This window comes from Nostoc piscinale CENA21 (genome assembly GCF_001298445.1).
Lineage (GTDB): Bacteria > Cyanobacteriota > Cyanobacteriia > Cyanobacteriales > Nostocaceae > Nostoc_B > Nostoc_B piscinale_A.
Genome location: NZ_CP012036.1, coordinates 288,357 through 346,027, shown reverse-complemented (window position 1 = coordinate 346,027; position 57,671 = coordinate 288,357). Strand labels below are relative to the sequence as shown.

The window sequence follows — 57,671 nt, the reverse complement described above, 5'->3', positions numbered from 1 at the left end:
GTATCGCTAATAACGGAAATGCCATTAAAGCACTGATGTAATTGTCTTTGTATGCTCCACTGGCTAGAGGTCTGAGACCATATCGCCAGCATAAAGTTTTGAGTTGCTGAACTGTCAGAACTTCTAATTCTGTGCGGGTAAACAACATAAAATAGATATTGCCATTTTTACGAGTGGTATCAGTGGTTAACAAGTTTCTCAGGCTCATGTAACCACTGATTTTAACAGTCTAATTATCTGTGTACAAACAATTCAAGCGTTTTTTACACTTCTCAACAATGCCCAACCCTAAAGGTAGTCCCGAAAATTTAGAACCAATACAACCCAAGGGTGAGGAACCGATGACAACATCTATCAGTTTCAGATGTACTGAGTCGATGAAGGAAGCGGTGAAGGCACAGGACGACCCCGCACAATTTTGCAGAGACGCAATCCAGGAAAAATTAGATAAACAGAAACAATTAGAATGAAGAATGAGCATTAATCAAGCATCTCCACTGATTCATAAAATAATGCTCAAAGTATGCGTTCAAACACCGAAACTTATTCTTTTGAGCATTAGGTGAGCATTTTTAAGTAAAAATAGGCTGAAATTGTTGATTTTACGTCATTTATGCGAATCTCTTTAAACTGGCTGCGGGAACTAGTAGAAATTAAATTAAGCCCAGAAGAATTAGCTCATACCCTAACAATGGCTGGGTTTGAGGTAGAAGATATTGAAGACCGCCGCACTTGGGCAGATGGTGTGGTTTTGGGGAAAGTGCTGGAACGTCAACCCCACCCCAACGCCGACAAATTAAGTGTCTGTCAAGTAGATGTGGGTGCAGCTGAGACTTTAAATATTGTTTGCGGTGCAGCCAATGTCCGGGCAGATATTTATGTCCCAGTCGCCACCGTTGGCACTTATTTACCAAACATCGATTTAAAAATTAAACCTGCAAAACTGCGTGGTGTTCCATCTCACGGCATGATTTGTTCCTTAAAAGAACTGGGTTTGCCGAGTGAGGTTGATGGGATTCATATTTTTACTGGGGAAAATCTCTCGGTGGGTAGTGATGTCCGTCCGTTGCTGGGTTTAGATGATGTGATTTTAGATGTGACGGCTACTGCTAACCGCGCTGATGCTTTAAGTATGGTAGGCATAGCGCGAGAAGTTGCCGCTTTGACTGGTGGTAAACTGAGTATTCCTGAACCTGGGGAAGTCAAAATAACTCAAAATGCAGGCAAGTTAGGTTTAAAAATTGCTGATACCCAAGCTTGCCCGGCTTACATTGGTACAGTCATTGAACAAGTAAAAATTGCCCCGTCGCCGGACTGGTTGCAACAACGCCTGCGAGCTGCGGGTGTACGCCCAATTAGTAATGTCGTTGATATTACTAACTATGTATTGTTGGAATGGGGACAACCACTCCACGCCTTTGACCAAGAGCGTTTACAAGCTGTTGCGGGTAATGGCAATTTAACTATTGGTGTACGTTTTGCGAATCAAGGAGAATCTCTAAAAACCTTGGATGGGCAACCTCGCAACCTCGCAACCCAGAATTTGTTAATCACCGCTAACGATAAACCTGTGGCTTTAGCGGGAGTTATGGGTGGAGAAGAAACCGAAGTTTATGAAGGTTCGCAAAATTTAGTTTTAGAAGCAGCCTTGTTTGATTCCGTGGCTATTCGTCGTTCCTCCCGTGGGGTGGGGTTACGCAGTGAAGCATCTGGGAGATACGAACGGGGTGTGAACCGCGCAGAATTGGAAGTCGCCTGTCGTCGTGCTTTAGCTTTAATTAGTGAATTGGCTGGCGGTGTCATTGTACATCAAGAAATTGTGGATACCCGTCCCGATCCTGCGACTTGGAGTCGTTCGATTGCTCTGCGTTTAGATAGAGTTAATGAAATACTAGGGCCTACTGATTTAGGTGAAGACACAGGGGAATTACAAGCAAGCGATGTTGTCAGGATTTTAACCGCTTTGGGATGTCAGCTGACAGCAACAGATGAACGTAGTTGGAATGTGGCTGTTCCTCCTTATCGTTACCGCGACTTAGAACGGGAAATTGATTTAATTGAGGAAATTGCTCGACTGTACGGCTATGATAATTTCTGCGACACTTTACCGGAAAAAGCCCAAGCAGGCTATTTACCCATAGACCAAGAATTGTTGCGGAAATTGCGGGCGACTTTACGGGCGGAAGGGTTGACTGAATTAGTGCAGTATTCCTTAGTTAAACCAGGGGAAGACCGCCAGATAGTTTTAAGTAACCCTCTATTTACCGAATATTCGGCGTTACGTACTGATTTAATGGCTGGGTTGATTGATGCTTTTCAATACAATTTAGAACAAGGTAACGGTTCTCTCAACGGTTTTGAAATTGGGCGAATTTTCCAACAAGAAGAAGACGGTTTGCATGAAGCTGATGCGATCGCTGGTATCTTAGGAGGAGACAGCAGCCTCGGTAAATGGTCAAAAGGTGGACGAGAACAGCCAATGACTTGGTTTGAAGCCAAAGGAATTCTCGAAAGCGTCTTTCAACAATTGGGGATACAAGTAGAATATCAACCAGATTGTCGTGATGAGCGTTTACATCCCGGACGCACTGCTTCGTTGTGGATAGGTGGAAACCGACTGGGTGTATTTGGTCAACTGCATCCCCAATTGCGGCGGGAAAAAGATTTACCCGATTCTGTATATCTATTTCAGTTAGATTTAGATGTGCTGTTGGATGCCTTAGATCAAGATGAGATTTTGATCCCCACATTCAAGTCTTATTCTACATACCCAGCCAGCGATCGCGACATCGCCTTTTTCGCCCCGGTGAAAGTTTCTGTAGGAGAACTGGAAAAAGCTATTAACAAAGCTGGTAAAGGTTTGCTGGAATCAGTGGAAATCTTCGATGAATATCGTGGCGAAAACGTCCCCCAAGGACAACGCAGTTTGGCATTTCGTCTAGTATATCGGGCAAGCGATCGCACTCTCACCGATGCCGAAGTCGAACCTGTACACAACAAAGTTCGAGAAGCCTTGGTAGAAAAATTCGGTGTTAACCTCAGAAGCTAAAAATTTAGTAGTGATGAGCCTTGAAGGAGGCAGAAGGCAGAAGGCAGGAGGCTTTGTACTCTGCGGGAAGCTAACGCAATATAAAAATATTCTGCCTCCTCCAGAACAATAGCCACTCTCACGAAAGTTCAGTGAAGTCTTAAACCCTTGAACATCATCTCACAGGCGGAGTTAGGAATCAGTTTTCCTCCTGCCTCTTAACTCCTGCCTTCATAGACGACTATATAATTTTGACCCGTTTTCGCTTACTATTCATTGTGAAATTTGCATTTTTAATTGATTGACTATGCCCAAATACGTACTCTGGGGAACTTACTGCGACGACGTTTTAGAAAAACGTGCTCCTTACCGTCAAGCCCATTTAGATGGTTTAGCCAAACAAAAAGAATCTGGTGTGTTAATTACCATCGGCCCCACCAAAGATATCACCAAGGTTTTTGGAATTTACGAAGCTGAAGACGAAGCCACTGTCCGCCAATTAATTGAAAATGACCCTTATTGGCAAAACGGTATTTGGACAGAATACTCTATCAAAGAGTGGATTCAAGCTTTTTAACTTAGAAAATTGCTCGGTCAGAATTCAAGAATCAGAATATTTTCTCTTGATTTTTGAACTCTGATTTTTGCTCTACATATTCAATTTTTGCTGTCAGTGTGTCAGTTTATTTATTGTCCCTAAGTTAATCAACCAAGTTTTAACTCAGCAAAACAGGTGGGAATAACCGAACCGTTTAAATAAAAATCAAACCCTCTTAACTGTTGCTTTTTGCCTGATTTGAAAGTTACAATTCCTAACTTTTAGTAGATGTCATCATATTTGTGTGTATGTCATTATCAATGATGTCTTGAACAGAGATAATATTGCTGTTGTCTAGAATAAAAAAGGGTTAGCGATCGCACTTAATATTTAGTTGTTCACCAATCGTTTGATTTTTCAGAGGGTACTACCCATGCAACACATCCTAAAACGTGCATTCTTACCTGGTTTAATGGCTGTTAGTTTAACCAGCGTCAGCCTGATTCCATCTCAGCCTGCTGCTGCTGATGATAGAGTCTTAAATAATGCGGCAATTGGTGCTGGTGCTAGCGCCGTAACTGGAGCATTAACAGGTTGCGGTTCTTTCTTAAATAATGCAGCTACCGGTGCGTTGGCTGGTGCGGCTGTTAATGGTGCTAACGGTTTAAGAACCAGAAGCGACAGAAGAGTTAACGGACGTAGTATCGTTCGAGATGCTGGTGTAGGCGCAGGCGCTGGTGTAGTAGGTGGTGCTGTTACTGGCGGTTGTCGAAATACGTTGAAAAATGGTCTTAATGGTGCAGCAGCTGGTGCAGCTGTGCATTTGCTAGACCGCAGACCTCCCAAGGTCAGAAGAAGATAATATATGATGGATAATTCGTAGTTTAATCACAAGGTACGAATTATCTATTGTGGATTATGCCAATGTAAACAGTCTGAAAACTAAATAGATGATTTGTAGGGGTGCTAATAACTGCACCCCTAATTTATTGCTCAAGTGCTTTCTATTTTTTGTAATAAATTGCTATACTTGCTGAACAAAAGTAGTCATCTTAAATGATTGATAAATTTATAGCAGTAGTCAGATAGGTTAGGAAATTATGAAATCTTAAATACCCAGGGATAATAAAACTTTTACCTCCGTTCGGCTGACGCTCACAGCGAAAGCCTGCCTCCTGCTTCCTACCATATATTCTGAATGCTGAGTGCTGAGTTCTTAGCTTAATTTTGTTTTTAGCAACATTATTTCAGGACAGATAAGACATTTAAGAACATCAATAAAAAGCATATTAGACAGATAAGACATTTAAGATATTTAAGAGAATTAAAGAATATTGAAATTTTAAAGATAGCTCAATTTTGCAAAAAATTATGCCAAATTCTAGTAAGATATTTTCAATCAAGGAATTTTTATTAAGAATATTAATTAATCATTAAATTCAATTTCGGTCTTCTTATGAAGATGCTTACCGCAATATGAAATACCAAGTTGGTGGTAGTCTCCCTAGTGATGATCCAAGCTATGTTATTCGTAAAGCAGATGAACAGCTTTATACCAGCTTAAAAGCTGGCAATTTTTGTTATGTATTAAATTCCCGTCAAATGGGAAAATCATCTTTATTACATCGCACAAGTTATCATCTTACACAAGAAGGCTACAGTTGTATTTACTTGGATGTAACTCGTTTAGGGAGTGAAGATACAACAACAGCGCAATGGTATAAAGGAATTATTCTGAGTCTTTTTTACAACTTAAATTGCCAAGATACATTGAATTTTAAAACTTGGTGGGAAACACAAAGTGGTCTTTCACCAATCAAAAAACTGTATCAATTTGTCGAGGAAGTATTGCTATCTATTCCAGAAAATAAATCTATTTTGATTTTTATTGATGAAATTGATAGTTTATTAAGTTTAAGTTTTTCAGTAAATGATTTTTTTGCTTGGATTCGTCATTGTTATAATCAACGAGCGCACGATCGCAAATATCAACGTTTAGGCTTTGCTTTGTTTGGGGTGGCTAGTCCGGCGGATTTAATTAGTGATAAGCGTCGGACACCTTTTAATATTGGGCAAGCAATCGAATTAGATGGTTTTACGTTAGAAGAAGCTACACCGTTACTGCGTGGATTAGAAGGTGTAGTTAATCAACCGTTAATAGTGTTACAAAAAATTCTGGAATGGACGAGTGGACAACCGTTTTTAACTCAAAAACTCTGTCAGTTAGTGGTGCAAATTGCCTCAGAAACTGCAAATGGCAAAATTGACTTACCCCAAGGTACAGAAGGGTATTGGGTAGAACAACTCGTTCAAAAGCAGATTATTCAACATTGGGAATCAAAAGACGAACCAGACATCTTCGCACAATCCGCGATCGCCTGTTGTTTGATGAACAAAAAGCCGCACGATTGTTAGGTCTTTATCAACAAGTATTGCAAGCTGAAGAACAACAACTTAACTCTCCAGTCGCGTTGAATGATAGCCGCGAACAAACAGAATTATTATTATCTGGTTTAGTTAAAAGACAAGACGGCTATCTCAAAATTAAAAACCCGATTTATCACTCTGTGTTTAATCAGCAATGGGTAATACGACAGTTAGATAATTTGCGGCCTTACTCGCAAATTTTTAATGCTTGGGTGCTATCGGGTTATCAAGATGAGTCACGGTTATTGCGGGGACAAGCACTCAAAGACGCGCAAAATTGGGCGCAAGGCAAAAGTTTGAGCGATTTGGACTATCAATTTTTCGTAGCCAGTCAAGAATGCGAACGGCATGAGGTACAAACCGCCCTAGAAGCTGCAAGGGTGAAGGAAATAGAAACAAGGTTGGCGCAGGAGAAGAAAACTGCTTTATTACAGAGATATTTATTAATTGCAGTCTGTATTGGTTTATTTGTTTCTACTAGCTTGGGTATAGGCACTTTTATGTTGTACCGCCAAGCTAAACAAAGTGAAATGCAAGCCAAAAATAGCGAAATGCGGGCTTTAATCTCGGCTTCGGAGGGAATGTTTGACTCAAATCGCCGCTTGGATGCACTGATAGCAGCCATCCAAGCCAAACAAAAACTCAGCAAATTCAGTCCCAATAATCCTAAAATTGGACAGCAAGTTGATGCTGTATTAGAACAAGCTGTGTATGGTGCAGATGAATACAATCGTTTTTGGGGTCATACAGCAGCAGTTTTAGCAGTCGATGTCAGTCCTGATAGTTCTCTCATTGCCTCAGCCAGTGTTGATAAAACCATCAAACTTTGGCGACGTGACGGTAAAGCAGTTGCAACACTCAAAGGACACACAGCCACAGTTAGATGCGTCAAATTTAGTCCTGATGGTCAGATGCTGGCCTCGGCAAGTGAAGATGGCACTGTCAAACTGTGGACAAATGCAGGCTCTTTATTAAAAACACTCAAAGGCCACAATGCTTCCATTTGGGGAGTCGCCTTTAGTCCTGATGGTCAGACTATTGCCTCTGCCAGTTTCGACAGAACCATAAAACTCTGGAAGCAAGACGGTACATTACTCAAAACTTTTTCTGGTGAACGAGTGGGGTTTTGGGGAGTCGCCTTTAGTCCCGATGGTCAACTTGTGGCTGCCACAAGCATAGATGGGACAGTCAAAATCTGGAAAAAAGCAGGTGCAGACTGGCAAAACGCTAAACTGCTGCAAACCCTCAAAGGTCATAGTACTTGGGTAATTGCATTAGATTTCAGTCCTGACGGTCAAATGATTGCTTCTGCTAGTGAAGATAAAACAGTCAAACTGTGGCGACGTAACCCTAAAAATCATACCTATCGCCTGGATAAAACGCTGCAAGGTCATAGTGCAGGTGTTTGGGGGGTAGCATTTAGTCCTGATGGTCAGACTGTTGCATCTGCTAGTCTCGATAAAACAATTAAACTTTGGAGTATTGATGGTACAGAACTCAGAACCCTCAAAGGCCACATAGCCTCTGTTTGGGGAGTAAGTTTTAGTCCTGATGGTAGCTTTATTGCTTCGGCGGGTGCAGAAAATGTTGTCAGACTTTGGCAGAGTGAAAACCCTTTTCAAAAGTCAGTCGTTGCCCATAAATCGGGAATTTGGTCATTAAATATCACTTCAGATAGTGCCATCGTTGGGACGGCTGGTCATGAAAACACCGCTAAATTGTGGAGTAGTCAAGGTAAATTGTTGCAAACTTTTACTGAATCTAGAGGGGCAATTTTTGAGGTTTCCTTTAGTCGTAATGGTAAGTTAATTGCCCTTCGTACTTATGGTGATAAAATCAAACTCCAGCAACGAGACGGCAAGTTAGTTGCCACTTATCAAGATCCCCTGGGAAAACTTTTAGCAGGTGTGTTGAGTCCTGACAGTCAAGCGATCGCTATGGCCAATGTTGATAAAATAGCGCAAATATGGCATCGCAATCAGCCTCAACCGCAGATTCTCAAAGGACATCAAGCAGAAGTTTGGCAAATGGTTTTTAGTCCCGACGGTAAAATGGTGATGTCTGTCAGTGGTGATGGTACTGCTAAATTGTGGACATTGGATGGCAGATTACGCACAACCTTAGTCGGACATACAGCCGCAGTTTGGCGAGCCGCTTTTAGTCCCGACGGTAAAATGGTGGCGACTGGTAGTGGCGATAATACTGTGAAATTGTGGACAATTGACGGCAAATTACTGCAAACATTCACAGGTCACACAGCAGCAATTTGGGGAGTTGCATTTACTCCCGATAGCAAAATCCTAGCTTCCGGGAGTATCGATGCCACAATTAAACTTTGGAAATTGGATGGTACAGAAATCACAACTCTCAGAGGACATACCGCAGGTATTCGTAAAATTGACATCAGCCGCGACGGAACTTTTTTTAGCTTCTGGTGGTGATGATAACACGCTAATTTTATGGAATTTACCGCGCATTCTCAAATTAAATGCCTTGAGTTATGCTTGCTCTCTGGTGCAGAATTATTTGCAAACTAACACAAAATTAGAACAGAGCGATCGCTCTTTGTGTCAGAGTTAGGAGGCAGAAGGCAGAAGGCAGGAGGGAAGAGGGTTATAGCTTTGTTTACCTTTCTTAACTTAGTTTTGTTTTTTCCCACCGACTTACTTAAGTTGCTTTCAAAAGTATTCCTACTCCCTACTTGCACCCCAGGTTACTATCTTTGACTGCAACTTGGTATCAGCACTTTGCTATAGATAGAAAATAACTCCTTCACAAGATAAATGAAGGAGTTAAAGTGCTGTTTCGGTGATACTTTCAGGAGACTTGATTAACAAAACTTAGCTATTTTCTGCATGGAGAGCATTCAAAGCCAATTCGGATGGATGAAGTGCGCCGTTACCTGTTTTGGCTGGTTCCAATCTGCGGAGTACAATCATCCCGCGAGAGCGGTTTGAGGAGGAATCTTTATCTACGCAAGCAGTATACATCCGTTGAATTGGACATTTCCAAAACCTTGTATATCGCTTGGGATTGGTATCTGCAATGGTGACTTCTTGAGTTTGGGGGTCATAATCTGCTAGTAAAGAGAAGTGACCACCTTCTAAACTAGGATTTTCATGAGCAATCCGAGTATTGAAGTTGAGAATGTGGACATCATTTTCATTACAAACAGCAGTTTCAACTTCGCGGATGAATGCTTCGAGTGTCAGACTCGGCTTATCAAAATGCTCCATCCGAATTGATAAAGGTAATCCTTTTCTTTCTATATATATTTTGCAGGTGTCGTAGGTTTCTGCTAAGGTCATACCATCATCTAAAACTGAGGCAATAGGCAGCTGGGTGGCATAGAAAATTTCATCGACAGTTGTTAAATATCCTAATGCCGTCAAAGCGTAGGCGATCGCAGTTACATTACAACAATAAATAGGTTGTTGAAATTGATGTAGTTGAATTATTTCTAAGTCTCTTTTAGAAATCTGACCTATATTATCAATATCCATTTTTTTGACTCCTTATAAATATATTGATAGAAAAACTTTATTTTTAATTTATCTTTACTTTTGCTTTTTTATGCTTGATAATTTTAGTTTTGATGCTGATATATTTTCTGCGTATTTGTCAAAACATTCAAGGAAATTTAAGACATTTAAGTAATTAAATTGAGACAGTTAAGACATTTAAGCAAAATTAAGTGTGATTAATGTATAAGCTATGGCATGAGTAGGGAACAGGAAACAGGGAACAGGGAACAGAAGTAAACCTGTCGTCAGAGAGAAGTCAAGATCATCTAGGAATGATAGGAATATTTTGGTATGTTAGCGATCGCTGCTTAAAATTTAACTTTTATGAATCGTTCCGCCTGCCTCATTTTTAATCCAGTAGCGGGTCAAGGCAACCCAGAACAAGAACTATTAGAGATTCGCGCATTATTAGAACCAACTATTGACTTAGATATTCATTTCACAACCGAAGAAGTCGGCGCTGATCAATTGGCTTATGACGCAGTTCAGCGCGGAGTGGATGAGATTATCGCCTCTGGTGGTGATGGTACACTTTCAGCAGCAGCAGCCGCAGTCATTAATACAAATATTCCCTTTGGCATTATTTCGCGGGGAACAGCCAATGCCTTTGCCAATGCTTTAGGTATTCCCGACACTATTGAGGCGGCCTGTCAAACAATTTTACAAGGTGCAACTCGCAATGTAGATGTAGCTTACTGCAACGATCGCCCATTAATCTTACTAGCAGGTGTGGGCTTTGAGGCGGAAACTGTAGAAAAAGCTAACCGAGAAGCAAAAAACCGCTTTGGAATTATTGCTTATATCTTGGCAGGACTCCAGCAACTAGGGGAATTACAGAATTTTGATGTTGAAATTGAGACTGAGGAGAAAATAATTAAAACTAGCGCCGCCGCCGTGACAGTGGCTAATGCTGCACCGCCGACATCAGTTTTGGCGCAAGGGCCTGGTGGAATTATTTATGATGATGGATTACTGGATGTCACAATTGTAGCTCCCGTTAATAAAGCCGGAGCGATCGCTGCTACATATCATTTATTTCAAAGTGCTTCTTCCGGGAATGCAGTCGAACGAGATGATATTGGCTATCTCCGCGCTAAACAATTTAAAATCACCACTGACCCAGTTCAAAAAGTTGTCTTGGATGGTGAGATAGTTGGTACAACACCGATAGAAGTCAAGTGTGTTCCAGCAGGTTTGCGGGTTTTTGTACCAACAGTAGAAGAAGTTGAACCAGCAGAAAAACTTGAGGGACTGCCAAATTTAGTTATTGAATTGAAAAATCCCCCAGAAAGTGAGGAAGAAACGGGAGGTTAAAGAAGGCAGGAGGCAGGAGGCAGGAGGCTTATGAGAGAGACTCTGCCTTCTGACTTCAACACCCTTATACCCTTACACCCTTTCACCCAATCTCAACGAATATCCTTTGTGCATCAGTCTTGTAGGAGTAAAATGTTTTGAAGCTTGTTTCTGATCCAGCGATCGCCAAAAAAATTCAGAAGATGAACCAGCGTGTTCGCTGGCAAGATCCGTTAATCAAACGGCGCGGTATTGACCAAACTCAGTTAATGCTAGAAGATGGTCAAGCTGATCATCCTGAATTTTCGTTTTTGGTAGTCGGAGATAGCGGTTCAGGGAGACATGGTGGACAAAACCCCCAAAGACAAGTAGCACAACTCACATTACCTCATCTTGATGATTGTCGCTTTATGCTGCATACAGGCGATGTCATTTACTTAGTGGGTTCCAGTGAGTATTATCAGCAAAACTTTATTCGACCTTATAAAGAATATCTGGTTGGTGGTGATTTTCCGCAAAAAATTGCCTACGACAAGATGACTTTTCGGGTACCGATTTTGCCTGTACCGGGAAATCACGATTATTACGGTTTACCTCTAGTCTTGAACTTATTATCAATTACAACATTACCAATTCGCCGCTTATTGCGATCGCGCTTAGATTTAGATGTGGGTTTACATGGTTCAGGAACAGGTGAAGCTTACGCCAAAGCATTTCTTGATTATCTCTGTAAGTTGAAGTTTCCTGGCGATTTAGACCAACATTTAGACACATACTACACCGCCAACACAGATACAGGTCGCTGTCTGTCTTATCAGCCAGGAAAATTTACCCGTCTGCCAAATCGCTATTATAGTTTTCGTTATGGTGGAATTGACTTCTTTGCTTTAGATTCCAATACTTTCAACGATCCGCCATCACTCCCTCAAACCGCCGAAGGCGACGCACAACGGAAAAACTTAGAACAACGTCGCCAAGAATTTGAACAAGAAAAACAGCAAATTCTAGAAACATCCAGCAAACTAAATCCAGATAATCCCCACGAAGCCGAATATCTGGATGATTTATACGTCAAGTTGTCGCAAATTGAAGAATTGGTAGTTGATATTGACAAACAATTAGCACCACAACAAGCCACCCACACCGATGTAGAACAGTTGGAATGGCTAAAACAAAGGTTAATTGCATCTTGGCAGAATTCCCAAGTGCGGGGACGGGTGATTTATTTCCATCATCCTCCCTATGTTACGGAAGCAACTAAATGGCAACAAGCACAAACCCTAGCAATTCGCAGTCGCTTGCGGGAAGTTTTCAACGCCGTAGCAGAAACATTGGGTGATGTAACTCAAGGTCGTGCTGTAGTGGATTTGGTATTAAACGGCCATGCTCATTGTTTAGAATATCTGCAAACATATAACACTGGACACGCAGACTCGGCAATTAACTGGATTGTGTGTGGCGGAAGTGGGTTTAGTTTGCGCCGACAACGAACTGAAGGTGCTGATTTAGTCGAGGGAGATAAATTAATTGCGCGATCGCATTTATATGTTGGTCGTAACGGTCATGGTTCAGAAAAACGCCGTCCCTATTCATGCTTGCGAATTGATGTCACAGGCGAAGGTCGTCCGAAATTTATCGTCCGACCTTTAGTCGCTGAATGGTATCAACGCCAGTGGCACAATTATCAACTAGAACCTTTAGTAATTTGATAATTAACCGCAGATGGACGCAGATAAACGCAGATAAAACATAGTAATATTTTACCTCCTGCCTCCTGCCTCCTCCTATAAAACTACGACTTTCGGAAACAGACTTTACCCCCTAAGAAAGTGTCAGCTAAAGAATTTGGTACTTAGCGTAGGAAGTAGCTAGTTACTGACAAAGTAACTGGCATTTATTGAGCATGAATGAGAAAATACTATGCTTCAAATTGTTGAATATTCTTTAGGATGGCATTGGCTGAATAATGGATTAGCAGCCATAACAGAAGTGCAAGAAATACTAACTCCAGAACAAGCATCAGTGGTTTTTTCTGGGCCTAAATTTTTAGTTGCATTAGTGGCTGGTGTCTTAATGGCATTTGCCTTTCAACTGTTATTAACTAACTTCGCAGTTGCTTTAAGAATGTCTGCCACAGATAATGATTCATCTTCTAGTGATGATGAAAGCTTAGGCGATACAATTCGCAAAGTTGAAAATAAAGTCGGTTTTTGGGCATTAATTAGCGCCACTATTGCATTATTTATTGCTTCCTTTTTTGCAGTCAAACTCAGCTTAATTGATAGTGCATTTTTAGGTGCAATTATTGGTGTAGTTATTTGGTCTGCTTATTTTTCTATAGTTGTTTGGTTTGGTTCTTCGACAGTCGGTTCTTTAATTGGTGCAGTGGCGAATACTGCCAATAGTGGCATCAAAGCATTAATGGGAACTGCGACTAGTGCTATTGGTGCAAATTTTGCTAAACAACAGATGGTTTCGACTGCGGAAGATATTACAGCTGCCGTTCGCAGAGAGTTAACTTCTGGTTTTGATGTTGATAGTATTCAAAATACACTGCAAAGTTCTTTGAGTAATCTGCCAAGACGACAGCTTGATTTACCAAATATCCGTAAACAATTTGATCAGATTTTTGGTGATATCGATTGGCAATCTCTACCTGATAATTTGACACAAAATTTCAATCGTCAAACTTTTGTTGATTTAATTAGCGATCGCACAGATTTCTCGAAGGCTGATGTCAATAAAATTGCTGACCAATTAGAAGCAGCTTGGAATCAAACTTTAGCGCGGCGTAACCCAGCACAGCAAGTAATTAACTTGATTACATCGGCAACTCCCGAAGAATTGCAATCAGATGAATTAGGCGATCGCTTGCAAGAATTAGTAACTGTTGGTGGTAATGGTCATGGCAATAATGGTGGTATCAGCAAAGCCATTCAAACTGGTTTAACGGCTGCTTTACCAGTAGTTTTAGAACGGGTAAATGTCTCTGATATAGATGTGAACAAAATCACCAATCAGTTGCAAAAGCTCAAAGATAAAGTTCAAGATTTAGATATTGAGAACATATCTCATCAACTGCAAGAAACTATTGAAAAAACTACGCAAGGACGAGGTAGTTCATCTAATTCTCATTACCGTCAAGATGTAGAAGATTACATTAAAAATTCTTTGCCCTGGCACTTTAACCGCATCACAATTAAAGATGAATTTCGGGATGTGATTTATGACCCGCAAGCCGATGCGGAAACCATGCGGCGGGAATTAGAAGGTTTCAACCAAGAAGAGTTTGCTAATTTGCTCATTCGTCGGAGTGATATTAGCGAAGCCAGAGTTAAAGAAATTGCTCAACAAATGGAAGAAATTCGCCAAGAAGTTTTAGAAACTGTGCAACAGGCGGAAGTTAAAGATAAGAGTCAAGATTTGCGGAATCGCATTGAAAATTATCTACGTTCCACAAGCAAAGAAGAATTGAATCCTGAAGCTGTTGAGCGAGATTTTGCTAATTTACTGACAGAATTAAACGCTAATTTTGATGATTTAAATGAACGCTTCCAAGGATTGACTCGTGATGTCTTGCTGCAAGTGTTACAGCAGCGTCAAGACTTTAGTGATGAAGAAGCTAATAATTTGCTAAATAACTTAGAAAGTGTCCGGGACTCTGTTTTAAATAAATTACAGGAACAAGCGACAACCCAAGCTGAAAATTTACGCCAAAGAGTCGAAGATTATTTACGAAATACTAACAAGGAAGAATTAAATCCTGAAGGTATTCGCCGTGATTTCAGCACTTTAGTGCAAGACCCCCAAGCCGGATTTAACTTGTTGCGTCAGCGTTTATCACAGTTTGATCGTGATACATTAGTCAGTCTGCTATCTCAGCGTCAAGATTTGAATGAGGATGAAGTTAACCAAGTTATTGATCAGCTAGAATCAGTCAGAAATAATATATTGCAAACCCCGCAAGTGGTAGCAGATAAAGCTAAACAACAGTACGAACAAACCACAACTCAAATTGCTGAATATCTCCGCAACACCAACTTAGAAGAACTCAACCCAGAAGGTATCCGCCAAGATTTAGAAAAATTGCTGGTTGATCCCAAAGAAGGAGTTTCTGCGATGCGCGATCGCTTGTCCCAAGTTGACCGCGAAACCTTAGTTAAACTCGTTAGCCAACGGGGAGACTTAAGCGAAGAACAAGTAGAAAAACTAATTAACCAAGCACAAGAGGCGATTACTAACATTATTAAAGCCCCGCGCCGCTTGGCAAACCGTACCATTCAGCAAGTTGTCGATTTTGAAAGAAATCTCGAAGATTACCTACGTCACACCAATAAAGAAGAACTCAACCCAGACAGCATTAAGCGTGATTTACAACTGCTGTTGCGTGATCCCCGCGCCGGAGTTAGTAACTTCAGCGATCGCTTATCTCAAGTTGACCGTTCCACAATTGTGGCGTTACTATCCCAACGGGAAGATATTTCTGAGGAAGACGTTAACCGCATTGCTGATCAAATATTATCGGCGCGGGATGCAGTTGTGAAGCAATTCAGGCAAATTCAACAAGGTGTGCAATCAGCAACCGAACGCGTGAGAAATAGAATTCGTAACTATCTCAATTCGTTGAATCGTCCTGAACTGGATTATGAAGGGATCAGACATGATTTTGCCAAATTGTTTGATGACCCCCAAGCTGGATTTGAAGCCTTGCGCGATCGCCTGAGTCAATTTGACCGGGATACCTTAGTTGCACTTCTCAGTTCGCGGGAAGATATTTCCCAGGAAGACGCTAACCGGATTATCAATCAAATCGAAGCCGCCCGCGATAGTGTCTTGCAACGCGCCGAACGCATTCAGCAAATCACCAAGGAACGTCTACACAGCATCCAACACCAAGCGAAAAAACAAGCCGAAGAAACCAAAAAAACCGTTGCTAACGCTGCTTGGTGGTTATTTGGAACAGCACTCACTTCTCTGGTTGCAAGTGCGATCGCTGGTGCTATAGCTGTTACAGGTTTAACTATGTCTGCTATTGGTTAGAAAGTAGGAGGAAAAGTCTTACTATTCTTAGCATTCAAGCTTTCAAATTGTCCTAACAACCGCTATAACTCTCAATTAATGCTTGTGACTACAAGCTTATGGCCATCACCCAACAGATCACGAAAATGATGATGTTTGTGGGTGATGGCTTTTTCCATTGCTGCGATCGCACCAAACAGGAATTAAAGCCGTTTTGCGATCGCTCTACCTATATACTCTGTATAGTTATACCAATTCTCCAAAATCCTGCCACAGATTCAAATTCCAAAACCCTTGTAAAATCAAGCTTTTTCACTTGCGAATTGCGAATTGCGAATTGCGAATTGGTATTACTTAGTTATTGAATTTTAATTTGATATTGAGGAATTTAAAAAATGTCTACCGAAGCTGATACAGTTGCTGATATTCAAGAAAGCGAATTTTATACCTTTTTAACTCAAGAGAAAATTCTAGTTGTTGATTTTACTGCTACTTGGTGCGGCCCCTGTCGTCTTGTGAGTCCCTTAATGGAACAACTTGCAACAGAATACAACGGACGCGCCAAGGTCGTTAAAGTAGACGTAGATAATAACAAACCACTATTTAGACAATTTGGTCTTCGCAGTATTCCCGCCGTTTTAATCTTCAAAGATGGTGATTTAGTCGAAAAAATCATTGGAGTTTCAGCTTACGAACAGTACAGCGATGCTGTTAAAAAGCTTATTTAACAAAATTGGAATGCGGGGAACGTCAATTCTATTGTATTTTCCGCATTGCCCATTAATTGGTAGATGCACCCTGATAACTTCTTCCCTAGCTGGCTAACACTGGCTGGGGGATTTTTTTTTGGTAGATGATGCTTGTTGTGGAAAATTATTCCGGGAGATGCAGCTTGAGAACAGAACAATTAATTGGTAGATGCACCCTGATAACTTTCTCCCTAGCTGGCTGACACTGGCTGGGGGATTTTTTTTGGTAGATGATGCTTGTTGTGAAAAATTATTCCGGGAGATGCAGTTTGAAAACAGAACAATTAATTGGTAGATGCACCCTGATAACTTCTTCCCTAGCTGGCTGACACTGGCTGGGAAGATTTTTTTACTAACAACATCTCAGCAGAAGTAAAGTAATTATATATATTTTTCCTGCGGAAGATGTTAATTGAATCTCGAACCAATAATTGTATAAATGCACCCTGATAAATAAATCTCCTAGTTATCTGACATTACTGGGAGATTTTTTGATATTTGGTAAATAGCAACCATGATTATTGCATATTTATTCGGAAGATGTTGATAAATTCTCGAATAAATAAATTATCAATCGACGCGCCCTAATAACTAACTCCCCTATGCACTGGCCATAACTGGTAGATTTTTTTTATGCTGTTTTCGCAGCATACGGATTTTTGGAATTTTTATCCGGAACATACTTCTAAATCCTAGAAACAGATTATTGGTAGTTGTACTAAGATAACTAACTCTTTGACTTGGTAGATACAACTATACTTTTACTTTTGAAGCACCCAAAAACCTTTATGGTAATTGTTCCGGAAGACTTTGCTAGACCTTGGAACAATTAATTGGTAGATGTACCCTGATATCTAACTCCCTGGATTAACTAACACTTACTTAGAGATTGTTGAGACAATTATTGTCTTTTGTTGGTAGTTGCTTAGGCGTATATTCTAGCGTAAGTTTCAGACAATATACTAGTGCAAATAGTGTTTTTTGACTATCAGTGTCAGCATTTATTGACTTAACTTCCATCTGAATCTTCGCAGTTATCATGCCACCGATAGAGTTTATCAAACACTTTTAGTGTTTATTAAAATAAAACTCACTTATTTATCTTCTACTATTCACAAGTAGCAGATGGATTGTGGAAATATTTTTGCGATCGCTCAGTTGCTTTGCAGAAGCTACCCTGGATGAGAATCGTAAGTTTGTACATAATATCATAGTTTATAGTCAGATTTCTACTGATTTGTCAAAAACAGATTACAGATTGCTAAAAAATTAATTTTTTTTGAGTTCATTGCCCCTCTGGAACAAAGTCATAGCTTAGGTTTTGGCTAAATTTGGTGGTCTAGTCAACAGAATTTCATCACTATGACTATTGGCGAAAAATTATTTTTTATTGGGATAAAATTCTAAATTTTTTACTTAAATTTTCATAAATTGCGCTATCCTACTTGTTCATTCTTTAGTAAGATGCTTACTTTGAGAAAGTATGGTAACATTTATTGCTTATTTTCAGGGAGGCGCAAAATTATATGAGTTTAGCTGTAATTAAATTTTCTTCTGAAGACTGCGGCATCTGCCATAAAATGGCTTTTTATGACCAAAAAGTAGCTGAAGAATTGGGTTTGCAGTTTATTGATGTGAAAATGCAAGATACAGCTACTTATCGCAAATATCGGAAAATTTTGCTCACCCAGTATCCCGATAAATCAGAAATGGGATGGCCTACTTATATTATTTGTGATTCCCCAGAAGGAGAATTTCAGATTATTGGTGAGGTTAAAGGTGGACACCCCAAGGGCGAATTTAGAAGCCGTCTGCAAGCAGTTTTAAATCCAACTGCTAATGAGAATTAAGGATTTCAAAAGATTTAACTTCTAAAGCTGGGCCAATCATTGCTGCTGTCATAATATCTTCACGCACCTTTCCTGTGACTTTAGCTTGCTGCCCAGCTTTGAGCAAGCTTTTATCAGCGCCTTTGAGAATTTCGTAAGTCACACCGTCATCTGTAACGAAAGCCCAAGCGCCCATACCAATATCACGACGTTCGATAGTGCCTGTAATTGTGATGCTCATAATTAAGTACTGAGTGCTGAGTAGAAAGTGGGGGTTAGTAAAAAGTCCCCACTTTCTAGTTTTTTACATTTTATGCAACTTGTCTTTCGTTGTTAACTGCCAAACGAGCTAGTCCATAGCAGAGTAGGGCATTAACAATGAGGAATATTCTGGCTAAGTCACCATCACCCAAGCCCCAAACGGCTGGGTCGTAAATTGCACTGACTGTCAAGCAAGCTGCTACACCCAAAGTACAGCCAACGGCAAACCATTTCCAAGTCTGATGTCCCAAGAGTAATACAATCAGCAACAGGGGGATTAACACACTGGCAAATAAAGGATTAAAAGCATTTGTACCTTGTAGCGTGTTACCCAATTCTGGTAAAGAACTACCTAACAGGCGGAAAGGCCACTGGGGCAAATCAAATATATAGATGCCTTTGAGGAAGAATAACCCAGAACTACCAAAAGTTAAGCCACTAAATAAAGCCCAACTCCAGGTGAAGGGGAAATAAACCCGTAAAAACCAAGCCAGTAAATAAGAACCGACAACCATTAAAATCTTTGGCAACAGTGCTACTGCACCGCCATCTATCCAAAAGCCGGGGTTAAGATAACCGTTATCGCGCAACCAACGGAAGAAATCTGGGAAACTAATTTGTCCTTGGACTGCCAGTTTAACTGCGGCTTCGGCGTTGAGTTGTCCAGCGCCATAATAGTTCAACCCATCATCTTGAATGACTCTGGCTGACTGTTTGAGAACTTTTAAAATGTCATCGGGATTTTCGATGCCTTTAGCTTTGACTAAAGCCGCTACACCCGCAACATGAGGCGCAGCCATACTTGTACCTTGGAGTCCCAAGAACTCACTTTCGCCATTTTCGTTGATGGTTTCTTGCAAAATCTTGCCAGTGTCACTACCACCAGGGGCGGAAATATCTACGCCAGCACCATAGTTAGAGTAGTCTGCTTTTTCACCCTCTGGGCCGAAAGCGGACACACCGATAACATGGGGGTAACGGGCCGGATAGCTTGCACCATTGGCACTTTCGTTGCCAGCCGCCGCGATGATGACTACACCTTTTTTGTAGGCATAATCAATAGCATCTTTCATTAACTGGCTTTCACCACCACCACCCAAGCTCATATTAATGACATCTGCACCTTTATCGGCCGCAAATCTAATCGCTTCGGCAATATCAGCAACTGTGCCACCACCGTACTCATTTAAGACTTTTAGTGGCATTAGACTAGCTTGGTAAGCAACACCCGCGACACCATATTGATTATTAGTAGCTTGGGCAACTGTACCTGCAACGTGTGTACCATGTCCGTTATCGTCGGTGGCTTGTTCTCGGTCATTGACAAAATCATAGCCTTTGACAAATTTGGTCTCTTTTAAGTCCCGTACTTGAGTAACACCAGTATCAATGACTGCAACGGTAATGCCGCTACCTTTGGTTTCATTCCACGCGCCTTCAATGCCGATTTTGTGCAGGTTCCACTGCTTGCTGTAATATGGGTCGTTGGGGCCGATTAAGGAAGGTTTGGCCTCGTTATTTTGGGGCGGGGTAAGTTCTCCAAGAACAGTGGTTTGAGGTTCTGGGGGAATTCTATAGATGTAATTCGGTTCAATAAATTCTGTGGCTTTGGCAAACTGAGATTTTTTCAGTTCTTTGAGCCTTTGGCGATCGCCTTTGATAATATACACATTGTCTTGTGCAGAAAACTTATTATCTAATTGGGGTGTGACGTTGTATTGTTGAGCGATCGCTTGCAAATCTCGGTTTATTTCATCTTTGCCAATATCTTCCCGAAAATCAAGCACAATCGTTTCAAAATCACCTTTTGCTGCTAGTCCCTGAAAATTTAAAAATCCCAAAACAGCAGCACCCAGCCCAATAATAAACAGGCACAATAATAATAGCCTTCTCATATTAACTCGTTACCGCTTTTGCCAGTTTGCTCACTAACATAACTTATTTACATCCCTGATTGGTGTAATTGTCACTTTAGTTAGTTAAACCTTCACTTACGACTCAGGATTTGTTAAACGATGGAACGTGGTCTTTTATGGTTGCCTTTGTTGATAGCGTTTTTTTTGGTTAGCTTGGCAAGGCTCTAAAGAATATCAAAAAGTCGAGGCTTATCGAACTTGGGCAGAACAATTTGAACGAGCTAAATATGATATTTATGCGGTATTAGGTCAAAAAGACAACAATCTTACTTGGGGTAAACCCACAACCAAAGGCCCAATCAATTTAGAAACTTTTTCTTTACTTGATGTCAAAGAAATCAATCTTTTGGTCAACGATACAGTCGTCAATATAGAAACGCCACCCGCAAAAGGTAGAGACATCAAAATAGAATTTGTTATTGCTGAACCCGCTAAATCTGTACTTGTACCATTTACAGAAATCCCCTTAGCCGTGCAATGGGCTAAGTATTTACAGGGAGCATTACAAAATTTACGCAGGGAACAAAGTTAATCTCCAAGCTGTCTTCAGTTATAGGAAATTGCAAGGTATATTGAGAAGCAAAGCAAAATCAGATCCCCGATTTATTCTATAAGTCGGGGATCTAATTTCCTAAGCATTTTTCAAGCAAATATTTTAACCAAATCATAGCAGAAGGCAGAAGGCAGGAGGCAGAGGGCAGGAGGTAAAAGTATTACTCTTACTAATTTTTATATCTACACAATGCCCTAATTTTTCTGAATACAGATATAATTGATTTTTTTGCAAAAATTTGGGAAATCTGGTTTAGAGAAATTGTAGTTAGAAACAGAAATAAAAAATATTCAATCTTGCTCACTAGATGAGAATTCGTCATGCAAAAAAAATGTTGCTGTTTTGGGTGTATTATTACTTCTTGGTGCTTGTAGTTCTCAGATTGACGGCATCTCTCAAGCTACAAATACCGTGAAAGCCAAAGTAGAAAACTGTCCTCAAGCTGAGGTTGTTGCTTTATCAGAACAAAAGCAAAACGAAGGCTTTTATGACAGGTTTGATTGGCATATTCGCAATATTGTAGCGGATGATGACACGATTAAATTTCAAACTTTAAAGCAGGATTTTGTTTTCTGTCGGGCTAATAATACTTGGACAGTCCAAAAAGGAACTTTACCCAAAGATTTACAGCCACCTACCAACTATGCCGCTTTTGCCCAAGATATAGTAAATCCCAAGTTCAAAAATATTAACTTTCAAGATAAAACTTATCAGTATCGGGTTGTGCAAGAGCCAAATTATTCTTTAGGTTCAAATAATAATCTCTCCCGACCAGAAGTAAAAGATCCAACCAAAGATAAAATAGTTTTTGAACTCATTACACCTAATAATAAAACTCCTCAACGCCAAACTTTGTACACACTTAAAGATTTGCAGAATGCAGCAGTAAAAGCCGGATTTTCTGCTGAAGGAAATTTGTTAGGTGTGCCAAGAATTACATCTAGTTTAATTTATGGCGACAAGATTTGGTGGTCAATTGCATTTGAGCAAGGTGAAGGTAACAACGGCATTGCCACTATTGTTAGTTATGACCCAAAAACTGATAAATTTAGCCTAATTCAACCACAAGCTCTTGCATTTACACAAATCACAGATTTAGCCATTACTGGCGATGTTAATAGCCCTACCTTCTGGATGGGTACTAATGTTAGTGGGGAAGGGAATCTCTACATTCCTGCCAAGGGATTAGTTGCTTACCGCCCTGATAATTCTTTAAGTACCTACACTACAAATAACAGTCCTTTAGTTGGGGCAATTTCTGACAAACTCAGAGTAGAAAATAACATTCTGTGGGTTAGTAGTGCTAACGGAGTTTGCCAAGTGAAATGGCAAGCTGCTGATAGCCCTCAAAATTGGTCTTGTTGGCGCTTTACGGCAATGGCTAAAGTACCAGCAACACTGCCGATTTACAGTGCCTCAACTAATCAAAAGTCTGCTGCATCCTTGGCTGCTAATGACACTGTAGAAGTTTTGTGGTGGAGTCCTGTGAAGTTCCAAACAAATAAAGGACGTTACGAAGTGACATATCCTCAAGGTTTCACAACAAAACTCAACGAAGGTGCAAGTAAGTATGAGTTTGGGCGTTCTTTACCCACAGGCAAACCTCCTATTGAATGGCCTGGTTTTGAATGGCACTGGAATGGACAACGCTTTATTCGTGCCTTAGATGAAGTTTCCCTCAATTTAGTTGGTGGCGGCCCTCAAGGTATCGGTTCTGGAGAATTTAAACCAGAATTACCAATGAATTGGAATGCAATGCGTGGTGATTTAGAATTACTCGATATTTCTCCTAAATCTACTAGCGTAAAATATTACTCTGGCTGGGTTGACTCCGAAAAACTGCAACCTTATCTTACAGTTGTGCCACAAACCAGACCCCAAAACCCACAACCAAATCCTTTGTTGAAGGTCAAATGAAGTATGAAGTCTGAAATTAATTGACCAAGAGTTAGCAGTCAAAGGTCATTAATCATTGCTTCTAACCTGTCTCCCTTGTCCCCCCTGTCCTCCTACACCCTCACGCCCAAACTCCCCTTATGAATGCCGAAAAGATATCGAAAATACCTGTGGCTTTAACTATTGCTGGTTCTGATAGTGGCGGTGGTGCGGGGATACAAGCTGATTTACGCACCTTTGCCTTTCACTGTGTCCACGGTACTAGTGCTGTAACCTGCGTGACGGCGCAAAATACCTTGGGAGTGGCGCGAGTAGATGCGATGCCACCGGAGGCTGTTACTGCCCAAATGCAGGCGGTAGCAGAGGATATTGGCGTTATAGCAGCGAAAACCGGAATGTTGCTAAATCAAGAAATTATCGCGGCTGTTGCCCAACAAGTAGAGGCTTTAGAAATTAATAATTTAGTGGTTGACCCGGTGATGGTATCTCGCACAGGGGCGCAGTTAATTGATGATGATGCTATTAAGACGTTATGTCAGCAGTTAATTCCCCAGGCGGTAATTATTACTCCTAACCGCTATGAGGCTCAGATTTTAAGCGGTTTCCCGATAAATACTTTAGATGATATGAGGGCTGCTGCCCAAACTATTCACAGCCACTTCAAAGCGCAGACTGTTTTAGTGAAAGGTGGTGGGATGCAGGGCAATGCCCGTGGGGTAGATATCTGGTTTGATGGCAATTGTTTGGAACTCTTGACAACACAACAAATTGAAACGCAAAATACCCACGGTACTGGTTGTACTCTATCAGCTGCGATCGCTGCTAATTTGGCAATGGGCAAGGATTTGTTAACATCTGTCAAACAAGCAAAAGAGTATGTTACAACTGCTCTTGCTTACTCACTCAGTATAGGCAAAGGTCAAGGCCCTGTAGGACACTTTTTTCCTTTGTTACGAAATTGACCTGTGTTTAGTGGAATATTGTAAGTTGTTAGTTGCTTGTTATGGCAATTTTTAGGTATTGACTCGACCGAAAAAAATCTTTGCTATCTCGGCATTTATCTATTATTCTTGGGCATAGTTTCATATCTAGCCATTTCCTTTAGCATTTCTGTAAAATTCCATTACCTTAACTTTTGATACCAATTCACCGATGCGAACAACCACAGCAGCTGTTCATAGCCACTCTGCAAAACGGCCCGCTTCTCCAAATCATCCCTCCTCTGTGCCATTGTACGTATATCGGGAATTGGCAGCAGAGTTAGAAGCAACCCAAGCACAGTTAGATGCACTCACCGCTAAAAATCAACAACTTGTGCAAGAAAATAAATTTCTCCGCCAAGAAATTGCCAAAGTCTTGCAGTCTGTTTCTCAATTGCAAAAACTAGTTGATTTCCGTGTCCCCGAAAGTAAGGATAGTAACCCGCCTACCCGTGCTAGTGGTGAAGGGAAAAATCCCACCAGACAGCCAAAAAAAGAAGCACGCCCACGTTCGCAGTCATCGCGTCCTCGTCCACCAGCTGCGCCTAAAACCAAACGCCGTCCTTTTCCTTTACCTGTGGTCGAAATCAGTTCTCACCAGCCAGAAACCATCTTTATCGAGGAACAGCCTGTCAGCTATTATCCTGCAAGGGAAACCGACAAGAAGGGAATTAATGGTTGGGGATTAGTCATTACGATTGTGTTAGTTATGCTGACCGCTTTTGGTGCTGGGTATTTAATTGTACGACCCTTGTTTGCCCATCAAAGTAACTAATTTGGCCATGAATTGTTAACAAATCTACTTAAATATAGAATTTTTCTATTTTTAAGGTAAATCAAGCAAGTTTCCCCTCGTTCCTTGCATCTCTCATTATTTTGGGCTTCAATCGGAATTCCCAAAACTACATAGACAAAAACCAGACACTTTAAAAAAAAGTTGCAATTATTACATTATGTTTTGGTAATCGGGTTATTGGTAATAATGTCAGACGGTTGATCTGCTTAGATAGATAAACGAACCTATTAAAGATTTAGGAGTCAAATACATGAAAAAAGTAGAAGCAATTATTCGCCCATTTAAGCTTGACGAAGTGAAAATTGCTTTGGTTAATGCGGGTATCGTGGGGATGACAGTTTCCGAAGTGCGAGGTTTTGGACGACAAAAAGGACAAACCGAACGCTATCGTGGCTCGGAATACACTGTTGAGTTTCTGCAAAAACTGAAAGTAGAAATTGTTGTTGAAGATAATCAAGTTGATATGGTGGTAGACAAAATTATTTCTGCTGCCCGCACAGGCGAAATTGGTGATGGTAAAATCTTCATCTCTCCTGTTGAACAAGTAGTGCGGATTCGGACTGGAGAAAAGAATACAGAAGCAGTATAAGGCTAAATAGTGGCGCGAGCGATCGCGTCTGTTGTTAGCAAAATAGTCAGCGTTGCTGAAAGTGAGATGAAAAACATCCACGAGTTGAACTTTCAGATGTTTTTGTGTCTCTAAAATCAGCAACGCCTACTAGTACAACAAGGAAAAAGTAAAAACGAAAAAGAAGGAATAGTGATACCACAAACCTTTGAGCAATTCCTTATGGTCTGTTTATTTACGCCAACTGTACTAGTGTAAAAAGGCTGAAGTCTGAAATGAAGAAACCCTGATAGTGAGCTTTTCAGCAATTTATAATCGGTGCTTTATTTCCGCCAACCTGTACTGGGAAAATTCTAAAATCCGATTTCCCTGAGAAATTAGGGAGATTTATCAGTAAAAACTTGAAAAATTGTTTGGTAGCCAGATTGAGCTAAATTCTCAGCTTCTCGACGTTCTTCATCTGCAAATTCACTTTGTAGTTCTTCGTTGTGAAAAAATTTAGCAATTAGTTGTTCATCATCAAAAAATAAAGTTTCTCCAGAGTGGAAATATTGGATGGCTACGACTTTCTTATTTTTGAACCAGAAACCTACCCCGTCTCCTACTTCTAAAAGTGCTTCCGAAGCTGTAACAGGTTCATTATTGATAGTACAAATTCTATAAACTACACCTGCTTTTACTTTTGTCGTTTCATCGCAACCTTCAGTCATATCTGTGAGCGACTGCATTAGCTTCTCAAACAGTTGTTTTGGCGTGTCTTGATGAATTTCCTGCTTTGCGGTTGCAGAATGATCAATCACGCATCTATCGGGAATACCATCACCATCATCATCAATGCGTGAGTCATTTTGTCGCCCATTGTTGTCGCAATCAATTGCACCTCCAATAATTTTACTTTCTTTCACACCTGATGTTTGAGGAGTTGATACTTGAGATGCTTGAGATACTTGGCAAGTCGTGAGTAGAGTAGTACAAACTAGCAAACTCAAAGAGAATTTGTGGGCAAATTGCAGTGATATCATTACTTATCTGATGTTTTAGGCTAGTTTAGTTTGCCCAAAATACAACAGTTTCATTAAATAGGTCTATTCTGCACACAGAATCTGCAACTTACGAAAAATGATCGAGAATTCTATTCCTATCTCAACTCTTTTTATTGGGCTGAATGGTCTGATTGCTTTTTTTCTGTCTTATATTGTGGCCTTTGAACGCACAAAAACTAGAGTTTGGCATGGCGAGTCTAAAAAAGACATTGCACAACAACCTGATCCTTTAGTTAATCCTGGTGCTTGGGCTACTTTGGTTGAGCAAAGTACTCAAAAACTGTTCTCCACTCAAAGTCAAGATGATGGGTTGTTGCAACGCAAGGTTCGCGCTCATGGAAATTTTGCTGAGTATGTACCTCATGCGTTACTGTTTGTACTGGCTTTAGAACTAATGCAAGTACAAATATGGCTGTTATGGCTGTTGGGATGCAGCATAACTGTAGCTCGGATTGCCCACGCATGGGGTTTAATCAAAACTTACGGCCCTTCTCCAGGGCGAGCTATTGGCTTTTTTCTCACTTGGTTTGTTTATATAGTTGGTAGTCTAGCCTGTGTATATTACGGGTTAAAAGGCATTTTCTAAAGAATTTTTACATAGCAGTTGCAGTGGAAAAGTTTGACCACCAAGTATGAAAAAGATGGTGGAGGCTAGGGACTAGAGGATTTGTTTGTTTTTACTCAGCAACGCCACTGAGGGAGTCGGAAAACCCGCCCAACGCAGTGGCTCCTCAGCACTTTCTGAGCAACTACTGGGGTTTATCACTACTTTCCAAAAGAGACATTGAGTCTTTCACTCGCCGAATTGGCAAATTGGCAATCAAAGCTGTGGTTCTTTGGTTACTTTCTAGGGAAAATTCCAAGCCATCAGTTTCAATTTCCACATAGCGACAGACAATATCTAGAATTTCTTGACGCATTTTTTCTAACGTCTGAGCATCTAGATCAGCGCGGTCGTGGGCTATGACGACTTGTAGGCGACGTTTCACTTGATTGCGACTGTTTTCAGGAGGTCGAGAAAAAAGTCGTTCGATAAGTTCAATGATCATTGCTAATAGATATCAGGAGACTGAAACATTAAACAATCTTTGTCCACAACAACTTACGCAATCGGGCGAAGATGTTATCTGGGGGTGCGTCGAGATCCAAAAATTCGACGGTTTCTCCTTCCAATCTCCGAGCAATATTTTCCACCGCTAGGGCCGCTAAAGAGGGAGTATCCCCTAATACCAAAGGTTCGCCACGATTGGTTGAGACAATTACACGCTCATCGTCAGGAATTACGCCAATCAAGGGAATTGCAAGCAGTTCTTGAACATCTTGGACAGACATCATGTCATTTGCTTGCACCATTGCTGGCCTAATCCGGTTAATTATTAAGTGTACACGCTTAATACCTTGTGCTTCTAGTAACCCAACTACCCGGTCAGCGTCTCGGACGGCGGAGATTTCTGGTGTAGTGACAATTAGGGCTTCTTTGGCTGGGGCGATCGCATTTTTAAATCCGTTTTCAATTCCCGCCGGACTATCAATAATGACATACTGATATTTTTGGGCTAGTGCATTCACTAATAACTTCATTTGTTCGGGGGTGACTGCATCTTTGGAACGGTTTTGGGCTGCTGGTAGAAGTACGAGGTTAGTTTGGCGTTTGTCTTTGACTAAGGCTTGTTCTAACCGACATTCTCTAGAGAGAACTTCTACTGCTGTGTAGACAATGCGGTTTTCTAGTCCTAACAGCAAGTCCAAATTTCTCAAACCAAAATCTGCATCAACCAAGGCAATTTGACGACCCATTTTAGCTAGGGCCATACCTAGGTTTGCTGACACTGTAGTTTTACCCACCCCTCCTTTGCCGGAGGTAATCACAATAATGCGAGTCATGTTCAGAGTTGCGAGCGATGAGGGTTCAGGAATTATAATAGATATTTATGGTACTGGATTTATCCTAGCTAATTGATTTCTAGAAAAATCCGTAGCCCTAGCGATGCGAATTCCTTGCGGCGTGATATGTGCCACTTCGGGAGAAAATTGTGCTGGTAGCTTCTCTGGCGCTCTAGCTACAGCATCGGCGATTCGCAATTGAGTTGGTTCCATTTGCAAAGCCATAATTAGGCACTCACGGTTCCCCCCAGCACCAGCATGAGCAATTCCACGTAAACGCCCCCAGACTAAAATATCTCCTTCTGCAACTACGATACCACCTGGATTGACATCTCCTAGCAAAATTACTGTGCCGGGATGGCGAATTTCGACTCCCGATCGCACGGTCATTTCGAGATAAAGTGCATCGGCGTGGGTGGTAGGTGTGGCTTGAGGTTCAGAACTGAGGGAAGTTTGGGGCTGTAGTTGCTCTACAGAATACCCTGATGTGACAGCAGCGATCGCAGTTTGTCTCCGACTCGTAGCAACATATTTGAGTTGGAGTTGGACTTCACTAAAGCTGTCGGCTAAATCTTGCAGTTGTCTGCTATCTAACAAGCGGTCATGAGCTACCAAATGTACAGGTGTATTTGGTATTCTTAAGCGATCGCCTGCATTTAATCGCAACTTTAACTGTTGCCAAATATCAGACCAAGCCAGTTCTGAAGCAGGTAACTGGGATTCTGTCGGTAAAATCACTAACAGTTTTCCGTCTTCATGTTTGAACTGGACTTGGATATGATTTTTGAGTCGATTGTCTACTTCGGTTTCTGTCACATCCCAAAGAGTAGAACTCGCATCTGTATGGGGGACTTCAGCATTCGCTTCTAAGTCTTTAGCCAAATTTAATTCCGATTCTTCAGGCGCAGGATTTAACTCTACATCCAAAATTGGAGCATTTGACTCTGATTCTTGGGGGACAGACTCTGGATTTAACACTAAGGGCGGAGAATTTGATTTTAAATAAAGGAGAACAGATGATAACTCCGTATCTGGAATCACAGAATGGGGATCTGGATCAGAAACGGTAGAATTCGGTTCAATCTGAGAAACCGTGGAATTTACATCTATTTCAGATAGGTGAGTGATGGACTCTGCATCAGGAAGCGCAGAATTTGACTCTGGATTGGGGATAGCAAAATCAGAAGTCATGCAGCACCAGCCATAAACACAACGGAAACTCCGGGTAATTACTTATCTTAAATTAGTTACACAACGGAACAACATTCTCACCCAAGAAAGTTATGAGGACTGAGTGCTGTTAACGCTTCTGTGACCTCCCAAGGGATGCACCAACAACTGCGGCTCAGAACTTTTGAGTTTTGCACTGAACTCATGTTTCTGAAGTATTTCAGAACAAACATTTTGTATCAACCCTGATTTATTATTCTTAACTAGACATCTGGACAGCTATTAGGCATACATATTGCACTGTTTTTTGGCGATTGTCATTAGTCAAGAGTCATTAGTTTTGATTAACATCCAATGAAAAATCAAGTTTGCAGCCTAAAAACTCGAATAATTTTCAGACTTCATAATTCTTTAGTTAACCGTTGATAAACTGTTGCCAACGCATTAGCATCGCCAACATTACCAGGAAATAGTACAACTGGTAAATTGGGAAATTGAGGATGGTTTGCCGGTGTAGTTACCATTGAACAACCAGCGAGAATTTGTCCAAGTAATCTGGCGGTTGTTAAAGCCAAGCCAGTACTCAAGACATCATTAGAAGTAATTCCACCTTTGCTAATTAAAAAGCCAATATCAGCAGGTAAACCCCGCACAATATCCATCAATAAACTAGAAACTTGAATTCCAAAATCTAGCCGCGTTTTAACATCATTAAAAGTGAGTTCTTGACGACTAGTATAAACAACAGGGGTTTTGCCAGCGTTATGTACAGTCTGAATATTTGCTAATGTCTCAGTCAGCAGAGTATGAGCGGAATTTTCTTGATTATCTAGTAATTTTTGTACCTCAACTTCAATTCCCACTGTTCCGGCTGTTTGCAGGAGTGCTTCTAATTGTTGAGTTGTTTTTTTGACATGGGAACCAACAATGACTGCACCAGGTTTACCTTGGCGCACATATTTAGCCATGTTTTCGGCCGCAATCGGTTGGGGTGGTAATGCAGCCAAAGCTGTTAAAATGCTGGCGGCGCTACGAAATAAAAAGCGTTTACCTTGGCTGGCGGCAGCTAATAAATCTTTGGCGAACATATCGAGGTCGGCTTGAGTTTCACCATCAACTACAGCGCATTGATTACCAGTGAGTTGCAGCAAGCGTTCTAAGCTACCAGCACGAATATCAGCCAGCAAAAATCGGGTGACAGACTCCGTACTGATGCGACCTTGAGTTTTTTCTTCGACATATTTGGGTAAGTAACTGTGATGATAACCAAATACAGAATCGCGGGCAAACTCAGTTTCATGTACTGGAGTTGGGACACCATCAATAATTAAGTAATGGGTGCTGTCACGGGTGATGCGTCCGCCTTCAAAAAATGCTGGTACGAGAAAATGAGCATCAAAAGGGCCGAGTTCTTCGGCGATCGCATCTGTTTCAATCGGATAATGACCGCGTAATGTAGAATCAGAACGGCTGACTACTAAAAAATCGTTAATTCCTTCAGCCGCTATTGCCTGTTTTAAATTTTGACAAACTTCTCTAGTCACAGCTGCGGCTGACTCTGGAGGTAGCGCACGGGTATTAGTCAGGACAAAAAAAAATCGGTGATTCATCGCGCAAACCGATGCGTAAAGTTTCCACATCCCAGCGCATTAGCAGCAAGCAACTGTGGACTGTTTGCGAACCGGTAGGGTCATCATCTAAGACAATTATTTTAGGTTTGTTACTCATGGGATATGTGAGGATAGTCAATGCTTTTAATTGCAAATTGCAATGATTGAGTGTATTTACCAACAGTTTTTTATTATCCTGCAAAAACAGTATATTTATATTCAGGTGAGAATATTATTCTGTTAAGTTTTGACTGCATTACATCTAACTCAAGTATTCCAGGTAGAGAAGCTTGCATTCGCGGAATACTACTTCCTGTTTCATTAATTCTGAATTTAGTCGCAAATAATAAAACCGTAGCTGTAATTATAGAAGATTGTTCGTATTGGTAACGAGAAGTTATTGAGCAATGTATTAATTTATGCAGATTGCTTAGTCCGCGAAATGTTTTTTCAATAGTTGATGATCAAGTTGGATGGAATAGTTAATGAATATGGTGATCTCACTGGGTAGTGTGAATTGCCTAGAAACTGTTCGTGATGGTGCAGCAGATTTAGTTACTAAAGATGCTTGATTGTTAATAAGTCAATAATAAATTATTAATTTAGTTACCAAAATATCTGATTTGTAGTTTTTTTATGTAAATATACAAGTCCTAATTTATTCAGCTAAATAATCCTTAATATGTTATCTAATGAACTTTTAGAAAAATCCCTTATGTATACCAATTAACTTTTTTAGGAAGAATATTAATTCATTCTGATGTCTATTCGCCTGAATCCAGTTATCGATATATGGTAAATCTTACAGAGATAATTACTGCTTTTCTAAAGTGAGTATCTCAAAAGAATAACTGAATTATAGAGGCAATAAATATGAATTGGAAGAGATTTGTAGCCACTCATATTACACTATTAATGACAGTCAATATGTTTAACATAATTGGCTCAGATTCTGCTCTGGCAGCAAGTAAAAAAATCCCAAATGGTATTGTTGCTCAAATCTTTAATGATGGACTTGATGTTAGTGAAGTATTCTTGAATAGTTATGGTAAACAACATGGTAATAGCTGGCACGAACCCAACAGTTCTTATATAAACTTTTACGGCTTTGTTTACAAGTTCGACATTCCTGAATTTAGAAAGCGTGTACTCAGGCGTCTCTATATCTATAATGTTGCAAATCTGAAATCTAACAAGCTTCAGGTTAAGCCTCTAGATAAAGCTTTTGAGCTAGAAGCGACTTTTGAAAGCAAAGGATCGGAAATAAAAGGTATCTGCCGTCGCAAAAGGCTAATTCGTAAGGGTTATAGAAACTGCATTATTGGCCAAGATAAAGGTGCGCCTGATGTGAACTGGGAAAATCCCAATATCAGACTCCAGTTAGTTCCTATTTCCTATAAAGGTGGAATTGCTTTGAAAGCAGTCGATGTTCAAGTTGGAGGAGAATTTCAGGCGGCAGGCATTTGCAATATTGGCATAGATATCTGTAATAGCTTTACCGACTATAAAGGCAAGATAAAAAAATCAATTGCGGATGCGATAATGACTCACTTCAATAGCGATACAGTGCGCCAAAAAATGTCAGATACTAGCCTTAAAAACTTACCAGGCATCATTAATATTTCTAATATCAAGTCAGTAAGTATGCAAAATGGTTTTGTTGAGATTGAGTATTAAGTCCTGTTCAATGAATTCAAGCAATGCTGAAATTAAAACTGTATAAGGAAGTTATGAGGAAATTACTCTTTAGTATTGGAGTGATTCTGACAGTTATCTTGCCTAGTGATGTAGTACACACACAATCTAATGAACCTTCTATTTCATATTTAGGAAATTACCCAAGCGACAAATGGGGAAGCTGGACTGAGAGATTACAAGGCGTAGGAAATAATCACGATAGTTGGTTTTTCACTCAGAAAGAAGTTCTTTGGAAAGTTCCATTGAGCATAAATTTGGATAACTCGAAGAATATGTGGCCTGGCCGTTCTGGTTTTCCTGGGGTCTTAAGAGTGGAAATGCCTGAAGTATTAAAACGGGAGGGCTTTGATCATTTTGGTGATCTTGATGCTCTAAATGGTTACATTTTTATACCTATTGAACGCTCATCTACAGAAACGCCAGCTATTGGAGTCTTTAGAGAAGATGATTTAAGTTTTGTTAGCTATGCGTTATTAAAGAATAGAACTCGAAGTGGGTGGTGTTCTATTACACCAAATGGACAGCTATTTACTTCTCACAATAAAATAGATTCCAACAACCCAATAGACGTTTATGACATTGATTGGGAGACCCTCCGCAATCAGGGCAAATTAAATTTGAAGTTTTCACATAATTTTTATCTAACTGGAATACCTAAAGAATATGGAGAAAGCTTATCTCCATATATCCAGGGTGGGGATTTTTCTACTGACGGTAAATATTTGTTCCTTCTGAATGGAAAAACAGGCATCAATGAAACTCATAGTAGAGGAATTTGGATGTTTAAAAATGATAATTATAAATGGGGTGTATTTGTTACAAAATCTATTCAAGATGGGCAAAACTTTCGATATGAATACAAACCTGCACTGTTGCAAGAGCCAGAAGGAATTACGTATTGGGATATAGACCCATACGGCTCTCCTGAAGTGGGTGGACAACTTCATGCTCTCCTCCTGAATATTCGATATCGTAAAGATAGTATATGGTTTAAGCATTATCGTTTACGATGAAGCTCACAGCCTAAAAGTAAGATTGCGTTTGGCTGCAAAACTTGAGTATAGTAAACTTTCTTGATGCAATTTATCTTTAAATAGAATTGTCTGTAATTAGGATGCCATAGTCTATCCAGAATAAATTTCCACAGTCATTCCGGGGAATGAATAAGATTAGTTGCCACTTTGTAAGTAAGTCGGTGGAAATAACCAAAATTATATTAAGAAATATAAATAGACTTGAAACTATTATTAACGACTGATGATAAAGCAGAGCCTTCAGTAGTTATCTTTATTTCTACCAACCTAATTTATGCACAATTAAAGCTTTTGCAATTTTCTAATTTCGGCTTGTACATCAAGAGCAATCTGCAATGATTGATTGAGTAATTGAGCATATTCGCCAGCTTGGGTACTGACTTGTAATGCTTGCAGATTAGCTAAATTATTCACAAATAATTCTTGATTATTTGCCAGTAGTTTTTTATTGTCCCGTAAAATGCGCTCGGTTTTTAAGGCGCGAACTAAATCTTCCCGAATTAGTTGTAAGGCAGAAATTACTTGTTCTCTGTCGTTGATATAGTTATCTGAAGTTGCTAATTCGTCGTGAATATCTATGGCTTTAATCACAGCATGATATTGGTCAACTTCATCTAAAAGCATGGTGAGTGCTTTCGGACAAGTGAAACTGCGCCAGAGCGATCGCCCAACTAAAACAGCCAACGGTACTACAATCAATAAAATAATGCCTAATGTAATGGAAGAACCAATAGTGGGCAAAATAATAAACGCATAAATAAAGCCCACAATAATTGGTGTGAGTGCTAACGCTACCAGCAATTCATTCATCAAAAAGCCAAATCGCTTCTCTTTATCTTTCATTACCGAAGGCCGGAAAACATCTTCTGGGTCAAACCCAGTCAAGCGTCTCAGTTCTCCCTTGCTAATTTCTAAGCCTAGTAAATCCGGCTGCACTACTGCATACTCCTTGAGAAAATGCGATCGCGTCTTTAATTGTAATCGGCTATGGGCAAGGTCGTACATCCACCCCGGTAGAGCGATCGCACTTTCCGAGTTAAACAATTGCCTATATAAGTTGCTGGGTATAGAAATTTTTTGCCTATCTTAAATCTACTATGTGTTTTCAGGTTGTTCAGGATTTTGATAACTTTTAGAACGACTTTGTTCTACCTGCTGAATTTCTCGTTCTAAAAAGTAATTCAGCAATGTTCGCAAAAGTACAATTGCCCCTAAATTGAGAATATCTTGGCGTGTAGGTGCAACAGCCGTTCTTAAAATGTCGCTAGCAACGGTAAATTCTAACCCCAAAGCTAATACCCGCCCCAACTGCAAACGCACTACTTCTGTAGAATCAATATGTTGTCTAGAACGAGAAAAAGTTTGCAGCAGATAAAGCAATATTCCACGAATCACAGCTAGTCCAATTACCAGTGCGGCGGCGATTTCGGCGGTGGCGGCGAGATAACCAACAATTAATTTTAACCAAGATTCTAACGGTGCTTGTGCTGCCTCGGTTTGGTGAGTTTGTTCGACATTGAGGCTTAAAAGTAAAACTAAACCAAAAATTAATGCTAGAGGTAGTAGAATTTCCAGCAAAGATGCTTGTAAAGATTTTTGCTTCATACTATTAGATTAGTTCTCCCGTATTTATTTTTGGGAAAAACAGCACCAAGCGATCGCGCCATCCATAAGCCTTTACAATTAAGTAAGAACACTCAAGGCTAGTCAGTGAACTTTTTTATTGGTTGTGCAGTTTGGGCATATAAAGGTTGGGTGGGTGAATTGTATCCCCCAGGAACTCGCGCTACTGATTTTTTGCGTCTCTACAGTCGCCGCTTGACTACGGTTGAAGGCAATACTACCTTTTATGCTGTGCCTAACCAAGAAACCGTGAGTCGTTGGGTAGCGGAAACACCCCCAGGTTTTGAATTTTGCCTGAAGTTACCACGCGATATCACCCATAAAGGTTTACTCCAACCCAATATTTCCGCAGCGTTGAAATTTTTAGAAGGAATGCAGCCTTTAGGGAAACGCTTGGGGCCGATGTTTGTTCAGTTACCTCCCAATTATCCAGCGAAACTCATTGATGATTTAACCGCTTTTCTGGAAGCTTGGCCGCGTGAAACTGTACCTCTCGCTTTAGAAGTGAGACATTTAGACTGGTTTAAAGAACCTTACAGTAGTCAATTAACAGCATTGCTAGAAAATCTCGGTGTTGGAAGAGTACTCTTAGATTCGCGTCCAATTTACAATGGCGAAGATGACCCACAGTTACAATCAGAACGACGCAAACCTAAATTACCTCTACAATTCAGCGTTACTGCACCTTTTAGTTTGATTCGGTTCATTTCCCATCCCACTTTATCTGAGAATCAGCAGTTTATGGCAGAATGGGTGACGCAGATTCAACAATGGTTGCAAACGGGAACGAAAATCTACTTCTTTGTCCATTGTCCTCTAGAAGAGCGATCGCCACACAACGCCCGTCACTTTCAACAGCTATTAGAACAAAGCGGTGTTCCAGTTCCCCCTTTACCTTGGAATCAACTAGAAAATCCACCAAGTCAGCTAAGTTTGTGGTAAACTTTTTCGGAAATTTATCTAATTTTTTTACTTTCATAACATATTCAGTTCATTCTCTTTTCAAAAAGAGTAATAATAGTTATTGCAAGACATTTTTAATAAAGCTAGATTAGTTCCCTTTTTTTGAAAAGGAGATTATATACCTCTGAGGAAATTTGCCAAGAGGATATTAACAATGTTTAAAAATAGCTAACAAAAATGGCTTGGTTTTTTATGTGGATTGTGATTGGGGCGATCATTGGTAAACAGTTTCATCAAAGGAGGTTCAGATGAGTCGTCTTCTTTATGAAAAATCAATTTCATATCAAGGATATCTCATCATTCCGTTTGTTTACGGCAAAGCTGATGCTTACGAAATCTATTCCTACAAGCTGTTGTCAGAAATTGGCAATAAAAGTAGATTTCACAAAACAGAAAATCCAGCGGGCATCTACGGTAATAGCATTAATAATATTATTGATATTGCCAAAGAACATCTTGAAAAAAATCTAGAATTTATCAGTCAACAAGATTGTTTTAAGTTGCGCTATATTTTCCGTTACAACCTGATTATCATCTTTCAACAAAATGGGAAATATTTCTACGATCATTATCCACCAGAGTTATTGAATAATATTGCTGCACCAAAATTATTCAATTCCGAATATGAATGCTTGAGTTGGATACAAGCAGGATTGAATGGACAATATCTCCGGCAGCAAGCAAGCTAAATAAATGTCATAGTTGACTTAAACTAATGATGGCTTGGTTGATAAGGATGTTTCTTTATTAACCAAGCCATTACTTAACAAAGACTCTACTTACCAAACTAGACTGGCATAATTACCTTTCTTTCCTAGCCACCAGACTCTATTTTCAAAAATTAATGTTGTATCAGTTACTTCGGTTGCAGTCTATTTGGCAACAGTTCCGCTTATCAGCTGCATTTCCTTATATCAGCTTGTTAATTTGGCTACTGCCTTTATTATTATTTACCTCTGGGCAGAATAGTTTGATGGCACATGATGAGGGGTTGTATGCTTGGCGGGCGCGTCGGATGTTTGATTCTGGCGATTGGATAGCACCTTGGGGTACTGTGCATCATAAAACTCCTGGTTTTTATTGGATGATTGCTAGTGCTTATACAATATTTGGGATGAGTGAAGTTAGTACTAGAATTCCCAGTGCAATCTCTGGACTTTCGTGCTTATTTCTCATATATGAAATCGGCAAAATTATTTTAAATCAAAAATTAGCTTGGTTAGCTGCTGCTATTTTGAGCGTAGAATTTTTGTGGCTGCAATATTGCCGTTTAGGCGCACCTGATTTATCGATGATTTTTTTAGTTTTATTAGCGATTTTTTCGTTACTTCAAGCGGAATTAAAACCAAAATATTCTATTATTTGGCGATTTGTGGCTGGTTTAAGTTTAGGTTTAGGCTTCTTAGTTAGAAGTTTTATGATTTTTTTGCCAGCAATGGCATTATTACCTTATCTGATTGGGGAAAATCGTCGTCATTGTCATCTTGCTAACCCAGTTTTTTATTTAGGTTTAATATTAGGCTTTATCCCCACTTTCATCTGGCTGTGGTTGAGTTGGCAGCGTTATGGTAGTAATAGTTTAAATGCTTTATTACAGTTTGTTCTTCAACTAGGTTTTGAAGAAAGAGCCGGAAATGGCATTATATTTTATTTTTGGAATGTGCCTTTAAAAGCATTTCCTTGGTTTTTTTTCAGTGTTTTAGGTTTAGTTGTTGCCTGTCGTCGTCCTATTTCCAATTATCATTTATTATTAGTTGGCTTTCCAATAATTTTATTTACAGAACTCAGTATTTTCTCAACGCGATTATCTCACTATAGTCTTGGTCTTTATCCTTTCATCGCCTTATTAGCCGCATTAGCTTTAGATTGGTTGGGTAAAATTTACGAAAAAACACAACCCTATAAAAATCTTCCTCGTAATTTAAGTTATGGCTTTGGTGGATTAGGTATTTTAGTTTTATTAGCAGGCATATATATTTTAATTTGGAGTGATGCAGAGATTAGCCAGTATGCACCCTTGGGGTTAATTGTGGGATTGAGTTGTTTAATTTTACCGGGAGTTTGGATTGGTCGTCACCACTACAATTACAAGTTTTTTTACCGCAAATTATTGGTTAGCTGGGTGGTTGATTCCCTGTTGGTTAGCTTTAGCGGTTGCTGGTAGTTTGGGATTAATTGGTGACTATAATCCAGCCTTGAGAAAATTTTTCCATGATCCTGCGATCGCGTCTATTCTGCAAACTCAGCCTATTTACTTTGTCAAACTTGATGGCAAAAATACCGTACTCTTAAATTTCTACACCCCCATTCACGGAAAGACTGTAGATACAATTTCCCAACTACCAGCTTCTAGCTACGCTTGGATATATTTAAAAAAAGTCTCCTGATTTATCTCGCCCTCATCGCGTTCTTGGGACAGTGCAGGATTATCAGTTAATTCAGGTGAAGGAGACAGTTTACAAGTGATAAGTGACAGGTGAAGAGAGAGATTTTATAAATCATTTAAGATTGCTATAGCAGTCCTAATTATACAGTCCTCAATATAATTTAGATACAGCTTGTTTTGAGTACATGATGTACAAACATAACAACCGAAATCATGTAGAGAAAGTTACATATCACCTCTCTAGAGTACTTCATGAATATGCAAACTGCTATAATTACTACTAATACCTAACATCCATCTATGACATTACTTAATGCTCGTAATTTATCTTTAGAAGAAGTTCATCGGCTGTTTGGTTTTGAAGAACAGTACAATGTCACATTTTCTAGTTTATTAAATCTGGAACCTTTGACTGAGTTAGAACAGCAAGAACTTTTTGAAATTAGAGATGATTTTCGCCGATATCTAAATACAGGCAAAGTTTCAGAAGGACAGGTAAAGTTTTTGGCAGTTGCACCTTTACTGAGGTTGGCTGGCTTTTATCGCTATCCAATTGAAATTCTGTTAGAAGAAAATATTGCTGATATTGAAATAGAAGATGAAGACAAAATAATCAAAGGCAGATTTGATATTTTAGCGATTAGTAAAACTAAACATACAAAACCTCAAGCATATTTCTGGCTGTTATTAGTTGAATCTAAAAATAGTCAAGTTGATATATTTACTGGATTACCTCAATTACTAACTTATGCTTATAAAGGTTTAGATAATCAAAAATCAGCTTGGGGTTTAACTACTAACGGTAGGAGTTATCAATTTGTTTATATAGAACAAGGCAACCCGCCAGTTTATCAACTGCTGCCATTATTAAATTTTATGGAATCTATGCGGGCAATGGAATTGTTGCAGGTGCTGAAAGCAATTTGTCAGTTATAAAGTTAAGTTTAATTATAACTAAAAAGTTTACCATTCTGGGAAATATCAGCAACTAACTAAATTTTATTAAGATTTGACCAATCTCTGATTTTGATTTTAAAACTACTCCATTCATCATAAACTTCTTTAAATGTTGCGTTTGAAGAGTAAAGTGTTAATAGTTCATCTGTTTTCTTCTGAGCTACTTGCAGAATTTCATTGCTAAAACGAACTAATCTAATTTTTCCTATTTTTTCTAATCGGCGCAGTTCTTGGAGTTTTTCACTATTTTTAGTATCATATTCAGCTAATAGTTTTGTGTATGTTTCCAAACAAGCTGTTTGGAATATTCGTTGATATTCTTTAGGTAGTTTTTCCCAAGCATTTCTATTAACTAGAATATCAAATGTTGTACTTGGTTCCCACCAACCTGGATAGTAATAGTATTTTGCTACGTTGTGTAATCCTAGCTGAAAATCATCATAGGGGCCAACCCACTCAGCAGCATTAATGTTATCTTGCTTGAGTTCATCTGCTATTTGATCTATGGGAATTGCACCGCCTGGTAATTCTTTATCTAAAGTAACCTCAAAATATTTTTGCAGAACTTCTCCTCCTAAACCAGGAATACGCATTTTTATTCCCTTAAAATCTGTTACTGTGTTAACTTCTCTATTAAACCATCCACCCATTTGTCCACCAGTAGCCGCCGCAGGAAAAGGAATAACATTTAAGTTCAATTTGGTAGAATAAATTTGTTGTATGAAAGTTAAAACATCATCAGGATTTTTTTTGTAGAGCAGCCAAGCAGTTTGTTCTTGCGGTGTTAAGCCAAAAGGAATTGCACAACCAAAAAATAGAACTTTATATCTCTCATCGTTGTAATAAATTCCACTATAACCACATTGAATATTTCCATTACTGACATTTTTTAATATGTCTTGAGTGTCTATTTTTTGATTATCATTTTTATCTATTTCAATATTAAAGCCTCCTTGTGTCATTTCTCGAACACGATCGCAAATCATTTGCGGAGCTTTATAAAGAATAAACTTTTGAGCATTTTCCTTCAAAAAACTCACCATTTTCCAGTTTATCGGCGACAAATTTACATTCTGACCGACAAGCCAACCAGTAGTTAGTCCTACTGATGTACCAACACCTGTTGAAATAAAATTTCTACGGCTGGGAGATAAAGGAATTGGTAAAAGTATTTTTTGGCGCTGTGATTGTTTAATATCTAGTGGTTTATGCCCTGTACTAATTATTACTACCAGTCCTTTAAATTTACCAGCAGCAGCCTCTATCTCTGGAATAGAACTATGATCTGGTTGTTTGCTGGCAGTTATTTTCAGTAGGCGAGAAATTTCATTTGCTTTATCTTGACCTATCTCATCAACAATAATATTCGGCAGTTTATCTGCGTAAACTTTTAATTCTTCCCACTTATCATGAGGAATTTGACCATCTTTGAGTTGCTTGGCAGTATCACGCAGACACTGTTCAATATTACGAAAGTAATTTTCTATGTTTTGGCGTTTTTTATCTTCGGCTTGGTTCAAACGATCGCTAAATTCAAACAGCTTCGATGCAACTTCAATTAATTCCCCTAGCATTTCTAATTTAAGTATAATTACTTTTAAGTATTTTTATCTACGTATATACAGTTATAGCAGGTTTTTCAACACAGCATTTATTTAATCAACGTCTAAAATTTTTAATAACTCTGTTGTTTGCGATCGCTCCACCAAGCTATTTGCACATAAAATACCAGAAGCGGCAACGGCTGGTACACCAATTCCAGGCATGGTACTATCACCTACACGATATAAACCGGAAATGAGCGTATGTGTACTCGGAAACATCCCTTTACCCGCAGCGATCGCCGGGCCATAGGTTCCCTGATATCTTCGTAAATAATGGGCATGAGTTAACGGTGTCCCGATAAGTTCCAACACTACACGTTCTCGAATATCGGGGATAATTCGCTCTAAGGCGCGGTATAAAGTTTGGGCTTTCTCTTGTTTCTTGGCTTCATAATTCTCATTTCGTTCCCAGCCAGTAAAGGGTTCTAGGGTGTAAGCGTGAACTACATGATGTCCCTCTGGTGCGAGAGTTGCATCCCACACACTAGGAATAGAAATCATGCAAGTATTACCAGGGGTGGTAATATCTTGATGAGAGTCGTGGACTACGACATGATGTCCTGTTAAATTTTCTAGCCCCTCGCCACGAATACCCAAATGTAAATGGATGAAACTATCAACGGCGGGTGTATTCAGTGCAGTTTGACGGTAAGTTGCTGGTAAATCTTCAGGACGCAGTAGTTGATTGTAAGTATCCCAAATTGTGGCGTTGGAAATTACAATCGGCGCTGACAGAATTTCCCCATTTTTTAACCGCACACCCACAGCTTTCCCCGACTCTACCAAAATTTGCTCGACGTGACAGCCTAAGCGTAACTTACCGCCCCAACGTTCTAAACCACGCACTAAAGCCTTGACAATTGCGGCGCTACCCCCCACAGGGTACTCCACACCACGCCCACGTTCACCCAACATAAAAGCGACTTCTGGGGCAATTGTGCCATGTGCCTTTAAGCCAGAAAGTAGAAAACATTCTACATCGATGAGTCTGCGTACCCAAGGGTCTTTGACAGTGGCATCCATAACAGTACCGGCAGAAGACTGCACCAAAGGCAAGTAAGGTAACATTTTACCTAGCGATCGCACATAATTCAGTAACACAAAAATTACCTGCCAATCAGCCCGTAAAGCTAAAGTAGGTATATCTTTCATCCCCTCATACAAGCCTAACAAGCGGGTGGCAAAATTCTGAAACTCTGCTGCACCTTGGGGTGTAATTGTTTGTAACTCCTGATGCAATCTTTGAAAATTGCTGTAAATTGCAATACTCGCTTCCGGAAAATGGTAGTGTCCTAAAGGATCATAGGGTATAACTTGAAGGGACTCCCCTAGAACATCCAAAACTTGTTTTACCGGGTTTAAACTATGGGTTCCTGAGAGTCCACAATAAAAAGAGGGGCCAGAATCAAATTCAAATCCTCGTCGTTTAAAGCTATGGGCTGCACCACCGGCAATTGTATGGCTTTCACAGACAATTACCTGCTTGCCATACCGCGCAAGCAACGCCGCAGCACATAACCCACCAATACCGCTACCGATGACTATGACATCATTTTTTGAGTGCTGAGTTAAGAGTGATAAGTTCATGATTCTATTGACTAGTGACTAATGACTGAACCACTAATTGAACTGAAAGGCGTGTCTAAGTCCTTTGGTAACAATAAGGTTTTAGATAATGTGGACTTGACAATTTACCGAGGAGAGGCGCTGGGAATTATCGGCCCTTCCGGGACTGGGAAATCAACAATTTTGAGAGTGATAGCTGGACTAACTAACCCTGATGAGGGCGAAATCTATGTCCAAGGAGTCCGGCGCGAAGGGTTAATAGAAGATAGTGCTGACCCCATTGGTATTGGGATGGTATTTCAGCAAGCGGCGTTGTTTGATTCTTTGAATGTAGATGAAAATGTCGGATTTTTACTGTATCAAAATTCCAAGTTAGCGCGATCGCAAATTCAAGAACTAGTCAAAGAAAAATTAGACATGGTGGGTTTACCAGGAATAGGTCATCTCTACCCCTCAGAACTTTCTGGTGGGATGCGGAAACGAGTAAGCTTTGCCCGTGCAATTATGTCCAACCCCGAAAACCCCAAAGAAGGGCCAGAAGTTTTACTTTACGATGAACCCACAGCTGGACTAGACCCCATTGCTTCTACAGTCATTGAAGACTTGATTCGTGATTTACAAAGTATGCACGGAGTGTGCAGTACTTATGCCATTGTTACCCACCAAGATAGTACGATTCGCCGGACAGCTGATAGACTAGTGTTTCTCTACCAAGGTAGAGTGCAGTGGCAAGGTACAGTGAGTGAGATGGATAGCACCGACCACCCATTAATTAGACAATTTATGAGTGGGAGTGTGCAAGGGCCGATTCAAGTTGTTGGTTAGGTGGTTGGAGGAACAAATGCGAGAATTGATCACAAACCGTTTCACATCTAGACGAACGCTAAGAGAAGGTTCAGTCGGGTTATTACTCTTGTTGGGGCTGGTTTCCTTTGGGGCGATCGTTCTGTGGTTGAATGGAGTGAGTGCAGGACGCAGCTCGTATAAGTTCATCGTCGAATTTGCCAACGCCGGCGGAATGCAAAAAGGTGCATCTGTCCGTTATCGTGGCGTAAAGGTAGGCAAAATTTCCAACATCCGCCCCAAACCCAATGCAATTGATGTAGAAATAGAAATTGCTCCCGCCGATTTAATTATTCCCAGTGATGTCAAAATTGATGCTAACCAAAGTGGCTTGATTAGCGAAAGTATTGTCGATATTACACCTAGAACTTCACTTGTTGCTAATGTCAAAGCCAAACCTCTAGAGAAAGGCTGTGACCAAAGTTTGATTATTTGTAATGGTTCTCGCTTAAAAGGTCAAATTGGTATTAGTGTTGATGACCTGATTCGTAGTAGCACTGAGTTAGCTACTTTGTACAACGATCCAAAATTCTATCAAAGAGTTAATAGACTCTTAGAAAGTTCCGCCGCCGCCGCCACCAGTGTCGCCGCCCTCAGTCAAGATGCTAGGGGTTTAACAAAAGGCTTTCAAGGACAGCTAAATACATTTAGTGCAACAGCGAATTCTGTACAACGCGCCACAACTGAATTAACTGCATCAACTACAAAAACAGCTAATCAATTAAGCGTAACAGCTAGTCAGTTTGGTGCCACAGCTAAGGAATTTGGCTTAACAGCTAATAAAGCCAATCGATTGCTGACTAACTTGGATGATTTAGTCACTACGAATCGTTCATCTTTAGTCGGTGCTTTGAATAATATTACCGAAACTAGTAATCAATTACGCACCACTGTTGCTAGTTTATCGCCATCATTAAATCGCTTAACCCAAGGCGAAGTGATTAAAAATTTAGAAACACTTTCAGCTAATGCCGCCCAAGCTTCTGCTAATTTACGAGATGCCACAAAAACTTTAAATGATCCCAAGAATGTCTTATTACTACAACAAACATTAGATTCAGCCAGAGTCACTTTTGAAAATACTCAAAAAATTACCTCTGATTTAGATGAATTAACAGGTGATCCCAAATTTAGAGACAATCTCCGGCAATTAGTGAACGGTTTGAGTGGTTTAGTTTCTTCTACACAAGAAATGCAGCAACAAATTCAGTTTGCGACAACTTTAGATGCGATGAAAATAGCAGCAACTAAACAAACTGTGGTATTTCCTAAAGCAGTAGCATCTGAACCAACAACCATGATTAACACCCCAACTCCTGTTATCAAAACTTTAGACAAAGAACCTCAAACTCACAATTCAGAAACTCAGAAATCATCCCAAGAAAAGTTATTGCAGCAGCTACGAGAACATAGTAAACAACAAGAACCGAAATAGAAAATTAAGGTAATATATGCAGAAGGCAGAAGTAAAAATTTTTATTCTGCCTAGAATTCATACTTCTCGAATGTCCTAATACCAAATCGATATGAAGCAGCATATAATTAGCCTGCGTTCAGCTTTTACGTTGCCGATAGGCTAGGCAGGCTTTGTTTTTCTAGCCCCATACTTCCAGTCTGGAGGGTGTATTCCCAAGACCAAACTTGGTATAAATCTAGAAATTGTCAACCTCTCAACTGCCATACATCTCAAGATATAGAAAAAAGATAATTTTTTTATTTAAATCTATTCTCAAGATAGTAGATATACTCTCTGAAACATCCTAATCTAGTTCTCGAACCTATGAAACAACATACTTTTCTTTAAATTCGAGGACATTTATTATGGCTAATGAAAAATTTAAAAAAAGCAGTAGATTCATCCGAAAGAGCAGAAGTAGATACTTATGATAGAGGCATTGTACCTGCTGAAACTGCTGCCCGTAAAGAAAGAGAGGGAGATTTATATAAAACATTACCCACTGAAGAAAGAGAAGCCGCAGCCCCTACTGATGACCAAACCGACGCAGAAAGTATCCACACCACAGACGGTTACACAGTGGATAAAGAAGGTTTATTAAATAATTACGCAATTGAACCAGAAATGTATTACGAAGTTCCTGGTGATGCACGCCAAGAAGTTGCAGAAGATAGCGCACAACGTGTAGAAGAACTTCAAGAAGTTAAAGAAGATAAGGAAGGCGAGTTAACTGAAGACACTGACAGACGCGGTAGAGGTCAAGGAATAATTTAGTAATTGAAGAATACAGTCGCCAGAATAAAAAAATTCTGACTCCTAGATTCCATTTAGAATACTCTCACTTGCCAACTGTTTGATAAAACTCCACCAATAACCTCTCTTAAACTTTTTAAGAGAGGTTTTATTTCAAAGTACTTTCAACTCAGCACTCATCACTTTTATTAAGTACGGCTTTTCCTAAAGATTGACAAATCACATCATTTTGTGGTGTATGAATACGACTGCACAAAACATCACGATAATGTCTTTCTAAAGGATTCTTTTTCATTAATCCAGGATTACCGATAAGTTCTAAACCAATTTCTACTGCACGGATTGAATTGGTTGTGCTGAGATATTTTACAGCTTGTGCTTGTAATTCTACATTAGCTTCAGACTCGCCTTTGTCAACTGCTTGGGCTAAGTTGTAAATTAATTGACGGTTAGCATATAGTAGTGCTTCGATTTCACCGACAGCTATTTGAAAGCGTGACAAACTGGCGAGTGGTGTTCCCAAATTTGACGGAGTGCGATCGCCCAGGTATTCTATTAACCAGTCTCGCCCAGCAGTGGCAACTCCTAAATACAAAGCACTCAAGGTCAAGCTGTTCCAAACGGCTGTCATCGGGTCTGGTGGTGATTTAACAGAGATAGGACGAATATCTAAAGCATATTCATCGGGAATTAGGACATTCTCTAAAATTAAATCATGACTCCCAGTCGCTCTCATTCCCAAATGATCCCAAGTTTCGACAATTCGCAACCCAGGTAAGTCACGGGGAACTAAAAAATTACCAACTTGGGGTTCATCTGCGGTTGTTTTTGCCCAAACTACAAAGTAGCTGAGAATTGGACTACCTGTGGTGTATTGTTTATGTCCAGTTAACAGCCAACCTTGTGCTGTTTTTTGGGCGGTTGTGGCTGGTAAACCGCCTCTGGCTGGTGTACCTAACTCTGGTTCTACACGGGCGGCGTTAATCAGGGCGGGGTTGGCGATCGCTTCCCGACAAACTTTCTTGTATACTTCAGGATGCCAGGAACGATTACGATTTGCTTTAGCATGTTGTAAATAGTGCATGTTCAACACTAAAGCCGTAGAAGCATCACCACTGGCTATCCCCTCAATAACTTGACAAATACTAGTCAGCCCTAAATCCTGTCCACCCAAATCACGGGGAATAGTTAAACCTAACAGTCCTGCTTGATGCAGCGCCGTAAAATTTTCAAAAGGAAATGAACTATCTTTATCATGCACTGCGGCACGAGTCGCAAAATCTTGCGATAGGGTTTTAACTTGATCAAAAAGTGACAAAGAAGTTTCTAAGCCTTGATTTACAAAAGTTTCTAGTAATAGTTGCTGCACTTGTGACATATATATGTTATTAAATTTGTGTTTGTACAGAAGTCATAATAGTTTCTGCAACACAAAGTAATCTTTAGCTGCTTTAGCTTAGAAGTGTGCCAGCTAAAAAATCCATTTTTGTGTCTTCTGTACATTCTAGAAGAATATAAAGGATACAATCAAAGTCATAAAGCCAATGGCTATAGGACTCAGTTACTATGCGAATTAAGCAAATTTCCGTCAATGGCTTATTTGGAATTTTTGACCATGTAATTCCATTGAATATGGATGAAAGGATCACTATCATTCATGGCCCCAACGGTTTTGGTAAAACAGCAATATTGAGAATTTTAAATTGCTTTTTTAACTCTCGATACTCAGAATTGATAACCATTCCATTTAAAAATTGTGTAGTTGAATTTGATAATGGTAATGTTATTGAAATAATAAAAAAATTTTGATGATGAAGAACAGAAAAATAAGATTAATTATATATATACAAATAATTCAAAAAAACTTTCTTTTTCTCCAAAGCAAATAAATATTGAGTCTGTTGGCATAAGCTTTTCACTTCAAAATTTAGATAAAATAATACTAGGATTAGAACAAGTTGCTCCTCAAAAATGGCTGTATGAACCCACAGGAGAAACTTTTTCCTTAGAGGAAGTTGTAGAGCGTTTTGATAATTTATTACCCTCAAACTTAAGACTAAGAGAAATACCTAAATGGCTAGAAGAATTGAGGGAGAAAATTCATATTCGTCTTATAGAATCACAACGGTTGCTTAATTTTGTGTCTAAACGTTCTTCTAAACAGTCTGCTGAAAAACCTTCAATGATATCAACCGTATCTGCCTATTCTGATGAACTTGCTCAATTAATGCAACAAAAATTTAAGGAATACGGTACAATATCTCAATCTCTTGACAGAACTTTTCCAATCAGAGTAGTGAAGCAACAGCCATCCGCAGATGTAACAGATGAACAACTGCGCCATCAACTAAACGAACTTGAAGCGACTCGTTCTCGTCTTATAGCTGTTGGTCTTTTAGATAAAGAGGAAGATTCAGAAGTTCAAATCCAGCCTCAAGATATAGATGAAAGTACTAAAAATGCTTTGTCTGTATATGTTGAAGATATGGAGAAAAAGCTGAGTGTCTTTGCAGAAATCGCCAGCAAAATAGATTTATTAAAGAAAATCATTAATAATAAGTTTGCTTACTCTTATAAAGAGATAAATTTTAGTAAAGAGAAAGGTTTTGTCTTTACAACACTTTTTAATTCATCATTGTCTAACTCCAAAACCCTTTCACCAACCGATTTATCATCAGGTGAGCAACATGAGTTAGTTCTTTTATACGAACTTCTATTTAAGGTTCAACCTAAATCTTTAGTATTAATTGATGAGCCAGAACTATCACTTCATGTAGGTTGGCAAGTTCAATTTTTAAAAGACTTGCAAGAAATTACCCAACTTGCAGACTTGGATATATTAATGGCGACACATTCACCAGATATTATTCAAGACCGATGGGATTTGACGGTTGAACTGAAAGGATTAGAAAAGTGAGAGAGTTTCTTTCAGTTGACAGATTTGCTAACAAAGTTAGATTGCTCAGAGATACGTTTAAAGGTACTTTTTTATTAGTAGAAGGCAGTTCTGATAAAACTTTTTATGAACGATTTATTGATAAGTTAGCTTGTCAAGTAGTTATTATTTCAGGAAAACCATCTAGTAAACAGTGTGTTATTAATACTTTAGAAATTTTAGATAAATCCAATTTCCAGGGAGTTTTAGCAATTGTCGATGCAGATTTTGATCGGCTTAAAAGCTTATTTTTGAGTAGTCCTAATTTGCTTTACACCGACACCCATGACTTAGAAATAATGCTGATTCAATCACCAGCATTAGACAAGGTACTGGCTGAGTTTGGTTCTGACGAAAAAAATTGCCCAGTTTAAGCGAGATGTCAGATTAACATTGCTGAAAATTGGCATTTCAGTAGGTTATTTGCTGTTAATATCTCAGTCTGAAAAATTAAACCTGACTTTTGAGGGCATTACATTTAGCAAGTTCATTGATGAGCAAACGCTACAAATTAATGAACTGCGAATGATTCAAGAGGTTAAGAATAAATCTCAAGCCTACTCGTTAAAAGACGAAGAGTTGCAACGACTGATAAATATTCAGAAAAAAAAACAACCATGATCCTTGGCAAGTCTGCTGCGGTCATGATTTAGTAGAAATTCTGTCCCTTGGTTTACGTAAGGTGCTTGGTACTAACAAAGCTGCTGATGTTGAACCAAACGCTCTTGAGCGTAGTTTACGACTGGCTTACGAAGAAGTCTATTTTTGCAAGACGCAACTCTACTTAAATATTCGCACCTGGGAAAGTCAGAATCAGCCATTCAAGGTTTTGCGAAATGACACATAGCAGTTCTAAATAACTGGCAAACAATCCACTCATTCCCCACTCTCTATTTTTGAGCTTCCACCCCCACAAGCAAACATGTGTAGACATAACTGCTGGGAAAGTTCTTTACACACTTCGACTCCCCGCACGCTGTTACCTCGTGCATCTAAGGGTGGCGAAAATACTCCTATTCCCATTTGATTGGGTACGACTGCGAGAATTCCACCACATACGCCACTTTTAGCGGGAATACCGACTGTATACGCCCATTCGCCTGCAAAGTTGTACATACCACAGGTGTACATCACGCTGAGAATATCCTTTATATATTGATGGTCTACAGCTCGTTTACCTGTGATGGGGTTAACTCCTTTGTTCGCCAATGTCGCCGCCATCACTGCTAAGTCGTGACAATTCACTATCACGGCGCATTGCTGAAAATAAAGGTCTAATGCTTGTTCGATATTTTGGTCAATCATGCCAAAGTTCAGCATCAGGTGAGCCATTGCACGGTTGCGGTGTCCGGTGCTGCGTTCGGAAGTAAATACTGATATATCTACAAATACGTCATGACCGGTGTAGCGGTGGAACATATCAAGGACGCGGTTGAGGCGTTCGGTTGCACCAGTTCCTTTGATTAAGCTGGTGGTGGCGATCGCACCAGCATTTACCATTGGGTTATATGGTCGCTTTGATTGCTCATCCAAAATAATTGAGTTGAATGCGTCTCCTGTCGGTTCTACGCCAACTCTGGTCAACACATAATCTCGCCCATGATCTTCTAGTGCTAGTCCGTAAGCAAAAACTTTCGATATGGACTGAATCGTAAATAGTTGTTGATAATCTCCAACTTCATACACTTGGCCATCTACAGTCACAATACAAATGCTAAATAAATCTGGGTTTACTTTGGCTAATTCTGGAATGTAGTTTGCGACTGCACCTTCTTGCAAAGACTTGTACTTAGAATGCAAGTCTTGGAGAACGGACAACAATGATGATGGATTTATTTCTAAATCTCCTGAATTTGCTTGTTTTGCCATGAAGCTAATAATTTATATCAGAAAATCATAAATGATCAATTAGTCTATTTTTTATGTAATTTTTGCTACATTGTCAAACTCATGAATATACGTCCACTTGCGTTTTTTAATTTTCTCATTCTTATTTTTCTTTTAATTGTAAAAAATATTAGTGGCAAAAGTACCTAATTTCTTTGCCCCTGATTGCTAAAAATACTGGTTTTATATATTACTTTTATTTTTCTAAAAAACAGTATATTTCCATGTAATTCTTTACTACATAAGTTTTTTTTAAAACATTTATATTTTTGTGCTGTCTAAGGATATTTTTTGAGCAGGATTCTTTATTTAACTAGTTTATAGTTAATTCTAAAGATTATATAAATATAGTCTAATTCAGTATTGACACTAGTTTTTTGACTTCAATATATTTAAAACTTATAACTAATATTTCAAAAACCTATATGTTCTACAACATACAAATTTCTTGAGGAAACTCACAGAGAAATCGAACAAATTTCGCCAAAATCGAATCTGAGAAGAGTGTAAAGTTTTAATAAGAAAAATGTTAGTAATCGAAAAAAAACGCTACACACCCAAAATCCGCATTTGAACAAGGTTTCACTGTTTTGATGAGCATTTAAATTTGAGAAATTGAGGTTGGATTACGCTAAAACCCTGATCCCCAAGTCCAAAAGTTCGTGTTAGTCTGTTGCAGTTATGAAAAACAAAGTGAAAGCGGAACGAGTTCGATTTTAAGGAAAACTTTTGCTGTTTATGGCAATAAATTCCGTTAATCAAAAAAACTACTGTTCTACAGTCGCTTGAAAATTGGACGCATGAACCAAAGACATTTGTGGACTATTGTCGCCTTGTTTGTGACTCTTACCGGGATACCCTCAATGGGTCGCACTCAAACTACAACTCAAACCACCAAGGAAATTCAACCAATTTCCCAAAAATCATCTGATGGTGATGTGGTGAAGGTAGGTGAGTACCAATCCCCTACAGAGCAACAAAACTCGGATGCTGTGATTACAAGCATTCATTCTCACAGCATTGGAGGTCGTCAAGCGGCAACCCTGTACGTTCGGAACATACCAGTACTCACTTTTGTGGGTTCCAAGCCAGTTGCGAGTAGTGAAACGAAACAAGGTGTTGTAGGAGAAGGACGGGGCGTGCAGTCGTACGCCCTTATTGCTGGAAACTCAACTAAAGTGGCAAGTACTGGCAATGTAGTAAGTTCCGGGAACCAAGTCGGCGCACTAGAAAATGACCCAGTTCAAAGAGCTAGTGCGATCGCAGCCAAAATCAACCAACTGATTCAAGACAACGTTGATGCCAAAGAAATTACAGTCAGTTGGAAAGATAGCAAAACTGGCAATCCCGCCCAAGATAAAAGCTCTACTGTACAGCAACAGTCTAGCGATCGCTATACAATCAAAATCAAAGACCAAGAATTGGTGGAAATCAACGAAAATACCCGCCTAGCAGACACCACCAAAAATCTTGCACAAGACGCATTACAAGCAACCAACCGCCTACGCAGACTCATTGGTAACGCCGATCCCATCGATAAAATCGCTAATTTACCATCGCGTTCACCATTGTCAATCCCACCGCTGCCACAACAAATTGCTGTTGGTAACATCAGACTTACCTTCAGAGGTATGGCTTCCTTTTATGGCTATGATGGCTCAGGCAGCATGACAGCCAGTGGACAGAGATTTAATCCCGAAGCTATGACTGCTGCACACCGCACCTTACCCTTTGGCACAAAAGTTCGTGTCACCAATACCCGTAATGGTCGTTCTGTCATAGTACGTATTAACGACCGTGGCCCATACATCCGGGGTCGAGTCATCGACTTATCTACTGCTGCCGCCCGCACTATCGGCATGATTGGTAGTGGTGTAGCACCAGTTCATATCGAAGTACTGGGACGATAAGTCTGAGGTAATTTGCTGGATGCCAGGATAGTTTCACGCAATTTTGGATTTCTCAGTTCCCAATCCAAAATCTCGATTTAAAATCCAAAATTTATTGGCTGTTCGGCGTAGTGTTTTCCCTCAACGCGCTTGGCGCAAATTAATGACAAAGGCTCAATTTTAAAATCTCATCCTGCATCCTGCAAATTTACCTATTTTTTATATTCCCCTAGTTCTCGCATCTTTTCCCCAATTTCAGATATAAACTAACGGGGGAGGGTTAGAAGAACTAGGGGAATTTTGTGCGCCTGTTGACAACAGTCGCAGCTTTACGCTGCTATTTAAATAAACTTCGCTCAGACAGCCAACTAACAGTTTCAGAGGAGCTGGTTGCAGATGAAATGAGCAGTTGGGATCGGACAGCAGTCGGTTTGGTGCCGACAATGGGCGGCTTACATCAAGGCCATTTAAACTTAATTAAACGCGCCAGACAAGAAAACTCAACGGTGATTGTCAGTATTTTTGTCAATCCTTTGCAATTTGGCCCCAATGAAGATTATGCACGCTATCCGCGCACATTAGAGCAAGACCAAAAATTATGTGAAAATGCGGGAGTTGATGCGATTTTTGCACCTACTCCGGAAGTGATGGGAGTAGGAGCGAAAAATATACAAGATTCTTTAATTACCCAAGTCATTCCTCCATCTGCTATGATACTAGGTTTGTGTGGCCGTTCACGGCTAGGTCACTTTCAGGGTGTAGCAACGATTGTGACAAAGCTTTTGAACTTGGTACAGCCTGACCGCGCCTACTTTGGCCAAAAAGATGGTCAGCAACTAGCAATTATTAAACGACTAGTGGCTGATTTAAATTTGCCTGTAGAAATTGTTGCTTGTCCGACAGTCCGAGAAGCTTCTGGTTTAGCTTTTAGTTCGCGCAATCAATATTTGAGTGCGGCTGAAAAAGAGCAAGCGGCGGTTTTATATCGAGGCTTAAAAAAAGCTGAAGCTGCATTTAAATCTGGTGTGCGTCATAGCAGCCAACTAATAGCAGTGGTACAACAAGAAGTGGCTAGGGTTAGTACTGTTTTATTGGAATATATTGAATTGGTTGAACCGACTACGTTAATGTCATTAGAAACAATTGAGGAGGAAGGAATGCTGGCGATCGCAGCTCGTCTTGGTTCTACACGTTTGATTGATAATATCATCTTGCGCGATCGCCAACCCATCATCGCTATTGATGGGCCAGCCGGAGCCGGGAAATCTACTGTAGCACGCCAAGTCGCTGCGGAGCTAGGGCTAGTATATCTAGATACGGGTGCAATGTATCGGGCGATTACTTGGCTAGTGATTCAAAAAGGAATTGCCCTGGATGATGAATGTGCGATCGCGGAATTAGCTCATACTTGTAAAATTGAACTCACTCCCAGTCAAGATTTAAAATCTCCGGTACGAGTTTGGATTGATGATGTTGATGTAACACAGGAAATTCGTACTGTTGAGGTCACATCTAAAGTATCTGCGATCGCAGCCCAAACTGCTGTACGTCAGGCCTTAGTTAACCAACAGCAAAACTGGGGTAAAAAAGGTGGTTTAGTCGCCGAAGGGCGAGACATTGGTAGCCATGTCTTCCCCGATGCCGAAGTGAAAATCTTTTTAACCGCCTCAGTTAGTGAACGCGCTCGTCGTCGTCAGCAAGACTTTAAAAAACAAGGTCAACCCGAAGTGAGTTTAGAACAACTAGAACGCGACATAGCAGAACGCGACTGGAAAGATAGCACTCGTAAAGTTTCCCCCTTACAAAAAGCTGCGGACGCAGTCGAACTTCAAACCGATGGGATGAACATCTCTGAAGTCGCAGCCCAAATCATTAACTACTACCATCAAAAGTTATCTCAATGGTAATCACAGAGATGAGTATTTAGTTTTCCCTAGTAGCCGAGTGGTGAGTAACTCATGGCCTACCCACCACTTGCATATCTGATTTTAATTAACTATATATAGTTTGAGTTTAGCTTTGTAGATTATATTTTAAGAACTTTAAAAATTAATTCATCCCACTTAAGGCTGAGTTGCAAAATTTCTCATAACTACACCTTAAGGTAGAAGTATCTCAGGTTAAGAATTAACTAAATATATGTGTGGGCAAATTGCTTCCACAATATTATAAACTCTGGCTGTAAAAACCAAAGTTAATTGCCAAAGCATTACCTCTTTTCATTCCCCCCTAGTTCTGGGGGGAATATGTTTCTATATTTAAAATACCTCGGCGTTTAAATATTAGTTGTTTTTATTCAAAGCCCTGATGGCATCAGCATTTGACTTATAATCAAAGTCTTTTGTTTTCAACATCACTTTGGTAGTAGAATGACGTTGTTAAGTTTTATGATTCTTGAATTCAAGGACATCAAAACTCATAAACGCAAAACCTGTAATTTTCTAAGCTTCCAGTAATAGCTTTAGGCCGGGAAACTGTAAAGAGAGGATTTCATAAAATGGCATTTACACAGCCCCCCTTACCCTTTGACTTTAATGCTTTAGAGCCTTATGGTATGAAAGCTGAAACTTTCGAATATCACTATGGCAAGCATCATAAAGCTTATGTCGATAACCTCAACAAGCTCACCGAAGGTACCGAACTAGCTGATAAATCTTTAGAAGAAGTCATCAAAATTTCCTTTCAAGATTCCTCTAAAGCAGGTATCTTCAACAACGCGGCGCAAGTTTGGAACCACACCTTCTTTTGGAACAGCTTAAAACCAGCAGGTGGCGGCGCACCCACTGGTGAAGTAGCAGCCAGAATTGAAAAAGACTTTGGTAGCTTCGACAAATTCAAAGAAGAGTTCTCCAATGCTGCTGCTACTCAATTTGGTAGTGGTTGGGCTTGGTTAATTGATGATGGTGGTACTCTCAAGGTAATTAAAACACCTAACGCCGAGAATCCCTTAGCCCACGGCAAAAAAGCATTGCTCACCCTTGATGTTTGGGAACATGCTTATTACATCGACTTCCGCAATGCGCGTCCTGCATTCATTAAGAATTTCTTAGACCAATTGGTTAACTGGGACTTCGTTGCGGAAAATTTGGCTAAAGCATAATATCTATCTGGCAGAAGGTGATTGTACACTTCTGCTAGATGTCTAAAGTACAGACATTCAATTGATCTCAAAACTATCACTAACAGTCACGACTTATATTCGTGGCTGTTTTTGCTTCAGTTAAATATTCTGCCAACACGGTAGAAGCGATCGCTCCTCTGAACTATCTTGAAAGATAGAGAGTCGGAATTTGAAAGCCACGCAGGTAATCAACTTCTTAATTCTTTTTGCCAAAAAAAACATAAAAAAAAGCAAAATATTATGGATAGCACACAACTAGCACAATATCTCGAAGCTACAGATAGCATCACCAAACCTTGGATGCTGGTACAACTACGCCTGAAAAAATTACAAGAACGCCGAGACACAATTTCTGAAGATACATACGCTAATGAGTTAGCAGACATTCACCAAGATTTAATGAATTTGGGTGAATGGTGGCGCGGTATAGAAGATGAGGTCTTCTAATGCGGTAATATCAATAGTCCATAGTCTATTGACTATTAACCGGAAACAGATGGAGCCTGAAGAATGTAGCCCTTTTGGGAAGCATAAAATTTTATACTTCAGACTTTACACTTCATACTTCAGTTGACTAACTCTTATGGATTATCGGGATGCAGGGGTTGATGTTGAGGCTGGTAGAGCCTTTGTTGATCAAATTCGCAATTTAGTTCACAGCACTTTTCGGCCAGAAGTACTTGGTGGACTAGGTGGTTTTGGCGGTTGCTTTCAACTCCCCACAGGTTACAAGGAACCCGTGCTAGTTTCAGGAACTGATGGTGTTGGAACAAAGTTGAAAATTGCCCAAACTCTCAACCGTCATGACACCGTGGGAATTGATTTAGTTGCTATGTGCGTCAATGACGTACTGACATCTGGCGCAGAACCCCTGTTTTTTTTTAGATTATGTGGCAACAGGTAAATTAGATAAAGAACAGTTGACACAGGTAGTAGCAGGTATAGCTGCTGGCTGTAAATTGGCTGGTTGTGCTTTATTAGGCGGAGAAACGGCAGAAATGCCCGGTTTTTACCAAGTCGGAGAATATGACTTGGCTGGGTTTTGTGTGGGAATTGTCGAAAAAAGTCAGATGTTGGATGGTTCCCAAGTGCAAGTGGGGGATGTAGCGATCGCACTTGCTAGTGCTGGTGTACATAGTAATGGTATCAGCTTAGTCCGCAAAATTATTAGTGATGGCGGTTTTGCTTGGAGTGACACCCCAGAATTATTAGGTGGCGAAACCATCGGTGAAACTTTTCTCAAACCCACTCGCATTTATGTCAAACAAGTCCTCGCCGCCCGTCAAGCTGGCTTAGAAATTCATGGAATGGCGCATATTACAGGCGGCGGTTTACCAGAAAACTTACCCAGGTGTTTAAGTAAAAATCAAGCCATTAAAATTAACCCCAATAGTTGGCAAATTCCCGCCTCATTTCAATGGTTAGCTGAAGTCGGTGCAGTCAGCAACGAAGCTATGTTTAATACTTTCAATATGGGGATTGGATTTGTACTATTAGTCCCACCTTTGCAAGTAGAACAAACAATTAGCTTTTTTGCATCACAAAATATTTCCGCCTTCGCAATTGGCGAAGTAATTTCTGGCACAGGGACGCTGGAGGGATTGGTTTAGTAGGGAGAGGGAGTTGAGGGGGTAGACAAGGTTGAGCAGAGTGCTGATTTAAATTGACAAGGTAGAGGGGGTAGACAAGGTAGAAAGATTACTCCCTTATCCCCCTTGTCCCCCTTATCTCCCTTGTCTCCCCTGCCCCTCTTCCCTACCTTGGTATTCATTTGAAAAACCAGTGTCAGTATTTACTTGAATTTTTGAGAAAAATTTTTAACTGACACTTATTAAAGCAATCGAAAATACTCATGCTCATTATCATTTAGAT

General features: G+C 39.9%; 50 protein-coding genes and 4 pseudogenes (1 of these 54 only partly in view). 39 read left to right on the top strand and 15 right to left on the bottom strand.

The features are described from left to right. Positions 1–208: the 5' end (the start) of a hypothetical protein gene (locus ACX27_RS01470; RefSeq protein WP_235526451.1), read on the bottom strand. The gene continues 236 nt to the left of window position 1, outside the view; only the first 208 of its 444 coding nucleotides appear in the window; the start codon lies at positions 206–208; its stop codon lies beyond the left edge, outside the window. A gap of 70 nt (positions 209–278) precedes the next feature. On the opposite strand from ACX27_RS01470, the gene ACX27_RS01465 reads away from it, so the two are divergent. The 7 genes from ACX27_RS01465 (at position 279) to ACX27_RS33185 (ending at position 8,573) form a co-directional block, all read left to right on the top strand. After that, entirely contained in the window at positions 279–470 is a 192-nt protein-coding gene (locus ACX27_RS01465) for a hypothetical protein (RefSeq protein ID WP_062287458.1), read from the top strand. A gap of 143 nt (positions 471–613) precedes the next feature. Next, positions 614–3,049 carry a phenylalanine--tRNA ligase subunit beta gene (pheT, locus tag ACX27_RS01460; RefSeq protein WP_062287455.1) on the top strand — a complete coding sequence of 812 codons (2,436 nt, stop codon included), beginning with the start codon at positions 614–616 and terminating at the stop codon, positions 3,047–3,049. Positions 3,050–3,335: 286 nt separating this feature from the next. Further along, entirely contained in the window at positions 3,336–3,605 is a 270-nt protein-coding gene (locus ACX27_RS01455) for a YciI family protein (RefSeq protein ID WP_062287451.1), read from the top strand. Positions 3,606–3,999: 394 nt separating this feature from the next. Next, positions 4,000–4,428 carry a hypothetical protein gene (locus tag ACX27_RS01450; RefSeq protein WP_062287448.1) on the top strand — a complete coding sequence of 143 codons (429 nt, stop codon included), beginning with the start codon at positions 4,000–4,002 and terminating at the stop codon, positions 4,426–4,428. Between the two features lie 614 nt (positions 4,429–5,042). Further along, the gene (locus tag ACX27_RS33190) at positions 5,043–5,981 is read left to right on the top strand and encodes an AAA-like domain-containing protein (RefSeq protein ID WP_235526450.1); all 939 of its coding nucleotides are present in this window, start codon (positions 5,043–5,045) and stop codon (positions 5,979–5,981) included. Beyond that, complete coding sequence (locus ACX27_RS01445) at positions 5,897–8,434, top strand: WD40 repeat domain-containing protein (RefSeq protein WP_235526449.1); 2,538 nt, start codon at positions 5,897–5,899, stop codon at positions 8,432–8,434. Before ACX27_RS33190 ends, ACX27_RS01445 begins: the two co-directional genes overlap by 85 nt. Continuing rightward, positions 8,391–8,573, top strand: coding sequence for a hypothetical protein (locus tag ACX27_RS33185; protein ID WP_235526448.1), 183 nt, complete (start codon positions 8,391–8,393; stop codon positions 8,571–8,573). Before ACX27_RS01445 ends, ACX27_RS33185 begins: the two co-directional genes overlap by 44 nt. Positions 8,574–8,833: 260 nt before the next feature. Here the strand turns inward: ACX27_RS33185 and ACX27_RS01440 are convergent, their stop codons facing one another. Then, positions 8,834–9,496, bottom strand: coding sequence for a phytochelatin synthase family protein (locus ACX27_RS01440; protein ID WP_062287445.1), 663 nt, complete (start codon positions 9,494–9,496; stop codon positions 8,834–8,836). A gap of 345 nt (positions 9,497–9,841) precedes the next feature. Between ACX27_RS01440 and ACX27_RS01435 the strand changes: the two genes are divergently transcribed. From ACX27_RS01435 to ACX27_RS01415, 6 genes are all read left to right on the top strand, one after another. After that, positions 9,842–10,831: a YegS/Rv2252/BmrU family lipid kinase gene (locus ACX27_RS01435; RefSeq protein ID WP_062287442.1), complete on the top strand. Its 990-nt coding sequence runs from the start codon at positions 9,842–9,844 to the stop codon at positions 10,829–10,831. 137 nt (positions 10,832–10,968) lie between these two features. Beyond that, positions 10,969–12,519 carry a metallophosphoesterase family protein gene (locus ACX27_RS01430; protein WP_062287439.1) on the top strand — a complete coding sequence of 517 codons (1,551 nt, stop codon included), beginning with the start codon at positions 10,969–10,971 and terminating at the stop codon, positions 12,517–12,519. 211 nt (positions 12,520–12,730) lie between these two features. Continuing rightward, the gene (locus ACX27_RS01425) at positions 12,731–15,850 is read left to right on the top strand and encodes a DUF4126 domain-containing protein (protein WP_062287436.1); all 3,120 of its coding nucleotides are present in this window, start codon (positions 12,731–12,733) and stop codon (positions 15,848–15,850) included. 98 nt (positions 15,851–15,948) lie between these two features. Further along, positions 15,949–16,194: a hypothetical protein gene (locus ACX27_RS31440; protein ID WP_144427378.1), complete on the top strand. Its 246-nt coding sequence runs from the start codon at positions 15,949–15,951 to the stop codon at positions 16,192–16,194. A 30-nt stretch (positions 16,195–16,224) separates the two neighbouring features. Beyond that, positions 16,225–16,557, top strand: a complete 333-nt coding sequence (gene trxA / locus ACX27_RS01420; protein WP_062287433.1) for a thioredoxin — start codon at positions 16,225–16,227, stop codon at positions 16,555–16,557. 1,547 nt (positions 16,558–18,104) lie between these two features. Beyond that, complete coding sequence (locus tag ACX27_RS01415) at positions 18,105–18,428, top strand: thioredoxin domain-containing protein (RefSeq protein WP_062287429.1); 324 nt, start codon at positions 18,105–18,107, stop codon at positions 18,426–18,428. Here ACX27_RS01415 and ACX27_RS01410 read toward each other — a convergent pair. Beyond that, positions 18,415–18,648, bottom strand: a complete 234-nt coding sequence (locus ACX27_RS01410) for a hypothetical protein (protein ID WP_062287427.1) — start codon at positions 18,646–18,648, stop codon at positions 18,415–18,417. The genes ACX27_RS01415 and ACX27_RS01410 overlap by 14 nt on opposite strands. Before the next feature lie 70 nt (positions 18,649–18,718). Next, on the bottom strand, positions 18,719–20,563 hold the full coding sequence (locus ACX27_RS01405; RefSeq protein WP_062287423.1) for a S8 family peptidase: 1,845 nt from the start codon (positions 20,561–20,563) through the stop codon (positions 18,719–18,721). 120 nt (positions 20,564–20,683) lie between these two features. Here ACX27_RS01405 and ACX27_RS01400 point away from each other — a divergent pair. The 5 genes and pseudogenes from ACX27_RS01400 (at position 20,684) to ACX27_RS01380 (ending at position 25,398) form a co-directional block, all read left to right on the top strand. After that, positions 20,684–21,116 (top strand): annotated as a pseudogene (locus ACX27_RS01400) (hypothetical protein). Positions 21,117–21,479: 363 nt separating this feature from the next. Further along, the gene (locus ACX27_RS01395) at positions 21,480–23,054 is read left to right on the top strand and encodes a hypothetical protein (protein WP_144427377.1); all 1,575 of its coding nucleotides are present in this window, start codon (positions 21,480–21,482) and stop codon (positions 23,052–23,054) included. A gap of 119 nt (positions 23,055–23,173) precedes the next feature. Beyond that, complete coding sequence (gene thiD, locus ACX27_RS01390) at positions 23,174–23,995, top strand: bifunctional hydroxymethylpyrimidine kinase/phosphomethylpyrimidine kinase (protein ID WP_062287417.1); 822 nt, start codon at positions 23,174–23,176, stop codon at positions 23,993–23,995. 190 nt (positions 23,996–24,185) lie between these two features. Then, positions 24,186–24,788, top strand: coding sequence for a hypothetical protein (locus tag ACX27_RS01385; protein WP_062287414.1), 603 nt, complete (start codon positions 24,186–24,188; stop codon positions 24,786–24,788). Positions 24,789–25,059: 271 nt separating this feature from the next. Next, positions 25,060–25,398, top strand: coding sequence for a P-II family nitrogen regulator (locus ACX27_RS01380; protein WP_015111218.1), 339 nt, complete (start codon positions 25,060–25,062; stop codon positions 25,396–25,398). 356 nt (positions 25,399–25,754) lie between these two features. Here the strand turns inward: ACX27_RS01380 and ACX27_RS01375 are convergent, their stop codons facing one another. Beyond that, a complete protein-coding gene (locus tag ACX27_RS01375; protein WP_062287411.1) occupies positions 25,755–26,399 on the bottom strand; it encodes a hypothetical protein in 645 nt (214 codons plus the stop codon). A gap of 97 nt (positions 26,400–26,496) precedes the next feature. On the opposite strand from ACX27_RS01375, the gene ACX27_RS01370 reads away from it, so the two are divergent. Continuing rightward, positions 26,497–27,006, top strand: coding sequence for an MAPEG family protein (locus ACX27_RS01370; protein WP_062287408.1), 510 nt, complete (start codon positions 26,497–26,499; stop codon positions 27,004–27,006). A 163-nt stretch (positions 27,007–27,169) separates the two neighbouring features. Here the strand turns inward: ACX27_RS01370 and minE are convergent, their stop codons facing one another. The 4 genes and pseudogenes from minE to ACX27_RS01350 form a co-directional block, all read right to left on the bottom strand. Then, positions 27,170–27,469 (bottom strand): cell division topological specificity factor MinE, encoded by a 300-nt coding sequence (gene minE, locus ACX27_RS01365; RefSeq protein WP_062287405.1) that lies wholly within the window; start codon positions 27,467–27,469, stop codon positions 27,170–27,172. Between the two features lie 28 nt (positions 27,470–27,497). After that, positions 27,498–28,304, bottom strand: a complete 807-nt coding sequence (gene minD / locus ACX27_RS01360; RefSeq protein WP_062287403.1) for a septum site-determining protein MinD — start codon at positions 28,302–28,304, stop codon at positions 27,498–27,500. Between the two features lie 45 nt (positions 28,305–28,349). Then, positions 28,350–29,495 carry a septum site-determining protein MinC gene (minC, locus tag ACX27_RS01355; RefSeq protein WP_083468643.1) on the bottom strand — a complete coding sequence of 382 codons (1,146 nt, stop codon included), beginning with the start codon at positions 29,493–29,495 and terminating at the stop codon, positions 28,350–28,352. Between the two features lie 380 nt (positions 29,496–29,875). Next, a pseudogene (locus ACX27_RS01350) lies at positions 29,876–31,202 on the bottom strand (four-carbon acid sugar kinase family protein). Between the two features lie 50 nt (positions 31,203–31,252). On the opposite strand from ACX27_RS01350, the gene ACX27_RS34750 reads away from it, so the two are divergent. The 3 genes from ACX27_RS34750 to ACX27_RS01340 all read left to right on the top strand — a co-directional run bounded on the left by ACX27_RS34750 (position 31,253) and on the right by ACX27_RS01340 (position 33,795). Continuing rightward, the gene (locus tag ACX27_RS34750) at positions 31,253–31,474 is read left to right on the top strand and encodes a DUF433 domain-containing protein (RefSeq protein ID WP_256364373.1); all 222 of its coding nucleotides are present in this window, start codon (positions 31,253–31,255) and stop codon (positions 31,472–31,474) included. 483 nt (positions 31,475–31,957) lie between these two features. Continuing rightward, on the top strand, positions 31,958–32,761 hold the full coding sequence (locus ACX27_RS01345) for a hypothetical protein (protein ID WP_062287399.1): 804 nt from the start codon (positions 31,958–31,960) through the stop codon (positions 32,759–32,761). Between the two features lie 23 nt (positions 32,762–32,784). Further along, on the top strand, positions 32,785–33,795 hold the full coding sequence (locus ACX27_RS01340; protein ID WP_062287396.1) for a hypothetical protein: 1,011 nt from the start codon (positions 32,785–32,787) through the stop codon (positions 33,793–33,795). 303 nt (positions 33,796–34,098) lie between these two features. Here the strand turns inward: ACX27_RS01340 and ACX27_RS01335 are convergent, their stop codons facing one another. Together ACX27_RS01335 and ACX27_RS01330 are read right to left on the bottom strand one after the other, a co-directional pair. Next, entirely contained in the window at positions 34,099–34,752 is a 654-nt protein-coding gene (locus ACX27_RS01335; RefSeq protein WP_062287394.1) for a magnesium transporter, read from the bottom strand. A gap of 159 nt (positions 34,753–34,911) precedes the next feature. Continuing rightward, positions 34,912–35,421, bottom strand: a complete 510-nt coding sequence (locus ACX27_RS01330) for a DUF1622 domain-containing protein (RefSeq protein ID WP_062287390.1) — start codon at positions 35,419–35,421, stop codon at positions 34,912–34,914. 105 nt (positions 35,422–35,526) lie between these two features. On the opposite strand from ACX27_RS01330, the gene ACX27_RS01325 reads away from it, so the two are divergent. From ACX27_RS01325 to ACX27_RS01310, 4 genes and pseudogenes are all read left to right on the top strand, one after another. Further along, on the top strand, positions 35,527–36,381 hold the full coding sequence (locus tag ACX27_RS01325) for a DUF72 domain-containing protein (RefSeq protein WP_062287387.1): 855 nt from the start codon (positions 35,527–35,529) through the stop codon (positions 36,379–36,381). A gap of 269 nt (positions 36,382–36,650) precedes the next feature. Beyond that, complete coding sequence (locus ACX27_RS01320) at positions 36,651–37,091, top strand: hypothetical protein (RefSeq protein WP_062287385.1); 441 nt, start codon at positions 36,651–36,653, stop codon at positions 37,089–37,091. Between the two features lie 155 nt (positions 37,092–37,246). Continuing rightward, positions 37,247–38,868, top strand: a pseudogene (locus ACX27_RS01315) (ArnT family glycosyltransferase). A 220-nt stretch (positions 38,869–39,088) separates the two neighbouring features. Beyond that, complete coding sequence (locus ACX27_RS01310) at positions 39,089–39,724, top strand: hypothetical protein (protein WP_062287381.1); 636 nt, start codon at positions 39,089–39,091, stop codon at positions 39,722–39,724. A gap of 56 nt (positions 39,725–39,780) precedes the next feature. Here the strand turns inward: ACX27_RS01310 and ACX27_RS01305 are convergent, their stop codons facing one another. Continuing rightward, complete coding sequence (locus ACX27_RS01305) at positions 39,781–41,265, bottom strand: TRAP transporter substrate-binding protein (RefSeq protein WP_235526447.1); 1,485 nt, start codon at positions 41,263–41,265, stop codon at positions 39,781–39,783. 135 nt (positions 41,266–41,400) lie between these two features. Next, the gene (locus tag ACX27_RS01300; protein WP_062287375.1) at positions 41,401–42,936 is read right to left on the bottom strand and encodes a phytoene desaturase family protein; all 1,536 of its coding nucleotides are present in this window, start codon (positions 42,934–42,936) and stop codon (positions 41,401–41,403) included. A 21-nt stretch (positions 42,937–42,957) separates the two neighbouring features. Here ACX27_RS01300 and ACX27_RS01295 point away from each other — a divergent pair, with 21 nt between their 5' ends. From ACX27_RS01295 to ACX27_RS01285, 3 genes are all read left to right on the top strand, one after another. Next, complete coding sequence (locus tag ACX27_RS01295) at positions 42,958–43,740, top strand: ABC transporter ATP-binding protein (RefSeq protein WP_062287372.1); 783 nt, start codon at positions 42,958–42,960, stop codon at positions 43,738–43,740. Between the two features lie 16 nt (positions 43,741–43,756). Next, entirely contained in the window at positions 43,757–45,193 is a 1,437-nt protein-coding gene (locus ACX27_RS01290) for an MlaD family protein (protein WP_062287369.1), read from the top strand. A gap of 393 nt (positions 45,194–45,586) precedes the next feature. After that, positions 45,587–45,988 carry a hypothetical protein gene (locus tag ACX27_RS01285; RefSeq protein WP_062287366.1) on the top strand — a complete coding sequence of 134 codons (402 nt, stop codon included), beginning with the start codon at positions 45,587–45,589 and terminating at the stop codon, positions 45,986–45,988. A 148-nt stretch (positions 45,989–46,136) separates the two neighbouring features. Here the strand turns inward: ACX27_RS01285 and ACX27_RS01280 are convergent, their stop codons facing one another. Next, positions 46,137–47,345: an acyl-CoA dehydrogenase family protein gene (locus tag ACX27_RS01280; protein WP_062287363.1), complete on the bottom strand. Its 1,209-nt coding sequence runs from the start codon at positions 47,343–47,345 to the stop codon at positions 46,137–46,139. A 188-nt stretch (positions 47,346–47,533) separates the two neighbouring features. On the opposite strand from ACX27_RS01280, the gene ACX27_RS32725 reads away from it, so the two are divergent. The 5 genes from ACX27_RS32725 (at position 47,534) to ACX27_RS33170 (ending at position 49,749) form a co-directional block, all read left to right on the top strand. After that, positions 47,534–47,776 carry an AAA family ATPase gene (locus ACX27_RS32725; RefSeq protein ID WP_200929895.1) on the top strand — a complete coding sequence of 81 codons (243 nt, stop codon included), beginning with the start codon at positions 47,534–47,536 and terminating at the stop codon, positions 47,774–47,776. A gap of 22 nt (positions 47,777–47,798) precedes the next feature. Continuing rightward, complete coding sequence (locus ACX27_RS01275) at positions 47,799–48,884, top strand: AAA family ATPase (RefSeq protein WP_200929952.1); 1,086 nt, start codon at positions 47,799–47,801, stop codon at positions 48,882–48,884. Further along, positions 48,881–49,276: a DUF4435 domain-containing protein gene (locus tag ACX27_RS33180; RefSeq protein WP_235526446.1), complete on the top strand. Its 396-nt coding sequence runs from the start codon at positions 48,881–48,883 to the stop codon at positions 49,274–49,276. The genes ACX27_RS01275 and ACX27_RS33180 overlap by 4 nt, the downstream gene beginning before the upstream one ends. Further along, positions 49,245–49,523, top strand: coding sequence for a hypothetical protein (locus tag ACX27_RS33175; protein ID WP_235526707.1), 279 nt, complete (start codon positions 49,245–49,247; stop codon positions 49,521–49,523). Before ACX27_RS33180 ends, ACX27_RS33175 begins: the two co-directional genes overlap by 32 nt. A gap of 61 nt (positions 49,524–49,584) precedes the next feature. Next, a complete protein-coding gene (locus tag ACX27_RS33170; protein ID WP_235526445.1) occupies positions 49,585–49,749 on the top strand; it encodes a hypothetical protein in 165 nt (54 codons plus the stop codon). A 29-nt stretch (positions 49,750–49,778) separates the two neighbouring features. Here the strand turns inward: ACX27_RS33170 and glsA are convergent, their stop codons facing one another. Next, positions 49,779–50,771 (bottom strand): glutaminase A, encoded by a 993-nt coding sequence (gene glsA, locus ACX27_RS01265; RefSeq protein WP_062287360.1) that lies wholly within the window; start codon positions 50,769–50,771, stop codon positions 49,779–49,781. A gap of 818 nt (positions 50,772–51,589) precedes the next feature. Between glsA and ACX27_RS01260 the strand changes: the two genes are divergently transcribed. The 5 genes and pseudogenes from ACX27_RS01260 (at position 51,590) to purM (ending at position 57,409) form a co-directional block, all read left to right on the top strand. After that, positions 51,590–52,699, top strand: a complete 1,110-nt coding sequence (locus ACX27_RS01260; RefSeq protein WP_062287358.1) for a septal ring lytic transglycosylase RlpA family protein — start codon at positions 51,590–51,592, stop codon at positions 52,697–52,699. Positions 52,700–52,980: 281 nt separating this feature from the next. Then, positions 52,981–54,585, top strand: a complete 1,605-nt coding sequence (locus tag ACX27_RS01255) for a bifunctional pantoate--beta-alanine ligase/(d)CMP kinase (protein WP_062287355.1) — start codon at positions 52,981–52,983, stop codon at positions 54,583–54,585. 590 nt (positions 54,586–55,175) lie between these two features. Continuing rightward, complete coding sequence (gene sodB, locus ACX27_RS01250; protein WP_062287347.1) at positions 55,176–55,778, top strand: superoxide dismutase [Fe]; 603 nt, start codon at positions 55,176–55,178, stop codon at positions 55,776–55,778. Positions 55,779–56,039: 261 nt separating this feature from the next. Further along, complete coding sequence (locus ACX27_RS01245) at positions 56,040–56,246, top strand: hypothetical protein (RefSeq protein WP_062298064.1); 207 nt, start codon at positions 56,040–56,042, stop codon at positions 56,244–56,246. Between the two features lie 136 nt (positions 56,247–56,382). Further along, a pseudogene (gene purM / locus ACX27_RS01240) lies at positions 56,383–57,409 on the top strand (phosphoribosylformylglycinamidine cyclo-ligase). Positions 57,410–57,671 lie beyond the last annotated feature (262 nt).

Coding starts and splice junctions, on each gene's coding strand:
- ACX27_RS01465 (WP_062287458.1), top strand. CDS start 279: ATGCCCAACCCTAAAGGTAGTCCCGAAAATTTAGAACCAATACAACCC.
- pheT (WP_062287455.1), top strand. CDS start 614: ATGCGAATCTCTTTAAACTGGCTGCGGGAACTAGTAGAAATTAAATTA.
- ACX27_RS01455 (WP_062287451.1), top strand. CDS start 3,336: ATGCCCAAATACGTACTCTGGGGAACTTACTGCGACGACGTTTTAGAA.
- ACX27_RS01450 (WP_062287448.1), top strand. CDS start 4,000: ATGCAACACATCCTAAAACGTGCATTCTTACCTGGTTTAATGGCTGTT.
- ACX27_RS33190 (WP_235526450.1), top strand. CDS start 5,043: ATGAAATACCAAGTTGGTGGTAGTCTCCCTAGTGATGATCCAAGCTAT.
- ACX27_RS01440 (WP_062287445.1), bottom strand. CDS start 9,496: ATGGATATTGATAATATAGGTCAGATTTCTAAAAGAGACTTAGAAATA.
- ACX27_RS01435 (WP_062287442.1), top strand. CDS start 9,842: ATGAATCGTTCCGCCTGCCTCATTTTTAATCCAGTAGCGGGTCAAGGC.
- ACX27_RS01425 (WP_062287436.1), top strand. CDS start 12,731: ATGCTTCAAATTGTTGAATATTCTTTAGGATGGCATTGGCTGAATAAT.
- ACX27_RS31440 (WP_144427378.1), top strand. CDS start 15,949: ATGGCCATCACCCAACAGATCACGAAAATGATGATGTTTGTGGGTGAT.
- trxA (WP_062287433.1), top strand. CDS start 16,225: ATGTCTACCGAAGCTGATACAGTTGCTGATATTCAAGAAAGCGAATTT.
- ACX27_RS01415 (WP_062287429.1), top strand. CDS start 18,105: ATGAGTTTAGCTGTAATTAAATTTTCTTCTGAAGACTGCGGCATCTGC.
- ACX27_RS01410 (WP_062287427.1), bottom strand. CDS start 18,648: ATGAGCATCACAATTACAGGCACTATCGAACGTCGTGATATTGGTATG.
- ACX27_RS01405 (WP_062287423.1), bottom strand. CDS start 20,563: ATGAGAAGGCTATTATTATTGTGCCTGTTTATTATTGGGCTGGGTGCT.
- thiD (WP_062287417.1), top strand. CDS start 23,174: ATGAATGCCGAAAAGATATCGAAAATACCTGTGGCTTTAACTATTGCT.
- ACX27_RS01385 (WP_062287414.1), top strand. CDS start 24,186: ATGCGAACAACCACAGCAGCTGTTCATAGCCACTCTGCAAAACGGCCC.
- ACX27_RS01380 (WP_015111218.1), top strand. CDS start 25,060: ATGAAAAAAGTAGAAGCAATTATTCGCCCATTTAAGCTTGACGAAGTG.
- ACX27_RS01375 (WP_062287411.1), bottom strand. CDS start 26,399: ATGATATCACTGCAATTTGCCCACAAATTCTCTTTGAGTTTGCTAGTT.
- ACX27_RS01370 (WP_062287408.1), top strand. CDS start 26,497: ATGATCGAGAATTCTATTCCTATCTCAACTCTTTTTATTGGGCTGAAT.
- minE (WP_062287405.1), bottom strand. CDS start 27,469: ATGATCATTGAACTTATCGAACGACTTTTTTCTCGACCTCCTGAAAAC.
- minD (WP_062287403.1), bottom strand. CDS start 28,304: ATGACTCGCATTATTGTGATTACCTCCGGCAAAGGAGGGGTGGGTAAA.
- minC (WP_083468643.1), bottom strand. CDS start 29,495: ATGACTTCTGATTTTGCTATCCCCAATCCAGAGTCAAATTCTGCGCTT.
- ACX27_RS01345 (WP_062287399.1), top strand. CDS start 31,958: ATGAATTGGAAGAGATTTGTAGCCACTCATATTACACTATTAATGACA.
- ACX27_RS01340 (WP_062287396.1), top strand. CDS start 32,785: ATGCTGAAATTAAAACTGTATAAGGAAGTTATGAGGAAATTACTCTTT.
- ACX27_RS01330 (WP_062287390.1), bottom strand. CDS start 35,421: ATGAAGCAAAAATCTTTACAAGCATCTTTGCTGGAAATTCTACTACCT.
- ACX27_RS01320 (WP_062287385.1), top strand. CDS start 36,651: ATGAGTCGTCTTCTTTATGAAAAATCAATTTCATATCAAGGATATCTC.
- ACX27_RS01310 (WP_062287381.1), top strand. CDS start 39,089: ATGACATTACTTAATGCTCGTAATTTATCTTTAGAAGAAGTTCATCGG.
- ACX27_RS01300 (WP_062287375.1), bottom strand. CDS start 42,936: ATGAACTTATCACTCTTAACTCAGCACTCAAAAAATGATGTCATAGTC.
- ACX27_RS01295 (WP_062287372.1), top strand. CDS start 42,958: ATGACTGAACCACTAATTGAACTGAAAGGCGTGTCTAAGTCCTTTGGT.
- ACX27_RS01290 (WP_062287369.1), top strand. CDS start 43,757: ATGCGAGAATTGATCACAAACCGTTTCACATCTAGACGAACGCTAAGA.
- ACX27_RS01285 (WP_062287366.1), top strand. CDS start 45,587: ATGAAAAATTTAAAAAAAGCAGTAGATTCATCCGAAAGAGCAGAAGTA.
- ACX27_RS01280 (WP_062287363.1), bottom strand. CDS start 47,345: ATGTCACAAGTGCAGCAACTATTACTAGAAACTTTTGTAAATCAAGGC.
- ACX27_RS32725 (WP_200929895.1), top strand. CDS start 47,534: ATGCGAATTAAGCAAATTTCCGTCAATGGCTTATTTGGAATTTTTGAC.
- glsA (WP_062287360.1), bottom strand. CDS start 50,771: ATGGCAAAACAAGCAAATTCAGGAGATTTAGAAATAAATCCATCATCA.
- ACX27_RS01260 (WP_062287358.1), top strand. CDS start 51,590: ATGAACCAAAGACATTTGTGGACTATTGTCGCCTTGTTTGTGACTCTT.
- sodB (WP_062287347.1), top strand. CDS start 55,176: ATGGCATTTACACAGCCCCCCTTACCCTTTGACTTTAATGCTTTAGAG.
- ACX27_RS01245 (WP_062298064.1), top strand. CDS start 56,040: ATGGATAGCACACAACTAGCACAATATCTCGAAGCTACAGATAGCATC.